General features: G+C 42.5%; 59 protein-coding genes, 1 pseudogene and 1 other annotated feature (2 of these 61 running past the window's edge). Of the genes and pseudogenes, 4 read left to right on the plus strand and 56 right to left on the minus strand.

Annotated elements, in window-relative coordinates:
* The 15 genes from rpsQ to pplA form a co-directional block, all read right to left on the minus strand.
* A protein-coding gene (rpsQ, locus tag HCJ54_RS09945; RefSeq protein WP_036060273.1) for a 30S ribosomal protein S17 crosses the window boundary here: on the minus strand, nucleotides 1-211 show its 5' portion. 53 nt of this gene lie to the left of the window's left edge; the window shows 211 of its 264 coding nt (coding positions 1-211); its start codon is at nucleotides 209-211; the stop codon falls past the left edge of the window.
* Between the two features lie 27 nt (nucleotides 212-238).
* Nucleotides 239-430: a 50S ribosomal protein L29 gene (gene rpmC, locus HCJ54_RS09950; RefSeq protein WP_036060270.1), complete on the minus strand. Its 192-nt coding sequence runs from the start codon at nucleotides 428-430 to the stop codon at nucleotides 239-241.
* Nucleotides 417-854, minus strand: coding sequence for a 50S ribosomal protein L16 (rplP, locus tag HCJ54_RS09955; protein WP_036065506.1), 438 nt, complete (start codon nucleotides 852-854; stop codon nucleotides 417-419). Before rplP ends, rpmC begins: the two co-directional genes overlap by 14 nt.
* A gap of 2 nt (nucleotides 855-856) precedes the next feature.
* Nucleotides 857-1,513, minus strand: coding sequence for a 30S ribosomal protein S3 (gene rpsC, locus HCJ54_RS09960; protein ID WP_185409889.1), 657 nt, complete (start codon nucleotides 1,511-1,513; stop codon nucleotides 857-859).
* Nucleotides 1,514-1,516: 3 nt separating this feature from the next.
* Nucleotides 1,517-1,861: a 50S ribosomal protein L22 gene (gene rplV / locus HCJ54_RS09965; RefSeq protein WP_036065504.1), complete on the minus strand. Its 345-nt coding sequence runs from the start codon at nucleotides 1,859-1,861 to the stop codon at nucleotides 1,517-1,519.
* Between the two features lie 19 nt (nucleotides 1,862-1,880).
* Nucleotides 1,881-2,159: a 30S ribosomal protein S19 gene (gene rpsS, locus HCJ54_RS09970; RefSeq protein ID WP_036065502.1), complete on the minus strand. Its 279-nt coding sequence runs from the start codon at nucleotides 2,157-2,159 to the stop codon at nucleotides 1,881-1,883.
* Between the two features lie 90 nt (nucleotides 2,160-2,249).
* On the minus strand, nucleotides 2,250-3,083 hold the full coding sequence (gene rplB, locus HCJ54_RS09975) for a 50S ribosomal protein L2 (RefSeq protein ID WP_036060259.1): 834 nt from the start codon (nucleotides 3,081-3,083) through the stop codon (nucleotides 2,250-2,252).
* 38 nt (nucleotides 3,084-3,121) lie between these two features.
* Complete coding sequence (rplW, locus tag HCJ54_RS09980; RefSeq protein ID WP_036065501.1) at nucleotides 3,122-3,406, minus strand: 50S ribosomal protein L23; 285 nt, start codon at nucleotides 3,404-3,406, stop codon at nucleotides 3,122-3,124.
* On the minus strand, nucleotides 3,406-4,029 hold the full coding sequence (rplD, locus tag HCJ54_RS09985; protein ID WP_036065500.1) for a 50S ribosomal protein L4: 624 nt from the start codon (nucleotides 4,027-4,029) through the stop codon (nucleotides 3,406-3,408). The genes rplW and rplD overlap by 1 nt, the downstream gene beginning before the upstream one ends.
* 24 nt (nucleotides 4,030-4,053) lie before the next feature.
* Nucleotides 4,054-4,683 carry a 50S ribosomal protein L3 gene (gene rplC, locus HCJ54_RS09990; RefSeq protein WP_036065499.1) on the minus strand — a complete coding sequence of 210 codons (630 nt, stop codon included), beginning with the start codon at nucleotides 4,681-4,683 and terminating at the stop codon, nucleotides 4,054-4,056.
* A gap of 32 nt (nucleotides 4,684-4,715) precedes the next feature.
* Nucleotides 4,716-5,024 carry a 30S ribosomal protein S10 gene (rpsJ, locus tag HCJ54_RS09995; protein WP_036065498.1) on the minus strand — a complete coding sequence of 103 codons (309 nt, stop codon included), beginning with the start codon at nucleotides 5,022-5,024 and terminating at the stop codon, nucleotides 4,716-4,718.
* 316 nt (nucleotides 5,025-5,340) lie between these two features.
* Nucleotides 5,341-6,141, minus strand: a complete 801-nt coding sequence (gene fmnA, locus HCJ54_RS10000) for an FAD export ECF transporter transmembrane subunit FmnA (RefSeq protein ID WP_036065495.1) — start codon at nucleotides 6,139-6,141, stop codon at nucleotides 5,341-5,343.
* A gap of 21 nt (nucleotides 6,142-6,162) precedes the next feature.
* Nucleotides 6,163-7,119 (minus strand): 1,4-dihydroxy-2-naphthoate polyprenyltransferase, encoded by a 957-nt coding sequence (menA, locus tag HCJ54_RS10005; protein WP_187137527.1) that lies wholly within the window; start codon nucleotides 7,117-7,119, stop codon nucleotides 6,163-6,165.
* Nucleotides 7,120-7,134: 15 nt separating this feature from the next.
* Complete coding sequence (locus HCJ54_RS10010) at nucleotides 7,135-8,211, minus strand: FAD:protein FMN transferase (protein ID WP_187137528.1); 1,077 nt, start codon at nucleotides 8,209-8,211, stop codon at nucleotides 7,135-7,137.
* Nucleotides 8,212-8,574: 363 nt separating this feature from the next.
* Entirely contained in the window at nucleotides 8,575-9,471 is an 897-nt protein-coding gene (gene pplA / locus HCJ54_RS10015) for an extracellular electron transfer flavoprotein PplA (protein WP_036065491.1), read from the minus strand.
* A gap of 395 nt (nucleotides 9,472-9,866) precedes the next feature.
* On the opposite strand from pplA, the gene HCJ54_RS10020 reads away from it, so the two are divergent.
* From HCJ54_RS10020 to HCJ54_RS10035, 4 genes are all read left to right on the plus strand, one after another.
* A complete protein-coding gene (locus tag HCJ54_RS10020) occupies nucleotides 9,867-11,750 on the plus strand; it encodes an FAD-dependent oxidoreductase (protein ID WP_185409885.1) in 1,884 nt (627 codons plus the stop codon).
* 114 nt (nucleotides 11,751-11,864) lie between these two features.
* On the plus strand, nucleotides 11,865-12,302 hold the full coding sequence (locus HCJ54_RS10025) for a NusG domain II-containing protein (RefSeq protein WP_036065487.1): 438 nt from the start codon (nucleotides 11,865-11,867) through the stop codon (nucleotides 12,300-12,302).
* Nucleotides 12,303-12,332: 30 nt separating this feature from the next.
* Nucleotides 12,333-12,869, plus strand: a complete 537-nt coding sequence (gene eetB, locus HCJ54_RS10030) for a flavinylation system FAD exporter subunit EetB (RefSeq protein WP_036060247.1) — start codon at nucleotides 12,333-12,335, stop codon at nucleotides 12,867-12,869.
* A gap of 18 nt (nucleotides 12,870-12,887) precedes the next feature.
* A complete protein-coding gene (locus HCJ54_RS10035; RefSeq protein ID WP_187137529.1) occupies nucleotides 12,888-13,868 on the plus strand; it encodes a polyprenyl synthetase family protein in 981 nt (326 codons plus the stop codon).
* Nucleotides 13,869-13,959: 91 nt separating this feature from the next.
* Here HCJ54_RS10035 and tuf read toward each other — a convergent pair whose 3' ends face one another.
* The 41 genes and pseudogenes from tuf to HCJ54_RS10240 form a co-directional block, all read right to left on the minus strand.
* Nucleotides 13,960-15,147, minus strand: coding sequence for an elongation factor Tu (gene tuf, locus HCJ54_RS10040; protein WP_185409882.1), 1,188 nt, complete (start codon nucleotides 15,145-15,147; stop codon nucleotides 13,960-13,962).
* A gap of 109 nt (nucleotides 15,148-15,256) precedes the next feature.
* Entirely contained in the window at nucleotides 15,257-17,347 is a 2,091-nt protein-coding gene (fusA, locus tag HCJ54_RS10045; protein WP_185409881.1) for an elongation factor G, read from the minus strand.
* Nucleotides 17,348-17,421: 74 nt separating this feature from the next.
* On the minus strand, nucleotides 17,422-17,892 hold the full coding sequence (gene rpsG / locus HCJ54_RS10050) for a 30S ribosomal protein S7 (protein WP_036065477.1): 471 nt from the start codon (nucleotides 17,890-17,892) through the stop codon (nucleotides 17,422-17,424).
* Between the two features lie 214 nt (nucleotides 17,893-18,106).
* Nucleotides 18,107-18,520, minus strand: a complete 414-nt coding sequence (gene rpsL, locus HCJ54_RS10055; protein WP_036060238.1) for a 30S ribosomal protein S12 — start codon at nucleotides 18,518-18,520, stop codon at nucleotides 18,107-18,109.
* Nucleotides 18,521-18,779: 259 nt separating this feature from the next.
* A complete protein-coding gene (locus HCJ54_RS10060; protein ID WP_187137530.1) occupies nucleotides 18,780-20,420 on the minus strand; it encodes a peptide ABC transporter substrate-binding protein in 1,641 nt (546 codons plus the stop codon).
* A gap of 18 nt (nucleotides 20,421-20,438) precedes the next feature.
* Entirely contained in the window at nucleotides 20,439-21,221 is a 783-nt protein-coding gene (locus HCJ54_RS10065; protein WP_187137531.1) for a gamma-glutamyl-gamma-aminobutyrate hydrolase family protein, read from the minus strand.
* A gap of 137 nt (nucleotides 21,222-21,358) precedes the next feature.
* Nucleotides 21,359-23,389, minus strand: a complete 2,031-nt coding sequence (pbp4, locus tag HCJ54_RS10070) for a penicillin-binding protein PBP4(5) (protein ID WP_342354460.1) — start codon at nucleotides 23,387-23,389, stop codon at nucleotides 21,359-21,361.
* 63 nt (nucleotides 23,390-23,452) lie between these two features.
* The gene (locus HCJ54_RS10075) at nucleotides 23,453-24,439 is read right to left on the minus strand and encodes an aromatic acid exporter family protein (RefSeq protein WP_185409879.1); all 987 of its coding nucleotides are present in this window, start codon (nucleotides 24,437-24,439) and stop codon (nucleotides 23,453-23,455) included.
* A gap of 347 nt (nucleotides 24,440-24,786) precedes the next feature.
* A complete protein-coding gene (gene rpoC / locus HCJ54_RS10080) occupies nucleotides 24,787-28,401 on the minus strand; it encodes a DNA-directed RNA polymerase subunit beta' (protein ID WP_187137532.1) in 3,615 nt (1,204 codons plus the stop codon).
* Nucleotides 28,402-28,708: 307 nt separating this feature from the next.
* Nucleotides 28,709-32,266 carry a DNA-directed RNA polymerase subunit beta gene (gene rpoB, locus HCJ54_RS10085; protein ID WP_425324801.1) on the minus strand — a complete coding sequence of 1,186 codons (3,558 nt, stop codon included), beginning with the start codon at nucleotides 32,264-32,266 and terminating at the stop codon, nucleotides 28,709-28,711.
* 283 nt (nucleotides 32,267-32,549) lie between these two features.
* On the minus strand, nucleotides 32,550-33,443 hold the full coding sequence (locus HCJ54_RS10090; RefSeq protein WP_187137534.1) for an anti sigma factor C-terminal domain-containing protein: 894 nt from the start codon (nucleotides 33,441-33,443) through the stop codon (nucleotides 32,550-32,552).
* A 19-nt stretch (nucleotides 33,444-33,462) separates the two neighbouring features.
* Nucleotides 33,463-33,984 carry a hypothetical protein gene (locus HCJ54_RS10095; protein ID WP_185409874.1) on the minus strand — a complete coding sequence of 174 codons (522 nt, stop codon included), beginning with the start codon at nucleotides 33,982-33,984 and terminating at the stop codon, nucleotides 33,463-33,465.
* Nucleotides 33,981-34,631, minus strand: a complete 651-nt coding sequence (locus tag HCJ54_RS10100; RefSeq protein ID WP_187137535.1) for an ATP-binding cassette domain-containing protein — start codon at nucleotides 34,629-34,631, stop codon at nucleotides 33,981-33,983. Before HCJ54_RS10100 ends, HCJ54_RS10095 begins: the two co-directional genes overlap by 4 nt.
* Before the next feature lie 20 nt (nucleotides 34,632-34,651).
* Entirely contained in the window at nucleotides 34,652-35,371 is a 720-nt protein-coding gene (locus HCJ54_RS10105) for a hypothetical protein (protein ID WP_187137536.1), read from the minus strand.
* Nucleotides 35,361-36,059: a hypothetical protein gene (locus HCJ54_RS10110; protein ID WP_185525638.1), complete on the minus strand. Its 699-nt coding sequence runs from the start codon at nucleotides 36,057-36,059 to the stop codon at nucleotides 35,361-35,363. The genes HCJ54_RS10105 and HCJ54_RS10110 overlap by 11 nt, the downstream gene beginning before the upstream one ends.
* Nucleotides 36,046-36,846: a hypothetical protein gene (locus HCJ54_RS10115; protein WP_187137537.1), complete on the minus strand. Its 801-nt coding sequence runs from the start codon at nucleotides 36,844-36,846 to the stop codon at nucleotides 36,046-36,048. The genes HCJ54_RS10110 and HCJ54_RS10115 overlap by 14 nt, the downstream gene beginning before the upstream one ends.
* Nucleotides 36,847-36,898: 52 nt before the next feature.
* A complete protein-coding gene (locus HCJ54_RS10120) occupies nucleotides 36,899-37,303 on the minus strand; it encodes a hypothetical protein (RefSeq protein WP_187137538.1) in 405 nt (134 codons plus the stop codon).
* Between the two features lie 203 nt (nucleotides 37,304-37,506).
* Nucleotides 37,507-38,115, minus strand: coding sequence for a methyltransferase (locus HCJ54_RS10125; protein WP_187137539.1), 609 nt, complete (start codon nucleotides 38,113-38,115; stop codon nucleotides 37,507-37,509).
* A gap of 234 nt (nucleotides 38,116-38,349) precedes the next feature.
* Nucleotides 38,350-38,718 carry a 50S ribosomal protein L7/L12 gene (gene rplL, locus HCJ54_RS10130; protein WP_036094389.1) on the minus strand — a complete coding sequence of 123 codons (369 nt, stop codon included), beginning with the start codon at nucleotides 38,716-38,718 and terminating at the stop codon, nucleotides 38,350-38,352.
* Nucleotides 38,719-38,796: 78 nt separating this feature from the next.
* A complete protein-coding gene (gene rplJ, locus HCJ54_RS10135; protein WP_185409867.1) occupies nucleotides 38,797-39,297 on the minus strand; it encodes a 50S ribosomal protein L10 in 501 nt (166 codons plus the stop codon).
* A 50-nt stretch (nucleotides 39,298-39,347) separates the two neighbouring features.
* Nucleotides 39,348-39,491, minus strand: a sequence feature (ribosomal protein L10 leader region).
* Nucleotides 39,492-39,553: 62 nt separating this feature from the next.
* Complete coding sequence (gene rplA / locus HCJ54_RS10140) at nucleotides 39,554-40,243, minus strand: 50S ribosomal protein L1 (RefSeq protein ID WP_187137540.1); 690 nt, start codon at nucleotides 40,241-40,243, stop codon at nucleotides 39,554-39,556.
* Between the two features lie 176 nt (nucleotides 40,244-40,419).
* Nucleotides 40,420-40,845 (minus strand): 50S ribosomal protein L11, encoded by a 426-nt coding sequence (gene rplK, locus HCJ54_RS10145; protein ID WP_036071367.1) that lies wholly within the window; start codon nucleotides 40,843-40,845, stop codon nucleotides 40,420-40,422.
* Between the two features lie 128 nt (nucleotides 40,846-40,973).
* A complete protein-coding gene (locus HCJ54_RS10150; RefSeq protein ID WP_187137541.1) occupies nucleotides 40,974-41,456 on the minus strand; it encodes an Imm63 family immunity protein in 483 nt (160 codons plus the stop codon).
* Nucleotides 41,457-41,516: 60 nt separating this feature from the next.
* Nucleotides 41,517-42,050 carry a transcription termination/antitermination protein NusG gene (gene nusG / locus HCJ54_RS10155; protein WP_036068049.1) on the minus strand — a complete coding sequence of 178 codons (534 nt, stop codon included), beginning with the start codon at nucleotides 42,048-42,050 and terminating at the stop codon, nucleotides 41,517-41,519.
* A gap of 155 nt (nucleotides 42,051-42,205) precedes the next feature.
* On the minus strand, nucleotides 42,206-42,385 hold the full coding sequence (gene secE / locus HCJ54_RS10160; RefSeq protein WP_036068051.1) for a preprotein translocase subunit SecE: 180 nt from the start codon (nucleotides 42,383-42,385) through the stop codon (nucleotides 42,206-42,208).
* Nucleotides 42,386-42,404: 19 nt separating this feature from the next.
* Nucleotides 42,405-42,554: a 50S ribosomal protein L33 gene (rpmG, locus tag HCJ54_RS10165; RefSeq protein ID WP_077912854.1), complete on the minus strand. Its 150-nt coding sequence runs from the start codon at nucleotides 42,552-42,554 to the stop codon at nucleotides 42,405-42,407.
* A 277-nt stretch (nucleotides 42,555-42,831) separates the two neighbouring features.
* A complete protein-coding gene (locus tag HCJ54_RS10170) occupies nucleotides 42,832-43,452 on the minus strand; it encodes an RNA polymerase factor sigma-70 (RefSeq protein WP_260451602.1) in 621 nt (206 codons plus the stop codon).
* A gap of 87 nt (nucleotides 43,453-43,539) precedes the next feature.
* On the minus strand, nucleotides 43,540-44,052 hold the full coding sequence (locus HCJ54_RS10175; protein ID WP_185409864.1) for an NYN domain-containing protein: 513 nt from the start codon (nucleotides 44,050-44,052) through the stop codon (nucleotides 43,540-43,542).
* A 2-nt stretch (nucleotides 44,053-44,054) separates the two neighbouring features.
* Complete coding sequence (gene rlmB / locus HCJ54_RS10180) at nucleotides 44,055-44,804, minus strand: 23S rRNA (guanosine(2251)-2'-O)-methyltransferase RlmB (protein WP_187137542.1); 750 nt, start codon at nucleotides 44,802-44,804, stop codon at nucleotides 44,055-44,057.
* A 15-nt stretch (nucleotides 44,805-44,819) separates the two neighbouring features.
* A complete protein-coding gene (locus tag HCJ54_RS10185) occupies nucleotides 44,820-45,218 on the minus strand; it encodes a Mini-ribonuclease 3 (RefSeq protein WP_036068057.1) in 399 nt (132 codons plus the stop codon).
* A 3-nt stretch (nucleotides 45,219-45,221) separates the two neighbouring features.
* Complete coding sequence (gene cysS, locus HCJ54_RS10190) at nucleotides 45,222-46,640, minus strand: cysteine--tRNA ligase (protein ID WP_187137543.1); 1,419 nt, start codon at nucleotides 46,638-46,640, stop codon at nucleotides 45,222-45,224.
* Nucleotides 46,637-47,269: a serine O-acetyltransferase gene (gene cysE / locus HCJ54_RS10195; RefSeq protein WP_187137563.1), complete on the minus strand. Its 633-nt coding sequence runs from the start codon at nucleotides 47,267-47,269 to the stop codon at nucleotides 46,637-46,639. The genes cysS and cysE overlap by 4 nt, the downstream gene beginning before the upstream one ends.
* 426 nt (nucleotides 47,270-47,695) lie before the next feature.
* Nucleotides 47,696-48,169 carry a GNAT family N-acetyltransferase gene (locus tag HCJ54_RS10200; RefSeq protein WP_187137544.1) on the minus strand — a complete coding sequence of 158 codons (474 nt, stop codon included), beginning with the start codon at nucleotides 48,167-48,169 and terminating at the stop codon, nucleotides 47,696-47,698.
* Nucleotides 48,170-48,308: 139 nt separating this feature from the next.
* Nucleotides 48,309-48,926 carry an SH3 domain-containing protein gene (locus tag HCJ54_RS10205; RefSeq protein ID WP_187137545.1) on the minus strand — a complete coding sequence of 206 codons (618 nt, stop codon included), beginning with the start codon at nucleotides 48,924-48,926 and terminating at the stop codon, nucleotides 48,309-48,311.
* A 273-nt stretch (nucleotides 48,927-49,199) separates the two neighbouring features.
* Nucleotides 49,200-50,672 (minus strand): glutamate--tRNA ligase, encoded by a 1,473-nt coding sequence (gene gltX / locus HCJ54_RS10210; protein WP_187137546.1) that lies wholly within the window; start codon nucleotides 50,670-50,672, stop codon nucleotides 49,200-49,202.
* A gap of 13 nt (nucleotides 50,673-50,685) precedes the next feature.
* Entirely contained in the window at nucleotides 50,686-51,159 is a 474-nt protein-coding gene (ispF, locus tag HCJ54_RS10215) for a 2-C-methyl-D-erythritol 2,4-cyclodiphosphate synthase (RefSeq protein ID WP_185409858.1), read from the minus strand.
* Nucleotides 51,134-51,851 (minus strand): annotated as a pseudogene (gene ispD, locus HCJ54_RS10220) (2-C-methyl-D-erythritol 4-phosphate cytidylyltransferase). Before ispD ends, ispF begins: the two are co-directional and overlap by 26 nt.
* Before the next feature lie 24 nt (nucleotides 51,852-51,875).
* Nucleotides 51,876-52,949 (minus strand): PIN/TRAM domain-containing protein, encoded by a 1,074-nt coding sequence (locus HCJ54_RS10225; RefSeq protein ID WP_187137548.1) that lies wholly within the window; start codon nucleotides 52,947-52,949, stop codon nucleotides 51,876-51,878.
* 118 nt (nucleotides 52,950-53,067) lie between these two features.
* Nucleotides 53,068-54,441, minus strand: a complete 1,374-nt coding sequence (gene radA / locus HCJ54_RS10230) for a DNA repair protein RadA (protein WP_185409856.1) — start codon at nucleotides 54,439-54,441, stop codon at nucleotides 53,068-53,070.
* A gap of 159 nt (nucleotides 54,442-54,600) precedes the next feature.
* On the minus strand, nucleotides 54,601-55,602 hold the full coding sequence (locus HCJ54_RS10235; protein WP_187137549.1) for an aldo/keto reductase: 1,002 nt from the start codon (nucleotides 55,600-55,602) through the stop codon (nucleotides 54,601-54,603).
* Nucleotides 55,603-55,738: 136 nt separating this feature from the next.
* Nucleotides 55,739-57,671, minus strand: the 3' portion of a protein-coding gene (locus HCJ54_RS10240) for an ATP-dependent Clp protease ATP-binding subunit (RefSeq protein WP_187137550.1). The gene runs 593 nt beyond the window's last position; 1,933 of the gene's 2,526 nt are visible here — the last part of the coding sequence; the start codon falls outside the window, past its right edge — the gene reads right to left on this strand; the stop codon is at nucleotides 55,739-55,741.

The raw sequence follows: 57,671 nt of genomic DNA on the forward strand, positions 1-57,671 counted from the left end.
CCGATAATGGACGAGTTTCAGCAATACGTACTAAGTCGCCTGCTTTAGCTACATTATTTTCATCATGAGCTTTGAATTTCTTAGAATACTTCACGCGCTTGCCATAAAGCGAGTGTTTCTTATACGTTTCAACAACGACAGTGATTGTTTTATCCATTTTGTCGGATACAACACGTCCTGTATAGACTTTACGTTGGTTACGTTCAGACATGTATTAAAACCTCCTCCTGAATTAATTTTAGGCAAGTTCTCTTTCACGAACGATTGTTTTCATACGTGCGATCGCTTTACGTACTTCACGAATACGTGCAGTGTTTTCCAATTGGCCAGTAGCTAATTGAAAGCGCAAGTTGAAAAGCTCTTCTTTTAGAGATTTTTCTTTATCTTGAATTTCAGTAGTGGACAATTCACGGATATCAGTTGCTTTCATTTGCTTCACCACCAATTTCTTCGCGTTTCACGATTTTTGTTTTAACAGGTAATTTATGTGCTGCAAGACGTAATGCTTCACGCGCTACTTCTTCAGGAACACCTGCGATTTCAAACATAATTTTGCCACGTTTAACTGGGCTTACCCAACCTTCCGGAGCACCTTTACCTTTACCCATCCGAACGCCGATTGGCTTAGAAGTGTAAGATTTATGAGGGAAAATTTTAATCCAAACTTTACCGCCACGTTTCATGTAACGAGTCATTGCAATACGGGCAGCTTCGATTTGACGGTTAGTGATCCATGAAGCATCAACTGCTTGAAGACCATACTCACCAAATGCTACTTCTGTTCCGCCTTTTGCACGTCCACGCATGTTACCACGGAACTCACGACGGTATTTTACACGTTTTGGAACTAACATTATTATTTTCCTCCTTCCACATTTGTTTTCTTCGTAGGAAGGACTTCACCACGGTAGATCCAGACTTTAACGCCTAGTTTACCATATGTTGTGTCAGCTTCTTCCCATGCGTAATCGATATCGGCACGCAATGTATGAAGAGGTACTGTTCCTTCGCTGTAATGTTCCGCACGAGCGATATCTGCTCCACCTAGACGGCCGGAAACTTGAGTTTTGATACCTTTAGCGCCTGCACGCATTGTACGTTGGATTGCTTGTTTTTGTGCACGTCGGAAAGACACACGGTTTTCCAATTGACGAGCAATGCCTTCAGCAACCAATTTAGCGTCAAGGTCAGCTCTTTTAATTTCTACAATATTGATATGAACTCGTTTACCTGTAAGTTCATTTAGGTTCTTACGTAATGATTCAACCTCAGATCCACCTTTACCGATAACCATACCTGGTTTAGCAGTGTGGATAGTGATGTTTACACGGCTTGCCGCACGTTCGATTTCAATACGTGATACAGAAGCATCTGATAAGTTTTTCGCGATATATTCACGGATACGTAAATCTTCATGTAAGAAGTTCGCGTATTCTTTACCAGCATACCATTTTGAATCCCAATCACGGATGATACCGACACGCATACCTATTGGATGTATTTTTTGGCCCACGAATTATCCCTCCTCGATTTCAGATACCACGACTGTGATGTGGCTTGTACGTTTATTAATTGCACTTGCGCGTCCCATAGCACGTGGACGGAAGCGTTTCAATGTTGGACCTTCGTCAACGAATGCCTCAGAAATTACTAAGTTATTTACATCTAAATCATAATTATGCTCAGCGTTTGCGATTGCTGATTTTAAAACTTTCTCGATAACCGGAGAAGCTGCTTTTGGAGTAAGTTTTAAAATAGCAACGGCTTCACCGACTTGCTTACCACGTACTAGATCCATTACGAGTCTAACTTTACGAGGAGCAATACGAACAGTTTTTGCAACGGCTTTTGCAGTTGTCATCAGGATATCCTCCTCTCAATTAACGTCTTGTTTTTTTATCGTCGCCCGCATGACCGCGGTACGTACGAGTTGGTGCGAATTCACCTAATTTATGTCCTACCATATCTTCTTGGATATAGACTGGAACGTGTTTGCGACCGTCATATACAGCAATCGTTTGTCCAACGAATACTGGGAAAATCGTTGAGCGACGAGACCAAGTTTTAATAACTTGTTTCTTTTCGCTTGCATCAGCTGCCTCAACTTTTTTCATCAAATGATCATCTACAAAAGGTCCTTTTTTCAAGCTACGACCCATGTCGGAACCTCCCTTCGCATAGTCAGGAATCGGAAAGCTTGTGCTTGTCCGTCCCTGCTACCTATAAATTCGTCAAAATTACAAATCCAATTATTTTTTCTTACGACGACGTACGATAAATTTATCGGAGTTATTGTTTTTCTTACGAGTTTTGTAACCAAGTGTTGGTTTACCCCAAGGAGACATTGGTGATTTACGTCCGATTGGTGCTTTACCTTCACCACCACCGTGTGGGTGATCATTCGGGTTCATTACAGATCCACGAACTGTTGGGCGTTTACCCATCCAACGTGAACGACCTGCTTTACCAATGTTGATAAGTTCGTGTTGTTCGTTACCAACTTGGCCAATAGTAGCACGGCAAGTAGAAAGAATCATGCGAACCTCACCAGAGTTAAGACGGATAAGTACATATTTACCTTCTTTACCAAGTACTTGAGCACTTGTTCCAGCTGAACGTACTAATTGTCCACCTTTACCAGGTTTCATTTCGATATTGTGAATAACAGTACCCACTGGAATATCTTTAAGTTCTAGTGCGTTACCAACTTTGATATCCGCCTCTGAACCTGAATAAATTGTTTGGCCTACTTCTAAGCCTTTTGCTGCGATGATGTAGCGTTTTTCTCCATCAACGTAGTGAATTAATGCGATGTTAGCAGAACGGTTAGGATCATATTCGATCGTAGCAACGCGTCCTGGAATACCATCTTTATTACGTTTGAAATCGATCACGCGGTATTGACGTTTGTGTCCTCCACCGTGATGACGAACAGTTAACTTACCTTGGTTATTACGACCAGCCTTCTTTTTCAGAGGACGTAGTAAAGCTTTTTCTGGAGTACTTGTAGTAATCTCAGCAAAATCTGAACTCGTCATGTGACGACGGCCGTTTGTGGTAGGTTTATACTTTTTAATCGCCATTGTATTCCCTCCTCTATTTGTTCAATTCCCTAGAAGTATTAAACTTCGAAAAATTGGATTTCTTTGCTATCGGCAGTAAGTGTCACGATAGCTTTACGACGCTTGTTTGTATAGCCAGCGTAACGGCCCATACGTTTCAATTTACCTTTGTAGTTCATTACGTTTACTTTCGCAACTTTCACTTCGAAAATTTCTTCGATAGCTTTCTTAACGTGCGTTTTAGTAGCGCGTGTATCAACTTCAAACGTATATTTCTTATCATCTAAAACACTTGTTGATTGTTCCGTGATAACCGGGCGCTTAATGATGTCGCGTGCATCCATTATGCAAGCACCTCCTCTACTTGTTCAAGAGCTGCTTTCGTGATAATTAACTTATCATGTTTAGCAACATCTAGTACTGAGATACTTTGAGCTGGAATAACTTTAATGCCTTGTAAGTTACGTGCAGATAATTCTACATTCTCACTTTCATCGGCTACTACTACCAATGCTTTTGTATCTACAGAGATATTCTTAAGGAAAGCCGTGAATTCTTTAGTCTTAGGAGCAGAGAAAGTTAAACCTTCTAATACTACTAGGCTCTCTTCTTTTACTTTAGAAGAAAGGATCGATTTGATCGCTAAACGACGAACTTTCTTAGGTAATTTGTAAGCATAGCTACGTGGTGTTGGGCCGAATACGACTCCACCTCCACGCCATTGTGGGGAACGAATCGAACCTTGACGGGCACGACCTGTACCTTTTTGGCGCCATGGTTTACGTCCACCGCCGCGTACTTCTGAGCGGCCTTTTACTTTATGAGTTCCTTGACGTAAGGAAGCTCGTTGACTCAAAATTACATCAACAACCACTTTTTCATTTGGTTCAATACCGAAAATAGTATCGTTAAGTGTAATTTCGCCAGCATTTGTTCCATCTTGTTTCAATAAAGCTACGTTGGGCATTTGTTAGTCCTCCTTTCCAATAAATTATCTTGATTTGTTTGCCGTTTTGATTTGGATCAATGCTTTTTTAGCTCCTGGTACGTTACCTTTAACTAAAAGAACATTTTTTTCTACGTCTACTTTGACGATTTCTAGGTTTTGGATAGTGATCTGATCTCCACCCATACGACCTGGAAGTAATTTATTTTTGAATACACGGTTAGGCGCTACAGGACCCATTGAACCCGGGCGACGATGGTAACGCGATCCGTGGGCCATTGGTCCACGAGATTGTCCGTGGCGTTTGATAACACCTTGGAATCCTTTACCTTTCGATACGCCTGTCGCGTCGACGATGTCACCTTCAGCGAATACGTCTACTTTAATTTCTCCACCAATTTCATACTCGTCTAAGTTTACATCGCGTAATTCGCGAATGAAGCGCTTAGGAGTAGTATTGGCTTTTTCTACATGACCTTTTTCGGGTTTGTTTGACAATTTTTCGCGTTTATCCTCGAAACCGATTTGAATTGCTTCATATCCGTCCGTATCAACCGTTTTCTTTTGAAGTACTACGTTAGCACCTGCTTCGATTACTGTTACTGGAATAAGTTCGCCGTTTTCAGTGAAAACTTGTGTCATCCCTACTTTTCTACCTAAGATTCCTTTGGTCATGAGTCACACCTCCTGTTTAGTTAATTTTTTATTTATAGTTTGATTTCGATGTCCACACCGCTTGGTAAGTCTAAACGCATAAGGCTATCAACAGTTTGTGGTGTTGGATTAACGATATCGATTAAACGTTTGTGTGTACGCATTTCGAATTGCTCACGTGAATCTTTGTATTTATGAACCGCACGCAAGATTGTGTAGATTGACTTCTCTGTTGGAAGTGGAATCGGACCAGATACAGAAGCACCAGAACGTTTCGCAGTTTCTACAATTTTCTCAGCCGATTGATCCAAGATACGGTGATCATACGCTTTTAAACGAATACGAATTTTTTGTTTTGCCATTATTTTCCCTCCTTCTCGCCTACTTTTAAAATAGACATTCTCCGTGAAAATCTCCTGGACACTCGCCATGGCAAAGCGGCCGGGTGTGTCAGCAACCTCTCACTTCATCACATCTACAGCCCCAACTAGTGGGGGTGTTGCACGAAATAGACAGAGCAATGCCTGTTCATTTGCACTTTATCTATTATACACGTCCGACCTAGTAATTTCAACGATTTTGTGAAAAAAGTTTTGCGAGGCTTATAATGCGCTAGAATAAGGTTTTTGAGGAATCAAAAAAGGCGCAAAATCGGCTTATTGATTTTGCGCCTTCGGATCATGATATTCGGAGCGTCACGAGCGCTGTGGTCAACGCGACAAGTACGCACGCCGCCACTAGATCGCACCAATGCCAATGCAGGATTCGGAATCTCGTTCTTTTTTTGTCACCTTGATAGCCTCTTGCTTCCATTGCATCCGCCAAATCTTCCGCTCGGTTGAAAGAACTAACGAATAGCGGAATGAAAATCGGAACGACTACTTTCATTTGTTCAAATAAGTTCCCTTCGCCAAAATCGACACCTCTTGCTCGTTGGGCTTTCATGATTTTATCAGTTTCTTCCATTAAAGTTGGGATAAAGCGCAACGCTACCGAAATCATAAGCGCGATATCTTGGACTGGCATCTTGAGAATTTTGAATGGTCGTAGTATGTAAGCAATGGCGTCTGTTAGATCCATAGGCGTCGTTGTGAGCGTGATGACCGTCGACATGAAGATAATCAAGACAAACCGGACAAAGACGTATACACCATTAATTAAGCCAAATGAGGAGATCGCGAATGGTCCCCAACTAAAAAAAATAGTCCCGCCGCTCGTAAACAAGGCTTGCAGTAACACAGTGAACAGAATGAGCCAAATCAACGGCTTTACACCTTTAATAAAAAAACGGTAGGAGATTCCGGTAAGGGCAATGACTAAAAATGTGAATAGTGTCAGCAACACATAGCTTTGCCAGTTGTTGGCTAGGAACAGAATCCCAATAAAATAAAAACCAGCAATCAATTTCGTTCTTGCGTCTAAGCGATGAATGAGGGATTCCCCCGGCATGAAACGGCCAAATATTAATTTATCAATCATCGGAAAATCCCTCTTTTCTCATTATATATATTTTAAGATTAAACTAGCCACCAGAAAAATGACCAGCGCACTATTTGTTGCCACGAAGTTTTTGATCGAGATAACAAACGTTTTTGCCTTCACTTGTTCGGCGTTGAATTTCTGTAAATTTTTAAATACCGGGATGATCGCAATGAGCGTTAGTAGCATGATCGGACTTAGGAAGCCAACAATGACCGACGCGACGATCGCGGCAAACGAAGCGTAGTAAAGCGCATTAAACAGGATGACTGCGTATTTTTTACTGATGTAGTATGGCAGTGTATAGCGGTGATTGCGGATATCCTCGTCCAAATCGCATATGTTGTTGGCTAGCATGATGTTGGCGATGGTGAAAATACACGGCAAGGACACAACGGCGATCCGAATTATTTCGAGCAAATTCACCTTCACGGTAACCCACTCGCCCGACCAAATCAAATTTGCGATTCCCGCATCGTAAGCATTCACATAGATCGCTAGAAAAACAATACCAAACCCCATCGTCACACCTGAGAAAATCTCCCCGAGAGGCATCCGCGATAACGGCACTGGTCCAAACGTATATAAAATCCCGATGCAAAAACAGATAAAGCCAGCCAGCAGTACTAGCAAATCGGTTTCGACAACCAGCCAAACACCGAGGCCAGTCGCGATGAAGAACATCAGAAAAATAGTGATGATCACCGTTTTCTCTGAGATTTGTTCTTGCCCAATGACATTGCTCGTCGTTCGGTAATCATAATCATGGTTATTCGTCGCCTTCCGGTAATCCATATAGTTATTAATTGCCGTTGTCGTTAAATCAAATATCAACATCGATCCAAAGAAAATCAGCGTATTTTTCCAATTAAATAGATCGTATTGATAAACCGCGAACAAGGTTCCAATAATAAAAGGAAAAACACTAGCGATCTTCGTCTGGATTTCTACCAATTTCAAAAATGCTGGTATCGACACGTGGGACACTCCTTTTTAATTCGCTAATTCGAAATTCTTGTCCGTGATTTTGAACTTCCCTTTTAGACCTGATGTGATGTATACTTTTTTCTCTTTACTTACAAAAATGGCTTCGACGCCTTTATACGTTTCGATGAAGTCCATGCCGCCTTGGACACCTTTCGAGAATGTCGCAGTGGACAGCCCGTCACCGTCAATTGATTTTTCGGAAACAATAGATACGCCTGCAATATCGTTATCAAATGGATAGCCAGTTTTCGGATCTAGTAAATGGTGGTATTTAACGCCGTCCACTTCAAGGAAACGTTCATAGATACCTGATGTTACAATCGATTTGTTCGCTTCCGGGATCGTTCCAATGACTGTACCGCGTGATTGGAATGGATCTTGAATTCCTACTACCCAATCCCCGCCTTTTGGACTGTCACCTTTCACGATGATATTTCCACCAAGGTCAATGATGGCCGTGGTCACTTTGTTGTCATCGAGAACTTTAGCCACTTCGTCTGCAATATAACCTTTTGCAATCGCGCCTAAATCAAGCTCCATTCCCTTTTCTTCTAGGTAGACTGTTTTTTTCTCGTCGTCTAACTTCACTTTTTTGTAGTCAATCAGAGGTAAAGCCGCATCGATCTCTGCTTGGCTTGGTTTTCTAGCATCATCAAAACCGATATGCCATAAGGAAGTAAGCGGACCGATTGTAATATCAAAACTCCCACCCGAACTCTCACTATATTTCAGACCTTCTTTAATAAGGTAAAACACGTCATCGTTTACTTTGACAGGGTTTTGGCCCGCTGCAAGATTCACCTTGTCCACTTCTGATGTTTTACCGCTATCACTCGTTGTAATTTGTTTATCTAATTCTTTAATTCGGTCAAAGGCTTTCAGAAGCACGTCCTCTTTACCTTTATCATAAATTTTCACGACATTAATTGTGCCCATTAGAAAATCCGTTTTTGTATAGGGTTGGGATAATATTTCAGGATTATCTCCTTCTGATGCAGTACTTTTTTTCGAATCATCGCTGCCACAAGCCGTTACGAGAACTGCTAAAAGTACAAGCGTGATTAACATATAAAATTTCTTCATTTCGATGGCACCTTTCGGATTTGGAATTAGAGTGTAATACAGCGGACTTTTTGTCGCACAGGCTGTAGAAAAACCGCTTTACATGATATTTCTCCAAACTTCAGCGTGTCGACAAATGCTTAGTTTCTAGGCAAAAGTGAGTACCGGCGCGGCGCGTACTAGAGTACGTGAGCACTGAACGAGCTTTTAACGACGAAAACGAGTGTTTGTCGACACGCTGAAGCGGACTTTTTGTCGCTATTTTAATGTATCGGTGATTGGGTGCATTGTCAAGAAAGTGTCACGCCTTTCATTCGAACAACCCAAACAAAAAGACTCCAGAGTTTTCGCTCTGAAGCCCTGATTTACTACTTATTTCGTTACTTATTCAGCATCTACTTGGTTATACACTTTGATCATATCTGTGTTACCAGATTGAGCGGCATTATAAAGTTGCGCTGCATAGATTTTGAATGCGTTAGATGATTCTGTTGCGCCTGTAACTACTGCAACGTCTGCAGGATTTTGTTTGCTTACTAGAGCTGAGTTAAGCGCAGGAATGTATTCTTGTGGGCCTGTGCCAGTTTTTGATTTCATGTTTTTCTCATAGTCAGCGTCGTCTGTTTTCTTCTTGCCGTCTTTGTCTACGTAGTTGTAATCAGATGTTGTGATCTTGCCATCTTTTACTTCCATATTGAATACTGCACGGTAGTTGTGCGCGTAATTTTGTTCTTCTAATGAATATTTACCGTCTTCTAATTTCGCACCATTGTTGATTTCAATTGTCGCTGTGTCTGCACGTTGCGCCGCTTGGATCAATTGGTTAGAGTAGTTGACAAACGTGTCAGATGAATGTGTTGCACCAGTTACAACTTGTACGTCTGCTGCTGCTTGTTTAGCAACTAGAGAATCATTCAAAGCTGGGATGTATTCTTGTGGACCCGTACCAGTCTTTGCTTTCATGTTTTTCTCATAGTCTGCGTCATCTGTTTTTAGTTTGCCATCTTTATTTTTGTAGTTGTAATCAGATTTCGTGATTTTGTTGCCATCAACGGTGATTGTCATGAAACCTTTCCAACCTTTATCGTCGTAGTTCTTTTCTTGTAATTTGTAAGTGCCATCTGTCATTGTGCCATCTGTTTTGGCATCCGCTGTCTTCGTATCCGACTGCTTGCTATCACTAGACTTGCTGTCGCTACTATTGTCATTCCCACATGCTACTAACAACATACTTGAGGCCATTACAGCCGTCAGGGCCATTACCAACTTTTTCTTCTTCATAAAATTGCTCCCACCTTTTAAAATATTACTTGTGATAACATGAACAATGGAATTGACACGAAACCAACAAGCTCACCTTAATTCCACTTAAATATAACATTATTGTCTCAATTTGTCTACACTCAGCGTGTGGGAATAAAAAATCGGAAATTTTCAGAAAGCGATTTCTTTCTTGGCTAGCAATCCTTTTATTGAAATCTCACCACTCAAATGACGTTTATTGTCATCCGAGCACTTTACATGACAAGGATACGTTTGTTTCTTATTTTTTGAGGGTAAAGACCCTAGACAGCCTTTGTTCTATCTGTTAAACTGAGTTAGGTTATTACTATAATGTTTTAGAACGCAGGACTTATAATTTTTGTGAATATACTTACAAGGAGTTGAGAAAGCATATGCCTGAAAAGAATATTGTTTTAATAGGGGCGGGATATGCAGGTGTACATGCGGCTAAGAAATTAGCGAAAAAGTACAAGAGAGACGAATCAGTAACCATCACGTTGATTGATAGACATTCCTATCATACGATGATGACTGAGTTGCACGAAGTAGCTGGGGGACGTGTTGAACCAACGGCAATACAGTACGATTTGCGTCATTTGTTTAATCGCACGAAAGTGAAATTAGTGACGGACAACGTAACGCACGTTGATCACGAAACCAAGACGGTAACGACGGAGAATGGTAGCTATCCATTTGATTACCTCGTTCTTGGTATGGGTGGCGAGCCTAATGACTTCGGAACACCTGGTGTTGGTGAACATGGATTCACGCTTTGGTCTTGGGAAAACGCGGTTAAGTTGCGCGAACATATCGAAACGGTGGTTCATGATGCTTCCGAGGAACAAGATGTAGCGAAACGCAAAGCCATGCTTACTTTTGCTATTTGTGGTTCTGGTTTTACCGGAATCGAAATGGTTGGGGAATTGCTTGACTGGAAAACGCGTCTTGCGAAAGATAACAAAGTCGACGTTTCTGAAATCGAATTAATTGTTGTCGAAGCTGCACCAACGATTCTGAACATGCTAGATCGTAAAGATGCTCAAAAAGCGGAAGACTTCATGTTGAAAAAAGGGATCAAGATTATGAAAGATGCTGCTATCGTTGAAGTTAAAGCGGAGAGCATCGTCTTGAAATCCGGCGACGAAATTCCGACACATACATTGATTTGGACTGCTGGTGTCCGTGCGAATTCTGATACGAAAGATTACGGTATGGAAACTGCGCGTGCCGGTCGTTTGAAAGTCAACGAATATATGGAAGCTGAGAAATTCGAAAACACATACGTTATCGGTGACTTGGCTTATTACGAAGAGGAAGAAGGCAAACCAACTCCTCAAATCGTCGAAGCTGCTGAGCAAACTGGTATGACTGCTGCGAAAAGCATCATTTCTGAAATCAGCGGTACCCAAAAAGAAGCATACAACGGTAAGTATCACGGTGTCATGGTTTCCATCGGTTCGAAATACGGTGTCGCTAACCTAGGCGGATTGCGCTTGCACGGGTGGTTCGCGATTTTCATGAAACATATGGTTAACCTTTACTACTTCTTCGGAATCCGTAGTGGTTATTATATGGCACAATACGTTTCCCATGAATTTTTCCATATTAGAGATAACCGGAATATCTTCCGCGGTTGGACTTCTCGTTACGGTAACGTACTTTGGACATTGCCGCTTCGTATTTATGTCGGTTGGTTCTGGGTTGACGAGGCTCTTTCTAAGATTTACGGTGAAACGACGTGGGATAAAGTTAGCCTGACGAACTTGAAACCGTTATTCCAAGGACTCGGACCTGATTCATGGTTAACTGCGACAACTTCAAAAATGCCATTTGATTGGTTGCAAACTGCGGCAACATCTGGTGCATCACAAGCGGCCGGCGATGCTGCTGGCGACGCGGCAACAAACGTAACAACACCAATTCTCAGCCATATGCCTGGTTGGTTTGAATGGATTATGAAATTAGTTATGCCAAATCTTGATGTAGCCCTTTTCATGCAAAAAGTCGTTCCGTTTGTAGAACTTGCAATCGGTCTTGCGCTTGTTGTTGGTCTATTCACTTGGTTAGCTAGTATCGGAAGCGCTGGATTCCTAGTAATGTTCACACTATGCGCTATGCTTGGTTGGGACAAATTCTGGGCGTTGCCGGCTTCGATTGCTTTACTAAATGGTGCTGGACGTACATTTGGTTTAGATTATTGGGCTATGCCTTGGTTACAAAAACATCTTGGGCGCTGGTGGTACGGTAAAGAAAGTTCCATCTACCGCGACAAGTAATTTTATACGATTGAGACTCATTAGCGAAAGGCAGCCCAAAACTGCCTTTCGCTATAAATTTTTGAGCTAGTGTATTACAATGAAGATAAAGTTAGTTAGAGGGGGAAAAGAAACGTGAAGGAATACTTACATATGGTGAAGCGTTGGGACGTCATTATTGTTGTGCTCTTGACCGTGCTTTCTTTTTTGCCTCTAGCTATTTTTACATACGCAAAAGCACAAGAACCCAAACCCGCGCCTGGTTCAGAGTCGAAGTTGGTCGCAGTGATTAAAGTCGATGGCAACGAGTATAAGCGTGTTGATTTGACGGGGCATACAGGCACCGATACGTTTAAAGTGACGACGGATGATGGCGATTATAACGAAATCGAAGTGAAAGGCGAACGGATTCGGATTAGCGCAGCTGATTGTAATGACCAAGTCTGCGTCCGTGTTGGCGCGATCGGGAAACTCGGTGAGACGATTGTTTGTTTACCGCACAAGGTCGTGATTGAAGTTCAGTCTACAACTGGCGAAACAGAGCCTGATGATGGGATTGTTATTCCGTCCTAGCATGATTTTTGGAAAACAGGAGGTGTGTATATGACGAAGAATAAGCGTTTAGTTTATATTGCTTTACTAGCGGCTCAGGCGGTTGTCATTAGCTTGTTGGAACGCGCGATTCCCTTTCCATTTGCCTTCGCGCCTGGTGCTAAGCTCGGTTTGGCGAATATTATTACGTGTATTTCCTTGTACACACTATCCACGAAAGATGCTTTTATGATTGTATGCATCCGGCTTGTCTTGGCAACATTACTCGGCGGAACGATTTCAACGTTTATGTACAGTGCGGCCGGAGCGATTTTGAGTTTTGGCGGTATGTGGCTCGTGAAGAAACTGGGGCCTAAGCGTGTCAGCATTATCGGCGTCAGCACAACTGGCGGAATTCTACATAATGTCGGCCAACTCGTGATTGCAAGTTGGATCGCTGGCAGTTGGAATGTCATGCTATACTTGCCTGTCCTCTCGTTTATCGGTATACTATCAGGGATTGCGGTCGGAATCGCGGCCAATTATTTAATTAAAAATGTACAGACGTTACGTGCTTTTAATAAAACGAACGAACCTATTCAAAACTAAGCGAAATGAGGATGAATTATGCAACTTCACCCGATGTGGGACGCCTATCCAAATCTGCAAACCGATTTGAAAGATGTACTCACAACTATCGAAAAAAGTATCCAAATTAGGGATAAGCAAGTCGAGCAAAACGTAAAGGCGTTGATTCACGCTGGCGGAAAACTGTTGCGTCCAGCATACGCTTTACTCGCAGCACAAGTCGGGCCAGATTACGATCGCGACCGCGCTATCGCTGTTGCCGGTGCCTTGGAAGTTCTACATATGGCGACGCTTATTCACGATGACGTCGTCGATGATGCCCCGACAAGGCGTGGTATTCCAACCATTCATTCCAAATACGGTCGCAATTATGCGGTCTACACGGGTGACTATCTTTTTTGCATTTGTTTCAAAATCCTATCAAGTCATGCTAACTCTATTGAGAATATCGAGTTTAACAGCAAAAATATCGAGAAGATCTTGATGGGAGAACTGGATCAGATGCGGATGCGCTATGACATAAACGTAACGGTGCGCCAATATTTATCACGAATATCAGGCAAAACTGCGCAGCTCTTTGCATTAAGTACCTTTTCAGGCGTGTCCCAAAGTAAAGCAAACCGTTCTCAAGCCCGCAATGCTTGGAATATCGGACATTATCTGGGGATGGCTTTCCAAATTATCGATGATGTACTGGATTACACGAGTTCCAATGGTGGTCTTGGAAAACCAGTTTTAAACGACGTCAAACAAGGCGTCTACACTCTCCCGCTCATCTATGCGATGCAAAAACGCCACTCTGAATTCCGACCACTACTCGAAAAAGAACTCGACATGTCAGATGCCGATCTCGAAAACCTGCTTGACTTAATAACAAAATATAAAGGTGTAGAACAAGCATTCACGCTCGCTGATAAGTACACCAAAAAAGCTCTACGCGAAATCAAGAAGCTCCCCGCTGGTGCTTATCGCGATCAAATGTACGAACTGACTTCCTCTATTTTAAAAAGAGACATCTAATCCTAACTGGGTGACGTATCTCTTTTTCTAGATTAAACACCATAAAAAAAATCCGAGCCCCTAAAAAGGAGTTCGGATTTTTAAATGGAAATTATTTAGAGATAGTCGCTACTACTCCAGCGCCTACAGTACGTCCACCCTCACGGATAGAGAATTTAGTACCTTCTTCAATCGCAACTGGTGCGATTAGTTCAACAGAAACCTCAACGTTATCGCCAGGCATAACCATTTCAGTACCTTCTGGAAGTGTAACAATACCTGTTACGTCAGTAGTACGGAAATAGAATTGTGGACGGTAGTTGTTGAAGAATGGAGTGTGACGTCCACCTTCTTCTTTTGATAAAACATACGTTTCAGCTTTAAAAGAAGTATGTGGAGTGATCGAACCTGGCTTAGCTAATACTTGGCCACGTTGGATATCTTCACGAGCTACACCACGTAAAAGTGCACCAATGTTATCGCCTGCTTCAGCGTAATCAAGTAACTTACGGAACATTTCTACTCCAGTTACAACGATTTTCTTAGTTTCTTCAACAAGACCGATAACTTCAACTTCGTCACCGACTTTAACTTGTCCACGTTCTACACGACCTGTAGCAACTGTTCCACGACCAGTGATTGAGAATACATCCTCAACTGGCATCATGAATGGTTTGTCAGTGTCACGAGTTGGAGTTGGGATATAGCTATCCACAGCGTCCATAAGTTCGTTAACTTTTTCTTCCCATTCCGGCTCACCTTGAAGAGCTTTAAGAGCAGAACCTTTGATTACTGGAATATCGTCGCCAGGGAATTCGTATTCCGTTAATAGATCACGGATTTCCATTTCAACTAATTCTAGTAATTCTTCGTCATCTACCATGTCACATTTGTTCATGAAGACAACAAGGTAAGGAACACCAACTTGACGTGAAAGCAAGATGTGCTCACGAGTTTGTGGCATTGGACCATCAGCAGCAGATACTACTAAGATACCACCATCCATTTGCGCAGCACCAGTGATCATGTTTTTAACATAATCGGCATGTCCTGGGCAATCTACGTGTGCGTAGTGACGGTTTTCAGTTTCATACTCAACGTGAGCAGTAGAGATTGTGATACCACGTTCTCTTTCTTCTGGAGCACCATCGATTTGGTCGTATGCAGAAGCTTCTGCAAAACCTTTTTTAGATAGTACAGTAGTGATTGCAGCTGTTAAAGTAGTTTTACCATGATCGACGTGTCCGATAGTACCAACGTTAACATGGGGTTTTGAGCGGTCAAATTTTTCTTTAGCCATTTTAATATTTCCTCCTTAATGTTTAAAAAAATTATTGATAACACGCGGAATATGAATCTGCGCGAATCTCGTTACTTGTAGTTATACAGGATTTAGAGCAGAATTGCAATTAATCCTCTTTATTATTGCCGCCATTGGCTTTGATAATCTCTTCACCAACGGATTTAGGAACTTCTTCATAGTGGTCAAACTGCATAGTGTAAACTCCGCGACCTTGCGTACTTGAACGCAGGTACGTAGCGTAACCAAACATGTTTGCAAGTGGAACGAAGGCACGAACAACTTGAGCGTTACCGCGTGCTTCCATACCATCTACGCGACCACGACGAGATGTGATGTTACCCATAATGTCTCCAAGGTAATCCTCAGGTACAATTACTTCAACATTCATCATTGGTTCCAAGATGACAGGACTACATTTCTTAGCCGCGTTACGAAGAGCCATAGAAGCAGCCACTTTAAAGGCCATTTCATTGGAATCGACATCATGGTAAGATCCGTCATATAATTTCGCTTTAATATCGATTAGCGGATATCCTGCAAGTACACCATTTCCTAGTGCGCCTTCAAGACCTGCTTGAACTGCTGGGATGTATTCACGTGGAACAACACCACCAACGATAGCGTTCTCGAACTCAAAGCCTTTTCCTTCTTCGTTAGGACCAAATTCGATCCAAACGTGACCATATTGTCCACGACCACCGGATTGACGAACGAATTTACCTTCGACTTGGGCAGATTGACGGAATGTTTCACGGTAAGAAACTTGTGGATCACCCACGTTAGCTTCTACCTTGAACTCACGACGCATACGGTCTACAAGGATGTCTAAGTGAAGCTCACCCATACCAGAGATGATTGTTTGACCAGTTTCTTGGTCAGTTTCTGTACGGAATGTTGGATCTTCTTCTGCAAGTTTTGCAAGAGCTTGACCCATTTTATCTTGATCGGCTTTTGATTTAGGCTCAATAGCAACCGAGATAACTGGTTCTGGGAATTCCATGGATTCTAAGATAATTTGATTCTTTTCATCACATAGCGTGTCCCCAGTAGTCGTGTCTTTCAAACCAACAGCAGCAGCGATATCACCACAATATACGATAGAAATCTCTTCACGGTGATTAGCGTGCATTTGAAGGATACGTCCAACACGTTCACGTTTACCTTTAGAGGAGTTTTGAACGTAAGAACCTGAGTTCAAAGTACCTGAGTAAACGCGGAAGAAAGTAAGACGACCAACGTAAGGGTCAGTCATAACTTTAAACGCAAGAGAAGAGAATGGTTCGTTATCATCAGGATGACGTTCCGCTTCTTCTTCTGTATCTGGTAAAATACCTTTAATAGCAGCAACATCTGTTGGCGCTGGTAGGTAATCTAGTACGGCATCAAGCATCGGTTGAACACCTTTGTTTTTGAATGCTGTACCACATACAACAGGGTAGAATTCAACAGCTAGCGTTCCTTTACGGATTGCCGCTTTCAACTCTTCTTTTGTAGGCTCTTCACCTTCAAGATATTTCATCATTAGCTCTTCATCTAAATCAGCAACAGCTTCGATAAGTTTGCCGCGATACTCGTCAGCAAGCTCTTTTAAATCAGCTGGGATTTCACGAATTTCAGGATCATTTCCTACATCATCAAGATAGTACAAAGCGTTCATCTCAACTAAGTCAATGATACCTTCAAAAGTGTCTTCCGCACCGATTGGTAATTGGATTGGGTGTGCGTTTGCATCCAGACGGTCATGTAATGTACCTACTGAATACAAGAAGTCAGCACCGATTTTATCCATTTTGTTAACAAATACTACACGAGGAACCCCGTAAGTAGTTGCTTGGCGCCAAACTGTTTCGGTTTGTGGCTCAACACCTGATTGTGCATCTAGAACGGCAACAGCACCATCTAATACACGAAGGGAACGTTCAACTTCAACAGTGAAATCTACGTGTCCTGGTGTATCGATAATGTTTACGCGGTGACCTTTCCATTGCGCAGTTGTCGCAGCGGATGTGATCGTGATACCACGTTCTTGTTCTTGTTCCATCCAGTCCATTTGGGATGCACCTTCATGTGTTTCACCAATTTTATGAATACGCCCTGTATAGAAAAGGATACGCTCTGTAGTAGTGGTTTTACCAGCATCAATATGAGCCATAATACCAATATTACGCGTCTTTTCTAAGGAGAACTCTCTAGCCATGGGTATTTCTCCTTCCATTATTACGATTTAGTTAGGCGACAATTGTCGACCTAGTCGTGCGGATAAGATAGATCTTACCAGCGATAGTGAGCGAATGCTCTGTTTGCATCTGCCATTTTATGCGTATCTTCACGTTTCTTAACGGAAGCTCCGGCATTGTTAGATGCATCAAGAATTTCGTGTGCAAGACGTTCTACCATAGTTTTCTCTCCACGTAGACGTGAATAGTTAACTAACCAACGTAGACCTAGCGTTGTACGACGATCAGCACGAACTTCAATCGGAACTTGATAGTTAGCACCACCAACACGGCGAGCTTTTACTTCAAGAACTGGCATGATGTTTTTGATTGCTTCGTCAAATACTTCCATAGGGTCTTTTCCACTTTCTTGCGCGATGATATCAAAAGCAGAATAAATGATAGTTTGCGCTTTTCCGCGTTTACCATCAATCATAAGTTTATTGATTAGACGAGTTACCAATTTCGAATTGTACATCGGATCTGGTAATACGTCACGTTTAGCAACAGGACCTTTACGAGGCATTGGATATCCTCCTTTCAAAGAGTAAGATTTTTTTATTCATGCGCTGACAAACGCTCATTTTCGTCGTTAAAATCTCCGCTCCGATGCTCACGTACACCAGTACGCTCCGCTTCCGTGCTCGACTTTGCCTAGAAACTAAGCATTTGTCAACACACTGGGTTTGGCGATAAATCACGATAATGAATGTTTTTCAGCATTCTTGCTAAAGTTTAGTTTATTTTTTAGGTTTTTTCGTTCCGTATTTAGAACGGCTTTGTCCTCTATTTTCAACACCAGCTGTATCTAGAGCACCACGTACGATATGATAACGTACCCCCGGTAAATCTTTAACACGTCCTCCACGAATAAGTACAACACTATGTTCTTGTAGGTTATGTCCGATACCTGGGATATAAGCAGTTACTTCAAGTCCGTTAGTCAAACGTACACGAGCGTACTTACGAAGCGCCGAGTTAGGTTTCTTCGGAGTCATTGTACCAACACGAGTACATACACCACGTTTCTGTGGAGATGATACGTCAGTTAATGATCTTCTGAAAGTATTTAGGCCTTTGTTAAGTGCTGGAGAATCTGATTTCTTAGTTTTAGATTGACGCGGTTTGCGAACTAATTGATTAATTGTAGGCATTTTTTGGTTTCCTCCTTCCGATTTTTCTAGAGCCACACATCCAGGTGGTTCATTTTTTCTTTAAAATAAAATTGCTGATAGGATAATCCTAACAACAGCTTCTATTTTCTATACCTCGCCACGACGGAAGAGGCACCTTGGATATAGTACCATTCTTATTAGTGGATTGTCAAGCGTTTTGGTTGGGTTTGTTATTATAGAAAAGAATAGCTAAAACAGTCGTTTGGATACGGCCATTGCAACTATTCTTTAGTCTTTCTTATTTATCGACGTAAGCTAGCCGGTAAGAGATATTTCTGCCAAACGGATAGATTTGAACACCCTTCACGCTAGGAGCTAACAAGTAGGCTGTTGCGCCTTGATAGAATGGTGCGATAACAGCGTCGTTTTGAATCAGCTGCTTCTCCAGTGTAAGCATCTCATCCCAGCGTTTTTTTGGTTCCGTCGCATAGATACTCTTGACAGCATTCAGCCCAGCATCATAACTTTTGCTATTATATTTCGAAAAGTTGAGACCGCCATCGGATTGATACACTTCTAAAAAATTGATTGGATCGCTGTAATCTGGCGACCATGTTCCATAGAAGATATCATAATCCCCAGCTGTTGTTAGGGCCAGCCGATTCTTTAATGGTACACCCTTTAGTTTGATTGTGAGTCCTGACAGATTTTTCTCGATTTCGCTTTGTAGGAATTCAACGGTTTTCTTGGAAACTTCGGTATCAGAGGATAGGATTTCTAGGCTAAGTTTGTCAATGCCGAGTTCTTTTTTTGCTGTCTCCCATTCTTTTTTCGCTTTGTCTGGGTCGAACGTTACTAAGTCGCCATTTTCAGCGCGGAAGTCTTTGCTGTTCTCAGGATCTTTGGCGAAATCAGCTGGGATATAGCCGTTTAGTGGTTTCGAGCCATCTCCGAGTATGGTGCTTGTGTAAGCTTCTTTGTCGAATGCCATGGATAAAGCTTTGCGCAAATGGACATTGCCCGTAGATGCGCGGTCTTCGTTAAATCCGAGATAGCCAATCAATGATTTGGAATCGGAATGATAGGCTTTGTCGTTTTTGTATTTTTGGACGAATTCGTCGGTGAGTGCGGTGTATTGGACGCCTCCGGTTTCGTAAAGGTTGACGCCTGCGCCTGTGTCTTTAGCTACTTGGACGGTGACTTTATTTAATTTGACATTTTTGGCATCCCAGTAGTCTTTGTTTTTGATGTATGTCCATGATGTGCCGATTCCTGACCAGTCTTTCAATAGGAAGGGCCCGCTCGACAAGACGGTATCGGCGGAGGTCCCATATTTAGAGCCTGTAGATATGACAAACTTTTCATTTTGTGGTAAAAATGGTGTGCCGGTTAGTAGTTTTGGTAAGTATGGGATTGGGTTTTCCAGCGTGATTTCGAGTGTTTTGTCGCTTATGGCTTTGACGCCTAGCGTTTTTGGCGCTGCTTTTTCGTTGCGAATCAGGTTCGCGTTCTTGATAACATCGAGTTGATTGGAACTTGGTGATGCTGTTTTGGGGTTCACGACTTTTTGGAATGCATAAACGAAGTTTGCAGCTGTGACTGGTTCTCCGTTTGACCACTTGGCGTCATCGCGCAATTGGAATGTGTACACTTTTTTGTCAGCGCTCACGGTTGGTTCAGCTTTGGCAATGCCTAGTTCTGCCTCGTTATCTGGATTGACGCGGTACAGGCCTTCGGAAATTTGACCGATCGCGTCTGAGCTGAACGTGTCACTATACAGCGCGCTATCCAGTGTCGCGATTTCACCTGCGGATGTGACTTTGATGGCTTGTTTTGCCTCGCTGGTGCTTGCTTGTTGCTCGTCCCCTTTGCTGCCACCGCATGCCGCGATAACAACTCCGAGCAGCAAAATCAGCGTGATAAGTATTCCCTTTTTCATGTCATTTCCTCCCTTTTGCTAACGCAATGTAGCTCTCTTCTTCAAATGTATGGGTGGTGCATTGTAGATTTGCTTGATGCTACCGCGTTCGGCGCTTTTCACGAATTCTTGGAACATACGCTGCATCCCGATATCATTTTCAGCGATTAGTTCTGGGTGCCACTGGACGCCAATAACGAATGGGACGCCGGGCTTTTCAATGGCTTCCACAACGCCGTCTGGGGCAGTTGCAGTGATTTTTAAGCCAGCACCCAATATATCGACAGCTTGATGATGGAATGAATTGACTTGCGCTGTGCTTCCGAGAATGCTGTAAAGTTGGGAATTTTTTTCAATCTGGATACTATGCGTCGCTCTTGTCGCTTGGTCTCGTTGCATATGCTCTAAATTCGCATTTCTGATGTAACTAGTGTCTTGATGAAGCGTTCCTCCAAATGCGATGTTCAGTAGCTGAGCCCCGCGGCAAATTGCCAGTATTGGCTTCTTTTGCGCCAGTGTTTCTTTTAAAAGGGCCAGTTCGAATATATCACGAGCAATCGAGGTGACGCCGAGTTTCGCTTGAGGTAGCGCGCCGTAAAGAGCTGGCGAAACATCCTGACCGCCGGATAAAATAAGCCCATCCATCTGATTCACAAAAGTCGTCACAAGTCCCGTATCTGTCACGGGAATAACAAATGGTGCTGCCCCGCTTTTCGCAATAACCGATACGTAATCTCCACCAACATAAGTTCCATTGCGGGAAATCGTATTTGGTACTTGTTCTGCCAGTACCGCTGCCGAAATACCAATAATTGCAGTCATCCGCTTCGCCTCCTTTTTAATTCGCATCTATTTACTCGGAATTAATATTTCACTCATTATACCCCCCTTAAAAAGGAAAGTAAAGTGATTACACAAAAAAGCCTGAAAAGTCACATAGACCTCTCAAGCTTCTCTGCTTATTTATAGAACGACTCCATCACTGGTTTCATCTTATCAATCACAAGTCCACTACCACCGCGGCCATTCACGCCTTCAATCATGGCCAAAACGAGGTAATCTGGTTTATCGCTGTCAAACGCTAACAAGAAACCATTTTCAAGACCGCTTTCGCCTTGTTTTTGTTTCAGTTCCGCAGTCCCTGTTTTCGCAGCGATGTTGTGCCCTGCGATTTGGAGTTTATGCGCGGTTCCTTCTGATTTGGAAACCGCTTGAACTAGCGCTGATTTGACAGTATTCGCTGTCCCTGCACTCATCGAATCTTTTGCTGTTTTCGTCTCCTGCGTTTCCGTCAATTTCGGATAGACCATCTTACCGTTGTTCGCGAACGGTGTATAGGCAACGGCTTGTTGGATTGGTGACATCAATAGTTCACCTTGTCCATAGGCCGTGTCCGCGAGCAGAATATCTGATTTAATACCGTCGTTGGAAATTTGCGCTGGTTCCATGTTGAACGGTAAATCAAATTCTTCACCAAAATCAAATTTCTTCAGGCCATCTTGGAATTTGGTCGTCCCCATCGCGAGCCCTTCTTGTGCAAAGTAAATATTATCCGAGTTCACGAGTGCATCAACCATGTTCACTTTCGGAATATCATGGACGCGCGTCACAAAATACTTGCCCCATGATTTATCTTTTTGCCACTGTAAACCAGAGATTTCACGGACTTTATCTGGTTTTGTCGTACCATTTTCAAGGCCAACTGCCGCCGTAATTGTTTTAAAAGTAGAGCCTGGTGCATAGCGTGTCGCATAGCGAGCTAAGAAAGGAAGTTTTTTATCATCGGTGTACTTCTTATAATCTTCGCTTGAAATGCCTGCTACCATCTGGTTTGTATCGTAGGACGGTGAGCTGACTAGCGCCGCTAAATTACCGTTTGTAGGATTGATAATCGTCGCAGAACCAACCTCACCTTTTAGCGCATTGAACGTGTCTTGCTGGATCTTGCTATCAATAGTGAGCTTGATTGTGTCGCCATCTTTTTTCTCGTTTTGTTGTAGAACGGTTTCCTCTTTCGTATCGTCGTTCACAATCAGGATACGGCCGCCGTTCACGCCACGCAACGCCTTGTCATAATAGCGTTCCAAACCTGCTTTTCCGATCAAATCACCGGAGTTTAGCAATTTATTCTTCCCGATGTCTTCCGCACTAACTTCGCCAACGTAGCCGATCAAATGTGCTGCCGCTTGGCTGAGCGGATAATAGCGCGTTTCAATCGTCGCATAGGTAACACCAGCCATTTGAACCGGCGAGCCTGTCGTCAATACCTTAATTGGCACAAACGTATCCGGATGCACCCAGCTTTGCGAGAGTTTCTTCTCGAGATCAGCGACAGGAATATCGAACTGCTTGCTGATTGCCTCCAGATTCTTCTTCTTCGCTTCGCCTTCACCAAGATCATTCGGAACGATCCCCGCCTCACTCACGTTCTTATTAATCGCGAGACCTTTGCCGTTCAGATCCTGAATCTGACCACGTTTCGCTTCATCTGTCGTCAAGCGAACCTTATCCGATTTCACCATCCCTGGAAAAATTAAGTTCGGTTTCCAGTCCACTTTCCAATCATCATCTTCACTTGAGATAGTCGCCTTATATTTCTGCTTATCCATCTTACCAAGCGTCGTCGTCATTTCTAGGCTATACGCCAATTTATAATTCTTCTTGGCATCGTCATATGTCACTTTCAAGTCAGAAACCTTGATGTCACGGGCATCGATTCCTGTATAAACCGTTTTATATTTCGCTTCCATTTCCTTAGCCGTAAAACCACTATCCTTCAGTGATTTTTTCGTCACATCGTCCGATAGCTTCGTGAAATTCTGCTTTTTAACATTCGTTGTGAAATTCTCCGCAGCCTCGTTGGCCATTTTTTCATTTTTAGCGCTACTGTTCATGAAATAATAGGTCGCGCCTCCGCCAACTGCAAGGACTAAAACAACAATGAGGCTGATCCAAATCCATTTCTTGTTACTCTTCTTTTGTCTGCGCACCTTGTTCCCTCCATTTTCTAAAAATCACGTTTTGATTGCTTCTTTATTATAGCAAAGGAATGCTTAACTAGCATTAATCTTTACCAATTCTTTATCATCTGCAAACTGCTTCGTAAAATCGCGTTTTAGCTCCAATAAATAACGTAAATCACCCAAAAATTGAAAAAGTAACGCGCGACCCTCAAATTCTTCCCGTGTTTTCGGCAACTCGCTTTGGCGAAAGTCTGCAAGCATCGCGTTCACATCCGCAATCAAATCTTCGGCCGGATTTCGCTCCGAAAGCGATAACGCGGTCTTCTCCACCAAGCCCGCCATTTTACCTGCATGCTCCGTCAAGATACTAATTTGGCGCACCGACAAGTTCATTTGCCGGATGACCCGTAACTGCACCGTACGCATATCGATATACTTTATGTAATAACGCGAATCCGCAAACAACTGATTATCAAAATGGCGCTTCGACTGCGCATTAGCCTCCGTCAAATACTCACCTAACTGCTTAATCAACTTCTTCTCATCTAAGTAAACTGGCTCCCGCTTCAAATCCTGCGCAAAGCAAAAGAAAATCTGACGCATTACGGATTCAATTTTTTGGCGCTGCTGTTTTAGTTCTGTATCCATTTTTGGCATGTATAGGTTTAGTAAAATGCCGATTCCGGCACCAACTGCCATGAGTAGCATCTCGTTCGTAAACCAAAATAAAGTGAGCGACTGCTCCACCAAAATGTGCGTCACAAGCACCGAGCTGACCACAATCCCGTCCGTTACTTTCAACCTAGCCGCAATCGGGATAAAGACGAGTAAATAAAACCCGAATGCAATCGCGTTAAATCCGAGTAACATGAAGAAAATCGCGGATATCGTAAGCGCAATAACCGTCGAATATACTCGTTGTATCGCGAGTTGTATCGAGCCTTTTTTCGTATTTTGAATGCTTAAAACAGTTATCAAACCTGCTGAAACGGCGTATTCTAAGCCCCACCATTCGGCAATTAATATTGCGAGCGTCGCGCCCACAGCTGTTTTCACTGTACGCAATCCAATTTTCAAAGTCTTTCACCTCTTTTTTCGTATCCTTCTTTATTTTACACCATTCATTACAATTAAAAAAGCCACCTGCGAAAAATTGATTCGGAGGTGACTCTTCATGTTTTTAATCGAGCTTCGCGTGCCAGGCCTTCGAAGTTTTCACCCCCTTCGCAAAAGTCAAAAGCGGACTTTTTCTGCGGCGGCTCCAAACTTTTTCAGTCCTGACGGGCACGTTCAGCATCTTGGTTTATCGAGCTTCTCGCGCCAACCCTTCGGAACTTTCACCTCCTCCGCAAAAGTCAAAAGCGGACTTTTTCTGCGGCGGCTCCAAGTTCTTTCAGGGCTGAACGGGCGCGTTCAGCATCTAATTAGATATGCGTCGTTTCTTCCACATCAGCTACTTCTTGTTCTTTGCCTAGCACAGAAGATTTCAGCTTACGATAATGGTGAATACCAGTACCGGCCGGAATCAGCTTACCTAGGATAACATTTTCTTTCAAGCCGAGCAATTCGTCGGTTTTACCTTTGATTGCTGCATCTGTAAGAACACGTGTTGTTTCTTGGAATGATGCGGCGGACAGGAAGGAATCTGTTTCAAGGGATGCTTTTGTAATACCTAGCAATACTGGGCGTCCAGTCGCTGGTTGTTTGCCGGCAAGTAATGCGTCACGGTTTGACTCGGTAAATGTATGCACGTCCATTAATGTTCCTGGCAAGATGTTTGTATCACCAGTGTCCATTACGCGGATTTTACGCAACATTTGACGAACCATAACTTCAACGTGTTTATCGCCGATTTCAACCCCTTGCATCCGGTAAACTTTTTGTACCTCAGCAAGTAGATATTCTTGTACGGAAAGGACGTCACGAACGCGGATCAATGCTTTCGGATCGATCGAACCTTCTGTCAGTGCCTCTCCACGATCAACAATGTCTCCGATTTTAACGCGAAGGCGAGCAGTATATGGAATACTGTAGCTACGACGGTCTTCATCTTTACCTTGTATCACGATTTCTTGTTGACGGTCACGCGCTTCTTCAATAGAAACAACTTCCCCTTCAACTTCGGTAATAATCGCTTGCCCCTTAGGATTACGGGCTTCAAAAATCTCTTGAATACGTGGAAGACCTTGCGTGATATCGTCTCCGGCTACCCCACCTGTATGGAACGTACGCATTGTAAGCTGTGTACCTGGTTCCCCGATAGATTGCGCGGCGATAATACCAACGGCTTCTCCGACTTCGACTTCTGTTCCTGTTGCCAAGTTTTTACCGTAACATTTCTTACATACACCATGTTTCGTGTTACATGTAAACGCAGAACGGATCGTTACTTGTTCGATACCAGCTTCAACGACACGACGGGATTTCTCTTCCGTAATCAGGTCATTTTCAGCAACGATAACTTCGCCTGTTTCTGGGTGTCTGATCGATTTACGAGCATAGCGACCTTCCAAACGTTCTTCCAGTGCTTCGATGATTTCAGTACCTTCACGGATAGCTTGGATTTCAAGACCACGGTCGGTGCCACAATCGTATTCACGAATGATAACATCTTGCGCCACGTCAACCAAACGACGAGTAAGATAACCAGAATCGGCAGTTTTAAGGGCGGTATCGGTAAGACCTTTACGCGCACCATGTGTCGAGATAAAGTATTCCAAGACCGTCAGACCTTCACGGAAATTCGATGTGATCGGAAGTTCTACGATACGTCCAGATGGATCGGCCATCAGACCACGCATACCTGCTAGCTGTGTAAAGTTGGAGATGTTACCACGAGCTCCGGAATCTTGCATCATGAAGATCGGATTTAAGCGATCCAAACTCAAGATCAGTTTGCCTTGGATAACGTCTTTCGCTTCGTTCCAGACAGCGATAACACGTTCATATCTTTCATCATCCGTAATCAGACCACGACGGAATGTTTTCGTGATTTTCTCTACTTTATCATGCGCTTCTTCAAGAATGTCATGCTTTTCTTCCAGTGTCAAGATGTCGGCGATACCAACTGTCATACCGGCTTTTGTAGAGATTTTGAACCCTAGATCTTTCATACGATCGAGCATGCGAGACGTTTCTGTAATATGGAATCGTTTGAAGACTTCCGCGATGATATTACCGAGGATTTTCTTCTTGAACGGGTCCACGATTGCTTGTTCTTGAATGTGTTTTTTCACGTCCGTGTTCGTATCTACGAAATATTTTTTCGGCGTTTCGACTTCCAGATTGTAATCTGTCGGTTCGTTAATATATGGGAACGACGTCGGTAAAATTGTATTGAAAATCAGTTTACCAACCGTTGTAATCAAGAGTTGCTGACGTTGTTCATCGGTAAATCTTTCGTTGTCAATCGAGCCTGCGACAACAGCGATACGTGAATGCAAGTGAACATAACCGTTTTGGTAAGCTAACTGCGCTTCGTTAATATCTGTAAATACCGTACCTTCGCCAATTGTACCTTCACGTTCAAGCGTTAAGTAGTAGTTACCTAGTACCATATCTTGAGAAGGCGTTACAACCGGTTTACCATCTTTCGGATTCAAAATGTTTTGGGCAGCGAGCATCAAAATACGTGCCTCTGCTTGTGCTTCTGCGGACAGCGGAACATGGACAGCCATTTGGTCACCATCAAAATCGGCGTTATAAGCTGTACATACTAGCGGATGCAGACGAATCGCACGGCCTTCAACAAGTGTTGGTTCGAAAGCTTGGATACCTAGTCTATGCAAAGTAGGTGCGCGGTTAAGTAGTACTGGATGCTCACGAATAACTTCTTCTAATACATCCCAAATTTCAGGTGAAGAACGTTCGATTTTGCGTTTCGCACTCTTAATATTATGCGCAAGGCCACGGCCTACCAATTCTTTCATAACGAAAGGCTTGAATAGTTCGAGCGCCATTTCTTTTGGAAGTCCACATTGGTACATTTTAAGGTTCGGACCTACGACGATAACGGAACGACCAGAATAATCGACACGTTTACCTAGTAAGTTTTGACGGAAACGACCTTGTTTCCCTTTTAGCATGTGAGACAGTGATTTCAGTGGACGGTTACCTGGTCCTGTTACCGGACGGCCACGACGACCATTATCAATCAAAGCATCGACTGCTTCTTGGAGCATCCGTTTTTCATTTTGCACGATGATGTTAGGCGCACCTAGATCAAGCAAGCGTTTCAGACGGTTATTCCGGTTAATTACACGGCGATAAAGGTCATTCAAATCACTTGTCGCAAAACGTCCACCTTCAAGTTGTACCATTGGGCGGATTTCTGGCGGGATAACTGGAAGCACGTCAAGCACCATCCAACTTGGATCATTGCCGGAATGACGGAACGCTTCTAGAACTTCTAAACGACGAATCGCACGAGTTCTACGTTGTCCTTGTGCCGATTTCAACTCTTCTTTTAAGCCGGTCACTTCTTTTTCAAGTTGGATGTCTGCGAGAAGTTTTTTGATTGCTTCTGCGCCCATTCCAGCTTGGAACGACTGACTATATTTCTCACGATAAACGCGATACTCTTTTTCTGAAAGTAATTGTTTCTTTTCAAGCGGTGTATCGCCTGGTTCTGTTACAACATAGGAAGCAAAATAGATAACTTCTTCCAGCGCACGCGGTGACATGTCAAGCGCAAGTCCCATACGGCTTGGAATACCTTTGAAATACCAAATATGTGTTACTGGTGCAGCAAGTTCAATGTGTCCCATACGTTCACGACGAACTTTGGACTTCGTGACTTCAACGCCACAGCGATCACAAACTACGCCTTTATAGCGAACACGTTTGTATTTCCCACAAGAACATTCCCAGTCTTTCATTGGTCCGAAGATTCTTTCGCAGAACAAACCGTCACGCTCAGGTTTCAGCGTACGATAGTTGATTGTTTCTGGTTTTTTAACTTCTCCGTGTGACCATGAACGAATTTTATCTGGAGACGCAAGACCTATTTTCATATACTCAAAATTTTTCACATCTAACACCAATGGTCTACCTCCTAAAGTTATGGCGGATAGCCTATCTCATGTAAATCGGCGACAAGCGCTCGCATTCATCTATTCTTGCGGACTTCCGGTTCTCACATACGCAAGTATGCTCCGCTTCCGGCTTCCACAACAATAGATGAATACAACCGCTTTCGCTCGATTTGATTAAAGCAGTATATACGTCTTACCCATTCTAAAAATAGGTTTGGCGTCTTCCATCCGTCTAACGTTTTTGTTATTCATGTTCTATTTTAGCTTCGCGCATTTAATTCTGTAGAGAATTAAATGCGCTTGGCTTTATATATCATTGATTCGAATCTATAATACCTGCTGGTTTCACTGGTTCGGATACGATGTTGAAAGCGTCATTTTGGGCGCCGAATTCTTCATCTTCTAGGTCGCGTAATTCGATTTCTTCTTTGTCTGCGGAGAGGATTTTTACGTCCATTCCTAGACTTTGAAGCTCTTTAATTAATACCTTGAAGGATTCTGGTACGCCTGGTTCTGGAATGCTTTCACCTTTGACAATGGCTTCGTATGTTTTCACACGACCTACTACGTCATCGGATTTGATCGTTAGGATTTCTTGAAGGGTGTAAGCGGCACCGTATGCTTCTAGCGCCCATACTTCCATCTCTCCAAAACGTTGTCCACCAAACTGTGCTTTACCACCTAGTGGCTGTTGCGTTACTAGTGAATATGGACCAGTTGAACGTGCATGTAATTTATCGTCAACCATGTGGGCAAGTTTAATCATATACATGATACCAACAGAAATACGGTTATCAAATGGTTCGCCTGTGCGGCCATCGTATAAAACGGTCTTCGCATCTGGTGCCATACCGGATTCGGCTACTGTGCTCCATACGTCGTCATCGTTCGCGCCATCAAATACTGGTGTCGCGATGTGAATGCCGAGGTAACGAGCTGCCATACCTAAGTGAAGCTCCAATACTTGTCCAATGTTCATACGTGATGGTACACCTAGCGGGTTAAGCATGATGTCGACTGGCGTTCCGTCTGGCATATAAGGCATGTCTTCCTCTGGTAAAATACGAGAGATAACCCCTTTATTTCCGTGACGTCCGGCCATTTTATCGCCTTCATGAATTTTACGTTTTTGAACGATATACACACGAACGAGTTGGTTAACACCTGGTGGTAATTCATCGCCAGCTTCACGTGTAAAGATTTTCACGTCAAGGACAATTCCGTCGCCACCATGCGGTACGCGTAGGGATGTATCGCGAACTTCACGCGCTTTTTCACCGAAGATAGCATGTAGTAAACGTTCTTCTGCAGTAAGCTCTGTTACACCTTTTGGCGTTACTTTACCGACAAGCAAATCGCCGTCTTTCACTTCTGCTCCGACACGAATGATTCCGCGTTCGTCAAGGTCACGCAATGCATCTTCCCCAACGTTTGGAATATCGCGCGTCATTTCCTCAGGTCCGAGTTTTGTATCACGCGCTTCTGATTCAAATTCTTCAATATGAATCGACGTGTAAACATCATCTTTTACAAGACGTTCACTCATGATGATCGCATCCTCATAGTTGTAACCATCCCAAGTCATGAACGCAACAAGTACGTTACGGCCTAGGGCAAGCTCACCTGAATCCATGGAAGGCCCGTTACCAAGGATTTCGCCTTTTGTAACTCGGTCTCCTTCTGCTACGTTTGGATATTGGTTATAACACGTACCATGATTCGAACGGACAAATTTGCGCAATGTATATTTATCAATACCACCGCTTACTTCTTTGCCATCGATCTCTGAAATACGGCGAATCCAGATTTCTTTTGCTTCCACGTGCTCAACGACACCATCATGTTTACATACGACAGCAGCACCAGAGTCACGCGCAGAGACGTGCTCCATACCAGTTCCGACGATCGGAGCTTCTGGATTCAAAAGTGGTACCGCTTGACGTTGCATGTTGGCTCCCATTAGCGCACGGTTGGAGTCATCATTTTCAAGGAACGGAATACATGCCGTCGCAACCGAAACTACTTGTTTTGGCGATACATCCATGTAATCGATACGTTCTTTTTCTACAGCTAAGTTGGCAGAACGGAAACGAGCCATAACTTCTTCTTCAGTAAAGCTACCTTGCTCGTCCAACTTGGAGTTCGCTTGGGCTACTACATAGTTATCCTCTTCGTCCGCAGTTAGATAATCGATCTTATCTGTTACGCGGTTCGTCTCAGGATCAACACGACGATATGGTGTTTCAATAAAGCCAAATTTATTCACTTTCGCAAAAGAGGACAAGGAGTTAATCAACCCAATGTTTGGTCCCTCAGGCGTTTCAATCGGACACATACGACCATAGTGGGAATAATGCACGTCACGTACTTCATAACCAGCACGTTCACGCGTCAAACCACCGGGTCCAAGCGCTGAAAGACGACGTTTATGCGTCAACTCGGCAAGTGGATTAGTCTGATCCATAAACTGTGATAACTGCGAGCTACCAAAGAATTCTTTAATGGATGCGACAACCGGACGAATATTAATCAATTGTTGCGGCGTCACCGTGCTCATATCTTGAATCGACATACGCTCACGAACCACACGCTCCATACGAGACAACCCGATACGGAATTGATTTTGTAAAAGTTCCCCAACAGAACGCAAACGACGGTTCCCAAGATGGTCAATATCGTCTGTGTCCCCTACTCCGTGAAGCAGGTTGAAGAAGTAGCTAATCGAAGAAATAATATCAGCCGGCGTAATGTGTTTTACGCTCGCATCAATATAAGCATTACCAATAACATTGATAATTTTCTCCTCTTCACTATTTGGTGCGTAAATTTTGATCGATTGAACAACAACACTGTCTTCCATTACGCCATCCGTTGGGCGTAACGTACGGAATCCGACACCATTTTCAAGGTTTTCAATGATCGAATCCAATTTACGACGATCTAAGATATCACCTTTAGACGCGATAATTTCACCAGTTTCTGGATCTACTAACGTTTCTGCAAGTGTTTGGTTAAATAAACGGTTCTTCAAATGCAGTTTCTTGTTGATTTTATAACGACCAACATTCGCTAAATCATAGCGTTTTGGATCAAAGAAACGCGATACAAGCAAGCTTTTCGCATTCTCAACAGTTGGTGGTTCACCAGGACGTAAGCGCTCGTAAATCTCAAGCAATGCTTTGTCCGCATTATCGGTATTATCTTTCTCAAGAGTGTTGCGTAAGTAGTCATTCTCCCCGATTAATTCCAAGATTTCGCTATCGGAGCCAAATCCAAGCGCACGTAAAAGAACAGTAACTGGTAATTTACGCGTCCGGTCGATCCTTACATGAACAACATCTTTCGCGTCAGTTTCGTACTCAAGCCATGCCCCACGGTTAGGGATGACAGTAGAACCAAAACCTTTTTTACCATTTTTATCGAGTTTCCCGTTAAAATAAACACCTGGGGAACGAACTAATTGCGATACAATAACACGCTCGGCGCCATTGATAACAAACGTACCCATCTCGGTCATAAGCGGGAAATCACCCATAAATACTTCTTGGTCTTTCACTTCGCCCGTCTCTTTATTGATAAGACGTAGCTTTACACGCAATGGTGCTGCATAATTCGCATCACGGTTTTTCGACTCTTCTACTGAATATTTCGGATCTCCCAAATTGTAGTCGATAAATTCTAGTGACAAATTCCCAGCAAAATCCTCAATTGGAGAAATATCGCGGAACATTTCACGTAATCCCTCATCCAAAAACCATTGGTAGGACTTCGATTGAATCTCGATTAAGTTTGGCAACTCCAACACTTCACTAATACGAGCGAAACTTCTACGTTGGCGATGTCTTCCGTACTGAACTAGTTGACCTGACAACTCATTCACCCTCTCAAATAAACTAAATTTATTAAGCACATTGCAGCAAAAATAGTACAATGGAACTTGGCAAAAATACCTAAAAAAGACAAAAAGAAAGTGGGCTCCTTAAAGAAAACCACTATTTCCTTGCTATGTGAACCAAACAGGCTAAAACTGCAATTCCTCAATATTCACCGCTACATATGGCGATATCGATTCTTTTGGCATCTTATTATAATATCATAGTGAAAAGACGGAGTCAATGATTAGGACTTCATTGATGCCATCTTTCTAAGCTTCATTATTTGTATGGTTTGATGTATGGAACGATGTCTGCTGTGGCGCCGATCTCAGAGGCGCGGATAAAAGGGGCGCCTGCGAGTTGTTTGAAGTTGATTGCTTGGCCAGTTAGGACGATGCCTTTAAATTGCAAGCTATCGATATCTTCCTTACCATACTTAGTTAGCAAGTTGGCTACATGTTCTGACTTCGATGCTAAACTTTCTAAACTTGAAATAAAGTTATTGTAATTACCTTTAAATACATCTGCATCAGATACTTTTTCAACTTTCTTTTGAATCCCCTCGAAACCGTAAACCTGGTCTGGAGTTAATGCATCTGATTGTCCCCCATTCTCTTCTTCACCCAACCACAACCACGCTATATTTAAATTTACTGGAATTTTTGCTCGAATTTCTTTCAACGAATATTTTTTATCAAAAGAGATCGCCATCTCCATCACCTTGTCAGTATCTGTAGAAGTTAAGACTATATCGTTATTTATTTTTTTATAGGGTACATCCTGGCTATAAAATTTCATCATCTTCTGATTAGTTCCTTCTGTGAAATCTAATGTTCCGTTGAAATTATTTAGCGGCACTCTTCCTACACTATTTTCACCCCATACCCCATAATTGCCAATAATGTCGGTCCAAGGAATAATATACCCATCAATGTCCTTGTACTGTTTGTAAATAAACTGACCTTTAAAAATATCATTTTGCGCCTTAATGCGGCTTCCTAACGAGACATTGGGTGAATTTATAACAACTTGATCCAATATTTCTTCATCTAATTTTGCACTATGGAACATTGTTAATTTCATGCCTCCGATAATTAGACCTACACACACTATTATAACAATTACTGCACTGATTAGCCCTATTCGTCTTTTATTCCGCTTACCGCTCTCCATAAGATGCCTCCAAAATTAATTAATTGTTAAACTCTAGTCCTATCTCATAACGAAATATCGTATCTCCTGCATTATTTGAAAAATACAATCGGAAATTATCATTGCCTTCTATATATTTATCAATATACACCATAAAAACAAGGTCTCCTTTTTTCACTTCATTCCCATCAACTACTAACTCAGTCATTGCTTGTTCTTGTTCTACAAAAACACTGTATAAACCACTCTTATAATTACTGTACAGTGCAACAAAATCAGTCAATGGAACCTCCATTTCCTTTGTACCAGTGTTCTTAATCTCAACAGGAACTCGATACTCAATCATTTTTTGATTTAGCTCATCATTCACTATATTTTTTTGTACATTTCCAAATGTATAATTTAACTTCTCTATACTTAAAACCGTTCCTTGCTCTAATCGCACCTTTTCGATCGAAATCTTATCGGCGTTCACATGCTTAATTTGAGAGACTGTAAATACCACAGCCACTAAACTCACTAGCGTAATCCCTATACAGAGCATCCATCTCTTTTTATTCATGCATTTTCACCCACATTAAAGCTATCAATTAACTTCCCATTATCTAAAATAAATATTTTCTGACAAATTTCCCTTAAAAACTCTGAATCATGGCTAGATACCAAAATTGTCTTTCCTTTATTTTTGAAATCTATAATTTTTTCTTGCAGAAATTCCACGCCTGCTTCATCTAGCGCATTAGTTGGTTCATCCCATATTAATATTTCTGGATTTTCCATTATAGATTGAGCTAAACCAAGTCGTTGCTTCATCCCTAATGAATATTTCTTAACTTTATCTTTGTTATTAGAATCCAACCCTACCTCTTCTAAAACGTTCTTTATTTCTTCTTCCGTACATGAGTTATTAATACTAGCTAAAATCTCCAAATTCTTGAAACCCGTGTGATTGGGCAAGAAGCTTGGGTATTCAATTAAAAAACCCGTTTCTTCAGGAAATGAAATATCCTTCCCAATAATTTTTCCATGTACATCAACTGACCCTTCAGTCAACGTTATAAGGCCTAATAACGCCTTAAATAACAAGGTTTTTCCAGACCCATTCCTCCCCTTAAACCCATATACTCCTGGTTCGTCAATGCAAAAGCTAATGTCATTTAACACTTTTTTATTTCTATAAACTTTAGATACGTTTTTTACTTTAATCATCTTGCACCTCGTATTCTATATCAATATTCAACTTTTCGATACATCCATTTCCCATAAAAATATGAAATAATTAGCAGAACTACCTCTATTAAAATTAAAAAACTTCCTAGTTCAGCATAATATATATCATATCTTGATCCCATCGCCACGCTCAAAAAAAAGTAAGGCGTTTTAATATAAACTGTCACTCCATAAAAAATAGCAATGACCAAAAATGCTATGCTACTGGAAAAATAATAGTCTAACCAGCAAAAAATAGTGACCATAAATATCAGTACCAACATCATCGCAGTTATCTTTTCAACACCATAAGCATTAAACAATTTGCCAAGCTCAATAACATTCATAACAAGAAACATAAGTACCGAATAGCCCATGCAAAAAGTTACTATCACGGAAAATTTAACCAGCCATAAATAATTTTTAGAAACCTGCTTCAACCTACCAATAACATTGATATCCGCCTTAGCTATGGTCCAGCTGAAGGAGTTGCCTAACATGTAAAAAGGTAATATTTGAACAAACAACCAAATAACAGGAAAAGTAAATACACCCTCTTTGGCTTCTTCAAAACTAACTCCTGCATATATGTTTACTAATGCCTGCTCAAACCAGATATTATTAACAAATTGCACCCCTATCACAGTAAGTAGAACCAACAAAGATATTAGTATTCTGTTTTTCATCTGTCCATAGAACGAATATATAACATAATTATACACACGAATATTATTTTTCATATTGAATCACCCGTTTGTTAACAAACTGAACATACAGAATCACACTGGTTACTAAGATACATCCTATTAAAAAAAACACATGTCCAACAATATCCCCTACATAGATGGGGTGCCCTGGGGTGAACCATACTTTATAAAAATAAAAAGCGGCATTCTTATATACATTCAATTGATCCTCAACAAACGATAGCCCTATGATAATCAGAACTGATAGAACATTACTATTCATAAAGCTTTTGAGCAGTAAAAAAAGAACTAGTATCTGGAAACTGAGTAAGAATAAAATAGTTACGAACAGTATTTGATATTCCCACGCACTTTTCAAAACTATAAAACCACATAATGCCGATAATACAGCTACATAGGCAGAAGCTAATCCTACATGCATCATTTTATATTGGAAATACTTTTTCATATCACCAAATAAAAACACAAATATTTTACTATCCCCAGAATTAGCTATAACAAACAGGAATAACAGAAATGGTATGAACAGAAAGCTAATATAAATAACATCCTGTAACTCCAAAAATAATATTTCACCATTAGTAATAGCACCCTCCGCTACGAATTCCCGATAGGCAAGCATCATCCCTAACGTCCCTAGATAACATAACGTGGCTACTACAGAATACATTGGATATGATACTTTCATACATAACACTTTAAAATAATTATTTAATGACATTTTTTTTAACCCCAATTACATAAAAAACTAATGTAGCAACTAAACTCAAGATATAAAATAATAGGATATATACAAACGATACACTAGCAATATCGCCTCGCTCCATCAAGAAGTGTGCTGGGGAAATTGCAATATTCGTCATAAAGCCAATAACCATCAACACTAGCTGAACTAAAAAAACCGAGCTAACTACTACAAAAAACTTCTCGACATAAAGCGAAATAGTCAACGTCACAATAGCGAAAAGGCCACTAAAAAGCGCTGATAATATAATATACATTCCTGTGTATACCAAAGGATGACTGTAATAAAAACTCGGAAATAACGTATTTCCATATGTAAAATTCAGTCCTACATCCAATGCTTCGACAGGATTATACGCAGGTAATACCATGAAATTTAATATTAAATTTAATATTAATACCAAACTGGTAATCAAAAACGACAAGCAGAATACAATAGTTATTAATGTTGTGAAATATCGCTTTATAGTTATTTTCGAATAGATCAAATAAAAGTACCCTTGCTTCTTGTCTTCGTTATAAATAGTGGCACCACCAAGCGATGCTAATAAGGGTAATACAAAATAGAATAGCATCCCCATATTTGTTTCGATACTAGAACCTAACCACTGAGTATATGGGGTAATATCGATTGTGTCCGAATTCACAAATTGCATTGTTTTCCATGCACCCGAAAAAAATTGTAAACAGATTAAAAGGATAGATATGCCTATAAAGATGAATAGATTCTTCCCTTTAATCCTCTCTAACCAGAATTTATGCATATTTTTTCTCCTATTTTTATTAAGAGATCATACTAATTGTTAGATAATCAGTTTATTTATCTGGTTGCCAAGTGCCTGATGCTGATCCATTAGCAAAACGTTTAGACGCAATATATGTACCTACGCCTGTTCCATGATCCTCAACTGCATAATTCACATATTTTGTTACGCCAGGTCCATCAACAGTTCTGGATGGTCCGCTTTGCTTTCCTTTTGCCATTACCCAGGAATTAAAGCGAAATCCAGATGTTATACTACTCGTACTCATATATACATATGACTTAGTCCATTTAGTAGCGGAAGGAGTCCTATCATTTGGACTGTAAAATCTGTATTCATTTGACCACTTAACTGTGTAAGCAAAGGCCTTAGTTGCTGGTGCACTCATACTAATAAATAATATCCCAATAAGTAAAACTACAACCATTTTTTTATTCACTTTTCTAAATTTATTCACCTCGAAACATCTCCTTGTGTAAATTATTTGTATGACCTCTCTTAATAATTCTATCACATATAACTATATATTCCTATTAAATTCCGAAATTAATCCATTTAATGATACTTTTAACTTAAACCCACTATTTATCTACATTAAAATAAAAAAGTTACTATCTATTTATCCAGATAATAACCAAATTAATTATTCCAATACTAAAATCAGTATTCTTTCATACTCCGATAAATAAAATATCCCTTATCCTTCGCAACGACTTCCACATTCCCGAAAACCTCTTCCATTTTCGCCGCAGCAGAAGGGCCACCTTGTTTTTTCTGAATCACAATCCAAAGACCTCCACCAGTTTCTAATCGTTCAAAGCTGCCAGTCAGAATCTCGTGCACTATCTTTTTACCCGCGCGAATTGGTGGGTTACTAATAATATCCGTATAATCACGATCCGTCACACCGTCGTATACAGAACTCTCAAAAACACGCACATTCGCCAACCCGTTATTCGCTGCATTTTCCGCAGATAGTTCCAGCGCGCGGTCGTTCACATCAATCATATCCACTTGCGCCTCAGGATAACTTTTCGCAAGGGCTAGACCAATCGGACCATAGCCGCAACCAACGTCCAGTATTTTCCCTGATGGATTACTCGCTTCAAAACTTTCAATCAGAAGTCGGGAACCAAAATCAACCGTCGTCTTTGAGAAAACACCCGCATCACTGATAAATTTGATGGAAGCTCCGCGCAGTTCGAAATCCCACGTTTTACGGTTATGATCTAAGTCACTATTTTTCGTATAATAATGTTTATTGCTCACATTTCCCACTACCTTTCTATGTATAAAAAAGAAGAGCGCCACATCAGCATAAGGCTAATTTGGTGCTCTTCTTGTCTAGTTTCGCGTGCCAGCTTCTCGGAAATTTGTTGTGGTTCTTAGGAAGTGATTTATGATTCCTTAAAACCTCAATATGAGTTGTGAATGAAATGAACATTCATTCATTGCCCCTAACAAATTTTTTCGAAGCTGACGGGCACGTTCAACGTTTCGTTTTTATTTAACAGCTACGTTAGCGCCAACTTCTTCAAGCTTAGCAACGATTTCGTCTGCTTCTTCTTTAGTTACGCCTTCTTTAAGAGCTTTAGGAGCGTTATCTACAACTTCTTTAGCTTCTTTCAAGCCAAGACCAGTGATTTCACGAACCACTTTGATAACTTTGATTTTTTGATCTCCAGCAGAAGCTAGTTCTACTGTGAATTCAGTTTGTTCAGCGGCAGCAGCGCCACCAACAGCAGCACCAGCAGCTACAGGAGCAGCAGCAGTTACGCCAAATTCTTCTTCGATTGCTTTTACTAAATCGTTTAATTCTAATACAGTTGCTTCTTTTACGGAAGCAATGATTTCTTCAATGTTTAAAGCCATTTTGAAATTCCTCCATTATAATATAATTTTTCGGTCTAAGCCGATATTGGTTGTTGGTGAAAATTCACCAGGTAAAACTTACGCGCCTTGTTCTTCTTTTTGAGTTGCAACAGCTTTTGTTGCAAGTGCCAAGTTACGAACTGGAGCTTGAAGTACGCTAAGCAGCATAGATAGTAAGCCTTCGCGTGATGGTAGAGAAGCAAGAGCTTTAACATCTTCAACTGAAGATACTTTACCTTCGATGATACCAGCTTTAATTTCTAATGCTTCGTGTTTCTCCGCAAATTCATTAATGATTTTAGCAGGAGCAACAACGTCTTCATTACTGAAAGCAATAGCGCTAGGACCTGTCAATACTTCGTTCAAGCCTTCCAAGCCAGCAGCTTCAGCAGCACGACGCATTAACGAGTTCTTGTATACTTTAAAATCAATACCAGCTTCACGCAATTGTTTACGTAATTCGGTAATTTCAGCAACTGTTAAACCGCGATAGTCAACGATTACTGTAGAAGCACTGTCTTTGAATTTCGTAGTGATTTCAGCAACAGCACCTTGTTTCAATTCTAAAATTGTACTCATCTTTATTTTCCACCTCCATCATGATTGTTCTAAGCCGAAAAAACGACTTTAGAGCATATAAGAAACCCCTCACACCGTAGACGTGAGGGGTTCACAAGTCAGATTCACAATGGAACTAACTTTCAAAATCCTCGGCGGGCAAAATTAAGCGTACAAGACGCGCCTGCTGTCTACGGTTAGGATATTCTGTTTTGTTTCGACTTTGTTATTCTACCAAAATAGAATAGCGCCGTCAAGCTCATATCTAAGTTTTAACTTAGAATGAAGATGGATCTACTTTAACACCAGGACCAAATGTAGTTGTAACGCTTACGTTTTTTACATATACTCCCTTAGCCGCAGCAGGTTTTGCTTTTTGAAGAACATCGTTAATTGTACGGAAGTTCTCAACAAGCTTGGCAGCATCAAATGATACTTTACCAATCGCAGTATGGACATTACCAGACTTGTCAACGCGGTATTCTACTTTACCAGCTTTGATTTCGTTTACGGCTTTTGTTACGTCCATAGTTACTGTTCCTGTTTTAGGGTTTGGCATTAAACCTTTTGGTCCTAAGACACGGCCTAGTTTACCAACTTCACCCATCATATCAGGTGTTGCTACGATAACGTCAAAATCAAACCAACCTTGGTTAATCTTAGTTACGTAGTCTCCTTCTCCAACGAAGTCAGCGCCAGCAGCCTCAGCTTCTTTTGCTTTCTCGCCTTTTGCAAATACTAATACGCGTTGTGTTTTACCTGTTCCATTCGGAAGTACAACAGCGCCGCGGATTTGTTGATCTGCTTTTTTAGGGTCAACGCCTAAACGAAATGCTACTTCAACAGTTGCATCGAATTTAGCGAAGTCTGCTTTTTGAGCAAGTTCGACAGCTTCTTCAACGGAATAAGCTTTGTCAGCATCGATTAGCTTGACAGCATCTTGATACTTTTTACCTTTCTTAGCCATTCTTTTTTCCTCCTATTCTGTGGTTATATCGGAATTTCCTCCCACGTAAACCAGATATGACATCTGATTTGAAATAAGAAAAGATGAACGTATTACTCTAATATGATAAACGGTTCGACCCGCTTCGTTCAGTTGTTCTTTTTCTTATTCCTGATACGCGTAATACATGATTGGTATTAGTCTTCGATCGTAATACCCATGCTGCGCGCAGTACCTTCAACCATACGCATTGCAGATTCAACATTTGCAGCGTTTAGATCTGGCATTTTTAGTTCAGCGATTTCTTGTACTTGAGCACGTTTCACAACCGCAACTTTATTACGGTTTGGTTCACCTGATCCTTTTTCAACTTTAGCTGCTTTTTTAAGCAAGACTGCTGCTGGCGGAGTTTTAGTGATGAATGTGAAAGAACGATCTTCATACACAGAAATCACAACAGGAATAATTAGACCAGCTTGATCGCTTGTGCGCGCATTGAATTCCTTACAGAATCCCATAATGTTAACACCCGCTTGACCTAGTGCTGGACCAACTGGTGGAGCTGGATTAGCTTTACCTGCTGGAATTTGCAATTTTACCTCTTTGATTACTTTTTTAGCCACGAGACACACCTCCTTAAGTCCGTGATGTGGTTTAATGGGGTTAATCATTTCCCCTCCCACGTTAAAACAGCACAAATTGTACCTCATATAGAATAACACTAAGCGCGTGTGATTGCAAGATTTTTTTGTTAGTCTACCGTCCGAAAAGTACTTGTCTCAAAATCGTACTGCACATTCTTCGTCCTTCGCCACATATTGAGATATTTTGTGTACTGCTCAGCCGCTCGTTCTGCCCAATCAGCACTCATCGTTGTGAGCAACCGGATCGTTTCTTCAAAAGCTATTTTTCTAGTATCCCCCTCAAGATCATCTTCATCTTTACGGAGATAATCCAGACTTCGGTGTTTCATCTCATATTCCAAACCCATTCGAAAACAGAGCTGGAGAAAAACCTCATATTTAAACTCATCGAATTCATGCGTCGTAAACAAGCTGTGTTTTTCGCCACGTTCATCGCCATACAGTGCGTAGCCATTCAACTCGTCCCAATCCATACAAAGCTCACCGAAACCGCCAGAACTTTCGAGGTATAGATGGAAATCGATATCGTAGAGCGATGCAATGCTTTTTAGTTGAAGGTAGATGTACCCTGCGTATTCGTTGGTCGCCATGAAGAGCCCTCCCACAAAATAAAGGACCCGGATGTTAGATCCCAAGCCCTTCATGATTATTTAGATTCGTTCAATTTGATCAAAATCAACTTCCACTGGCGTTTCGCGGCCGAACATGTTGACCATAACTTTCGCTTTTGCCTTATCATTATCGATTTCCTCTACTTTACCAGAGAACTCCGCAAATGGCCCTTCTTTCACCATCACCGTTTCACCCAACTCAAAGTCAGCTTCTTGACGGCGCTCATTTAAGCCCATACTCTTCAGAATTCTGTCCGCTTCTTCTGGAAGTAATGCGGTTGGCTTCGACCCTGCACCCGCAGAACCAACAAACCCTGTAACACCTGGCGTATTACGGACGACGTACCAAGAATCATCGGTCATGATGATTTCAACCAATACGTAACCTGGGAAAACTTTACGCTTCAATGTTTTTGTTTTACCATTCTTCACTTCTGTTTCTTCCTCTTCAGGAACCATAACACGGAAAATTTTGTCTGACATCCCCATTGATTCTACACGTTTCTCAAGGTTTGCTTTGACTTTATTTTCATAACCGGAATAGGTGTGCACAACATACCAACTTTTTTCCATTTTTTTGCTTTGACCGCCACCAAATTGGGGTCATCCTCCTTTTGATAATTAATTTTAGATAGTAAAAAAACTTACCCAAAATAAAAAACCCGAAAAAATGTCGGGTTCTATCTCAATAATTGTATTATAGCATTCTTTGTTAAAAAAACCTAGTATTATAGCATAAACTGAATAAGCATTTCGATCAAAAAGTCCACAACCATAAAGAACACAGCCATACAAGCTACGGCAATGATTACAGTAATAGTATACGTTCTTAGCTCTTTTCCAGTTGGCCATGTAACTTTACCCATTTCAGACTTTACATTACGGAAAAACCTTGAAATTGCTGACATGTTATAACCTCCAAATCCACTATTTTGTTTCGCGATGAAGTGTATGCTTATTACAGTGTCTGCAAAATTTCTTCACTTCTAGCCGTTCAGTTCGCGCTGTTCCACCCACACCTACGGAATAGTTTCGTGATCCACATTCTGAACAGGCAAGTGACGTCTTTTTCTTCATAATCACAATCAACTCCGCTTATTTCTATGCTTTTAGCGCCAAATTCTCCATTCAACACTTTACATCTATAATAATATACCATTAGATGGCGATTCGAGTCAAGAACGAAAAGCAGAGCTTAACGGTTAACCTCGTGTTAGGCGGGGCAGTACAACCCTCAGCAGAGCTAGGCAACACAAAGATTGCAACTCCCAGCCAAAAAGTAACCACCAAACCGGCAGAATACACATGCTCTTGCTCGGTTTGTGAAAATCAGGATATTCACCCTGTATCAAAATTACAAAGACTCGTTCACTTGCTTCATCATTTTTTTCTTTACCCGCTGGATCGCGTTGTCAATCGCTTTTTCTTTTTTATTGAAATGTATGGCCATTTCTTGATAGGTCTTACCTTCTAAATATTGATGTAGAACCTCGCGCTCAAACTCACTTGTCACCTCTTCTAATTTATGTGCGACACTTGCCAGATTCTCGTTTTGAATTAAGAAATCTTCTGGTGTCATCGCCTCTTTCTCAGAGATCACGTCAAGCAACGTCCAATCAATCGCATCCTCATCATCTATAGGTGTATCAATGGAAACAGATGTATTGAGTGCATAATTCTTCTGTCGCATCGAACGCTTTACTGCCGATAAAATTTGTCGGTTAATGCAAATCTCTGCAAAAGATCGAAATGAGGCTTCTCGCTCCTCTTTATAATCTCGAATCGCTTTAAATAAACCTATCATACCTTCTTGAACCAAATCATCACGCTCTGCACCTTGTAAAAAATACTGTGTCGCTTTCCAATAAATGATAGATTGATATGCCTTAAAAAAATGTTCAATGGCCAAAGTATCGCCTGATCTCGCTAACTGCAACATTTTCATCTCTGCTTGTTTACTGTCATTTGTTTTCAACGGAACCTTCAAAAAGCCTCCTTCATCAAGCCTCGTATTCCCTCTGTAAATCCCATTATACAAGGGTTTAACAGCGCTCGTCAATGACTATTTTGGGCCTCTTCGTAGCTTTTCTAGCGCCTGAATTGTCTCAAAATCGATATTTAGGCCTGTTTTAGGTTGTTTTTCTTGGATTTCCTTCACTTTACGGGTGATCTGATGGGTCATTTCCTTAATTTCGAAAACTAGCTCCCGTGCCGAGATTCGCAACGCACCTTGTCCGAAAATCGCCCACTGTTCTGTGTAATCACTTGTCGCTACCATGACTTGCGTTTTGACATTTTTGTACTCGATCGCTTTCTGCTCAATATATTCATCTGCGGTCTCGTCTTCTTTTGTAAATACGATTTCGACTTTATTCTTCTTATATTTGCGCTCTTTGGCTCGGACGTATTGAGCATCGAACACGACAACCACTCGGTAGCCAGTGTAACTCTGGTATTCTGCCATCCACTCCACTAGTTGATTGCGCGCCGACTCTAGATCCCCAGCCTTCAAGCGTGCTAGTTCCGGCCATGCCCCGATCACATTATAACCATCGACTAGCAGCACACGATTCATCGCTATTCACCAAGAGGCAAACGTTTGCGATAAATCTCGTACATCAATACACTCGCTGCAACTGACGCATTTAGCGACGTTACCGCACCACGCATTGGTAAGTGTACAAGAAAATCACATTTTTCACGAACAAGGCGGCTCATCCCAAAGCCCTCGCTACCAATCACTAGCGCAAGTGGCATATTCGCATCCATCGTTCGGTAATCGTTACTCCCACTTGCATCCGTACCAAAAATCCACAAGCCACGCTTCTGTAAATCTTCCATTGTACGGCTAATATTCGTCACACGCACAACCGGAATATGTTCTATCGCCCCCGTCGAAGCCTTGGCAACCGTTTGCGTCAAACCTACTGCACGGCGTTTCGGAATAATAATCCCGTGCGCCCCGACCGCATCCGCCGTACGCATAATCGAGCCTAAGTTATGCGGATCTTCCAATTCATCCAAAATCATGAAAAAGGGCATTTCCTCACGTTCTTCCGCTTTTGCGAAAAGATCATCTAACTCCGCGTATTGATATGCCGCAACTTGTGCTGCAACACCTTGATGTGAGCCTTCCACCAGCTTATCGATCTTTGATTTCGGCACGATTTGCACCTGTATTTTCCGTTCCTTTGCCGCACCAATAATTTGCTGCATGCTTCCCTTTTGCGAGCCTTCCGCAATGAGAATTTTATGAATGTCGCGCTCTGATTTTAATACTTCACTCACTGGATTTCGCCCAGCGATCCATTCCTGACTTTGCTCCATTTTATCGTCGCCTCCTTATTTCGCTTTAATAATCTCCGTTGCCAAATCTAGCCACTCGTTCAAACGCTCCGTTTCGCCACCCAAATATAAATAGCCAATCACCGCTTCAAAAGCCGATGACAAATTATATGTCTGTAAATCCGTGTTTTTCGGCACACTATTTGACTTTGCATTCCGACCACGTTTCGCAATCCGGTCCTCTTCCTCCGTCAAAAATTCCTTCGCATACATCGCCTGCAATATATAGGCCTGCGCTTTTGCAGAAACGTATTGCGTCGCCGTTTTATGCAAATGATTCGGTTTTGTCTTGCCTTCAGATAAAAGTAACTCTCTGATATGGCGTTCATAAATCGAGTCTCCCATATAAGCCAGCGCCAAACCGTTCAGCTGTTTGTAATCTTTCACAATCGCCATTCCTTAACCCCTTTTCCAGCGCGTACCTTGAGCCGTATCTTCCAATATAATCTGCTTTTCCTTCAACATATCCCGAATCGCATCTGATCTGGCGAAATCCCGCGCATTACGCGCTTGAATCCGCTCCTCAATCAAATCCTCGATCTCCTCATCCGTCAAACTCTGATCTGCCACATCTATATCCAACTTAAAGCCAAGTACGTCCGCAAACAATGTCATCATCCCTAAAAATTCTCGCAAAACCGTAATCGAAATCCGCTCATTCGTCAAATAAATATTGGCCCGTTTCGCCAGTTCGAAAAAGACCGAAATCGCATTCGCCGTATTGAAATCATCATCCATCTCATCTTCAAACTGCTGAATCAATTCCGTTAACTGCTCCAACCAGTCATCCTCTTCCGGCGTCCCCGTGTAATCCTCTTCCGCAACCTGAATGCGGTGGTCCACATTTTGATAAGCCGTCCGCAAACGATCCAAACCATTTTCCGCGTCCTCTAAAAGTGCCTCACTATAAGAAATAGGCCGACGATAATGTACAGATAGCATGAAGAACCGTACCACATTAGCATTGTGCTTTTCCAAAACCTCATGTAACGTAATAAAATTCCCCAACGACTTCGACATTTTCTCTCCATCGATGTTCATATAACCATTATGCATCCAATAATTCGCAAACGGTTTCCCAGTAAGCGCCTCTGATTGAGCAATTTCATCCTCATGATGCGGAAAAACCAAATCTTGTCCACCAGCGTGAATATCGATCGTGTCCCCTAAGTATTTACGCGCCATCGCCGAGCACTCAATATGCCATCCCGGACGCCCGTCACCCCAAGGGCTCTCCCATGAAATCTCACCAGGTTTCGCCGCCTTCCACAATGTGAAATCAAGCTGATCTTCCTTACGCTCATTAGCCTCCACACGAATCCCATGCTGCAATTCCGCGATTGGTTGCTGCGATAATTTGCCATAGCCATCGAATTTTTTCGTCCGGAAATACACATCGCCTGCCGACGCGTAAGCATATCCTTTTTCAACTAGCGCATCAATAAACGCAATAATATCATCCATATCCTGCGTCACCCGTGGATGCACATTCGCATCACGCACATTCAACTGCCTTACATCATCAAAATAAGCTCCAATAAAGCGTTCCGCAACTTCCGGTACCGAAAGCTCCAACTCATGTGCCGCGCGAATCAATTTATCATCCACATCCGTAAAATTCGATACAAAATGCACATCAAAACCACGATAAGTCAAATAACGGCGCACCGTATCAAACACAATAATCGGCCGCGCATTCCCAATGTGAATATAGTTATAAACAGTAGGCCCACAAACATACATTTTGACCTTCCCATCTTCCAGCGGCGTAAATGCCTCCTTCTCACGAGACAATGTATTAAAAATTTGCAAAGTCATTGTTCATCTTCTCCTTTTCGTGTACTCTTTTTTATTTTTTCAAGCTCTATTTCCATTTCCATAAGTCGTCGTTTCATTTCCGCAATTTGCGGTTCCGTATGTTGCGTCACGCGCCCATTTAATCGCACCACTTTCGCTGGAACACCAACAACCGTCGCGCCCAGCGGCACATCCTTTATGACCACCGCACCAGCGCCAACTTTGGCATTCTCACAAATCGTGATTGGCCCAAGAATCTTAGCGCCTGCAGAAATCAAGGCACCGTTTTTCACCGTCGGATGGCGCTTTCCCTTATGCTTTCCGGTTCCACCAAGCGTCACCCCATGAAAAAGCACCACATCATCGCCAATCTCAGCCGTCTCACCGATTACAATGCCAGCCCCATGATCGATAAAAAGCCGCCGTCCAATCGTCGCCCCAGGGTGAATCTCCACATTCGTCAAAAAGCGCGCAATCTGCGACAACCATTTCGAAAACACAACCATCCCGTGCCTATAAAAAAAGTTCGCAAAACGGTGCCACCAAATCGCGTGCAGCCCTGGATAATTCAAAAACGTATCCACATAACCACGCGCTGCCGGATCATTCTCCAATACCGCTTTCATATCTTCTTTCATGCGACTAGCCATCATAATCCCCCCCTTATCTACCCTGAATTAAACACAAAAAAGACCCCCGATACAGAGGCATCCGCGGTCCCACTCTGGTTCAGATTTGGCAGTCCATTCTTGATTTATCTACGTGAAAACACCTTTCGGCGATCCCTTCTTAAAAAAGTTGGTCGCCCCTCGCTTGTTTCACGTTAAGAATTTGTACCTAAACCTATCTCATTTTGAATAACGGTCAATCGCCGCTTTGTGATACTGCAATTTTCCCACAAAGATTCCGAGATGCATTTCAGAATAGGCGTACTAAGCCACTTTCAGCCTTTCGTAGCTCTCTCTACAAAGCCGCCATATTTCCTACTTCTTCCCATCAACATTTTAACTTATTAATCCCCATTGTACCACAGAGCACGCCCACCGTCATTAAAAATTACTTCTAAAATCAGCTTCCTATTTCGCCAGTTCCGCAAGCGTATCCCCAGCAATTCGATACACCGTCCAATCCTCCATCGGTTCGGCTCCCATCGTCAAATAAAAATCAATGCTAGACTGATTCCAGTCCAGACACCACCACTCTAAACGTCCACATCCACGCTCTACCGCAATCTCCGCCAAACGTTTCAAAAACGCCTTACCAAAACCTTTCCCGCGTAATTCCTGCCTAACATAAAGGTCTTCCAAATAAATACCACCTCGACCAAGAAATGTTGAAAAATTATGAAAAAACAGAGCAAAACCAACAGCGTCTCCCTCATATTCTCCGATAATAACTTCCGCCTTCTCTTTATCGAAAAGCCATTCTTGCAAATCCGCTTCTGTTGCAACGACCTGGTCAAGCATTTTTTCATAGTCCGCCAATTCCTTTATAAATCCTAAAATCAATGGTATATCTTTTTCTACTGCGTATCTAAATTCTAATGCCATCTCAATTCCCCCACATATCGATTCGCTACTATTTCTATAGCGCCACTTTATTATACATTAAATTCTGATAATGCAAACAAAAAAACAAGCCACATTTTCTTTGCGACTTGTTCTTCGTGTAGAGGATTTTTAATGCGTATTACTTTACGTTCAAGAATTGTGTGCTGACATAACCGGTTTGACCCTTATAGATTACTTTGCTCCATCCGTAGTCATCTTTCACAAATGTAACTTTCTCACCTTTTTGTAGCGTACCTAAGATCTTTGCATTTTTACTTTCATTAGCACGAACGTAAACTGCTGATTTGGCTGTTACCGTCTTTGTTGTTACTTTCGCTTCTGAGGTCTTTACTGCTTTTTTCTTTGCTGGTGTTGCCACTTTCGGTACTACTGCTTTTTTGGCTGGTACTGCTTTTGCTTTACCCACTTGTTGACCAGGAATATTTAAGAAACGCGTTCCGACATAACCAGTCTTACCTTTATAAGTAACCTTACTCCAGCCATAGTTGTCTTTCACGAAATAAATTTTTTCACCTTTTTTCAGTGTGCCGAGTACTTTAGAGTTAGTAGATTCACTAGCACGCACATTCACCGCGGATTTCACTGTTACCATTTGTGGTTTCGCTGTGTAATACGTTGTTTGCGCTGCATCTGCCGTAAACGCTCCTGCTGCTACTGTTGTAAAAGCTAATGTCAAAGCCAATCCTGTTGCTGCCACCATTTTAACTGTTTTACCGCTCATTACATTGCTCATCATAAATCTCTCCTTTGAGTTGTATTATTCATTAATAAGTGCAAATTTCCTTTGTTTTCTAAGGGGCGCCCTTTCGATATCTTTATACTACATCAAAATTATTACGAAGTCAATACTTTTATTACAATTAAATTACTAACGGTTAACCGAAATAAAATAAAACGTTGATATAAAAGCGTTTATCCTCAAAATTATATTACGCTACCGTTTCCTATTTGTAATATAATTGTAACAAAAAAAGAACCTACCCTAAATCGGATAAGTCCTTTTATCATGCTATTTTGCTTCGTTCAAACGATTTTCTAAACGGTTTACTACTTTTTCTCGACCAAGAACCTCAATGGATTGTGGTAATTCTGGGCCATGCATTTCGCCAGTAACTGCAATCCGAATTGGCATGAATAGTCCTTTTCCTTTTGCACCTGTCGCTTTTTGCACACGTTTGATTGCTGCTTTTACCTCATCTGCTGCAAACGGCTCAATCGTTGCCATCTCTTCTTTAAATGCCGCTAAAACTTCGGGAACTTGTTCTCCCGCCAAAACTTCTCCCTCTTCCTCGTCAAACGTCACATCATCCGTGAAGAACATCTTCGAGAGTTCTACGATTTCCGCGCCGTAACTCATTTGTTCATGATATAGAGAAACAAGATTTCGAACCCAAGCTAATTCTTGGGCATCCGCAGTTGCTGAAACAACCCCAGCCTTCACTAAATGCGGCAAACTCAAATTCACTACTTGATCTAGATCTAATTTTTTCACGTATTGGTTGTTGACCCATGTTAATTTGTGCGTATCGAACAAAGCTGGAGATTTCGACAAACGCTTCGGATCGAAAATTTTGATAAACTCGTCTTTCGAGAAAATCTCCTCTTCGCCTTCTGGTGACCAACCAAGCATCGCAATAAAGTTAAACAACGCATCTGGTAAATAACCTAAATCTTTATACTGCTCGATAAACTGAATAATCGACTCATCACGCTTACTTAATTTACGCTTACTTTCGTTCACAATCAGCGTCATATGCCCAAATACAGGCGGTTCCCAACCGAACGCTTCATAAATCATCAACTGCTTTGGTGTATTGGAAATATGGTCATCTCCACGTAACACATGCGTCATTTCCATCAAATAATCATCTACCGCCACAGCAAAATTATAGGTTGGAATTCCGTCTTTTTTCACGATAACAAAATCACCGATACCGTCTGATTCGAATGATACATCACCTTTGACCATATCATTAAATGTATACGTCTTACGAGGTTGTACCGCATAACGAATGCTCGGTTCTAGGCCTTGCGCTTCTTTTTCCGCGCGTTGTTCTGCTGTCAAATGACGACATTTTCCGCTATAACGAGGCATCATGCTATTCGCTTTTTGCTCCTCGCGCTCGGCTTCCAGCTCTTCTGATGTACAGTAACACTTGTACGCCTTGCCTTCTGCGAGGATTTGCTCAATCAACGGGTTGTATAAATCTTGACGCTCACTTTGACGGTAAGGACCGTATTCGCCGCCTTTATCTACGCCTTCATCCCAATCCATACCAAGCCATGCCAAATTCTCTAACTGGCTCGACTCACCGTTCTCAATATTTCTTTTTAAATCCGTATCTTCAATGCGAATCACAAAATCCCCATTATTATGTCTTGCAAATAAGTAATTAAATAACGCCGTACGTGCATTCCCAATATGCAAATGCCCCGTCGGACTTGGTGCATAACGTACGCGCACCTTCTTAGCTTCACTCATGTTTACCACTCCTTTATTTTTCTAAAAGTACAACAGCTAGGCTTGCAATTCCCTCGCCACGACCTGTAAATCCTAATTTTTCCGATGTTGTTGCCTTCACGTTCACCTGTTCTGGCGTCGCGTGCAACAACTCCGCAATGCGCACTTTCATCGCATCCACATAAGGCGCCATCTTGGGCTTCTCTGCTATAATCGTGCAATCAATATTGCCAAGCTTATAGCCATCCGCCATGATTTCCGTCCAAACTTTCGTCAAGAGCTCCGCCGAATCCGCGTCCTTATAAGCCATATCCGTATCCGGGAAAAAATGACCAATATCGCGTTTGCCAACAGCACCAATCACAGCATCCGTCACCGTGTGTAGCAACACATCCGCATCACTATGTCCAAGTAAGCCCTTCTCGTACGGAATCTCAATCCCGCCAATAATCAACTTACGACCTTCCACTAACTGGTGCACATCATATCCTTGCCCCACTCGAATCATGCTCGATTCCTCCATTTCTCCTGCAAAATCGCTTCCGCAAAAGCAATATCCTCTGGCGTTGTCACCTTGATATTATTGTAACTTCCCTCAACCATGTGAACCGTCACACCAAGTCGTTCTACAAGGCACGCCTCATCCGTCCCTAAAAATTTCGCTGCAGCCGCTATCTCATGCGCCTGTTTTAAAATCTCCGTTCGAAAAGCTTGCGGCGTCTGTACTTGCCATAGCACCGAGCGGTCAATGGTCTCTTCAATCATCCCATTTTGCACTCGTTTCATAGTATCCTTGACTGGCATTCCACAAATTGTTGCCCCATGAACCGCAACGTCCGTGAGTAGTCGATCAATCATCGCCTGTTCTACAAAAGGTCGCGCCCCATCATGCACCAGCACCACGTCCGCTATCTCGCCACATTCCGCAAGTCCCTTCGCAACACTATACTGCCGCTCCGATCCTCCCGTTACGATCAAAATTTCCTTTTGCACGTGCAGCCCATCAATCATCCTGTGCACATAATCCAACTCATCCTCTTGCGCCACAACGACGATCCGGCAACACTTGACATCCTCTAAAAACGTTCGAATCGTATGGATAAACAAAACATCACCAGAAATGTCCAACCACATTTTATTTCCGTCCAACTGCATTCGTTTCCCTTGCCCCGCGGCCAAAAGAATCAATTCATATTTCATCCAGCATTACTCCTAAAGTCCAAATTAAGCCGGTTTCGCAAAAATCATCCGACCCGCCGAAGTCTGCAACACACTCGTTACCTCCACCTGAATCGTCTCATTAATAAACTTACGACCATCCTCGACAACAATCATCGTTCCATCGTCCAAGTAAGCCACACCTTGATTGTGCTCCTTACCATCCTTCACAACGAGAACCGTCATTTTCTCACCCGGCAACACGACAGGTTTCACCGCATTCGCCAAGTCATTAATATTTAAAACCGCGACGTTCTGAAACTCACAAACCTTGTTCAAGTTATAGTCATTCGTCACGACTTTCCCTTGCATCACTTTTGCCAGCTTCACAAGCTTGCTATCCACTTCCGAAATCTCCTCAAAATCGCCCTCATACATCTCGACCCTGATTGATTCCTCTTTTTGCAGTCGATTCAAAATATCCAGACCACGACGACCGCGCGTCCGCTTTAATGTATCCGACGAATCCGCGATATGCTGCAACTCCGCCAAAACAAACAATGGAATCACAATCGTCCCATCAAGGAATCCCGTCGCCAAAATATCCGCAATCCGACCATCGATAATAACACTCGTATCCAAAATCTTATATTCCCGAGCCGCCGTAGCCTCCTCTTTCACTTCCTCAGGAGTTTTCTTTTTCACACCGCGGTTCGCAAATAAGTTCCCCCATTCATTCCGCCGGCTAATCCCAACCCGGAAGCCCAAATAACCTAGCACCAACGTTAAAATTACCGGTACCACTGAATTTAAAATCGGGATTTTCGTCTGATTCAGCGCATTACCTGCAAAAAAAGCAATAACTAAGCCAATCATAAGCCCCAGACCGCCATAAATAATCACTGTATTGGAAGTTTTCGTAAGACCATTTTCCAACCAGTTCAGCGCGGCAACCACATACTTCACCGCCCAAAAAGTAATAAGATAAAATATAAGTGCACCAACCAAAGCGTCTGTATAAGGATTATTAATGACAAAAATATCGTTCACGCCAAGTGTTATCCAAAGCTCAGGAAGCGTAAACACACCGATCGTACCGCCAATAATCATAAAACAAATTCTAATTACCCATTTCAGCATTATTTCTCCTCCTTTCTCCTATTTTTTTATGTCCATACCCCTTCATTCTACACTAACAAAAGCCCATACCGCAATTAAAACGGGACTGTTTTGGCAAAATAACAGTCCCACATAAAAATTATTTTGGTAAAGCCTTGTTCAGCGCGTCAGAAAGTGTCGAAACCCCCACAATACTAACATCTTTCGGGATCTTCCATTCCCCTTGATTATTCATCGGTATAAAAATCCGCTTAAAGCCCAGTTTCGCAGCCTCCTGCACACGTTGTTCAATCCGCGACACCCGTCTAATTTCACCAGTCAAACCAATCTCACCAATAAAACAATCCGTACTTTTCGTAGGTTTATCGTTATAACTCGACGCAATACTCACCGCCACTGCTAAATCAATCGCCGGCTCATCTAGCTTCACGCCGCCCGCCGCCTTCAAGTACGCGTCCTGATTTTGAAGTAAGAGTCCGACACGCTTCTCAAGCACCGCCATGATCAGCGATACCTTATTATGATCCATTCCAGTCGCCATCCGCTTCGCATTTCCAAACATCGTCGGTGAAATAAGCGCCTGTATTTCCACTAAAATCGGCCGTGTCCCCTCCATCGAAACGACAACCGTTGAGCCCGAAGCCCCATCCAATCGTTCCTCCAAGAAAACCTCCGACGGATTCGCGACTTCAACCAGCCCAATATCACGCATCTCAAAAATACCAATCTCATTCGTCGATCCAAACCGATTTTTAACCGCTCGCAAAATCCGGTAGGCATGATGCCGCTCCCCTTCGAAATAAAGCACCGTATCCACCATATGCTCTAACATTCGCGGACCCGCAATCGCGCCCTCCTTCGTCACGTGACCAACGATAAACACCGCAATGTTTCCACCTTTTGCAATCCGCATCAATTCCGCCGTACACTCCCGAACCTGCGACACACTCCCCGCCGCACTCGTCACATCCGGATGATACACCGTCTGAATCGAATCAATAATTACAAAATCTGGCTTCACCTGCTGAATCGTTTGCTGAATCGCCTCCAGATTCGTCTCCGCGTACACATACAAATTATCTCCCGTCACGAGCAACCGCTCCGCGCGTAATTTCGTTTGCTTCACCGATTCCTCACCAGAGATATACAACACTTTTTTTCCAGTCATCGTGAGTTGCGCCGAAACTTGTAACAGCAAAGTCGATTTCCCGATTCCCGGATCGCCGCCAACAAGTACCATCGAGCCCTGCACCACCCCACCACCAAGCACCCGATTGAGTTCTGGCATCTGCGTCAAGAACCGCGGTTCATTATCGCTCGTTATCTTCGTAATAGGCACTGCCGCAGCAGCCTCATCCGTATGTGTAAACGATGACCGTCCCTTTTTCGTTGGCTCAAGCATTTCCACCATTTGATTCCAAGCCCCGCAATTCGGACATTTCCCCATCCACTTCGGCGACTCATATCCACATTCCTGACACATAAATTTCACACTACGCTTCGCCTTCGCCATTCTCAAATCACCTTCCAATTTTTCATATCTGTCCCTATTCTACCACACTTCCCCCCACAAAAATCACCCATCTTCAAAATTCCATTCACAAAAAAGGAAGGCCATCACGCCCTCCAATTTCCGCACTATTTCAATGATATACCTAGCGTTAGATTTGCCTTACTTATTTCGCGGATCTGGAATTAACCCTACCAATGGATGCGGCACGTACAATTCTTCCAGATAGCCCATCTCAGACGCCGATAACTCCAAATCAAGTGCCGCAACAGCACTCTCCAAATGACTCTCTTTCTGCGCACCAACAATCGGTGCAACAACTTGATCCTTATTCAACAACCAAGCAAGGGCAATCTTATCCCGCGTCACACCACGATTCACTGCAACTTCCGCCAATCGCTCCACAATCCCGCGATCCGCTTCCATCATCCCATCATATTTTGAATGCTGCACCTGATCCGTCTCCGAACGCAGGCTCGTTTCCGACCAATCACGCGTCAAACGACCAGAAGCAAGCGGACTATACGGCGTCAACGCAATTTTCCCATCCCGACAAAACGGCACCATCTCACGCTCCTCCTCCCGATAAATCATATTATAATGATTTTGCATCGAAACGAATTTCGTCCAACCATTGCGTTCTGCTACATACTGCGCCTTCTGGAATTGCCACGCATACATCGCACTCGCCCCAATATACCGAACTTTTCCCGACCTCACCACATCATGTAGCGCCTCCATCGTCTCCTCAATCGGCGTATCATAATCCCAACGATGAATAATATACAAATCCACATAATCCGTCCCCAACCGCTCCAAGCTATGATCAATCTCACTCAAAATCGCCTTGCGCGAAAGCCCGCCACCGTTCGGCTGCCCAGGACGCATTATCTGGTGTACTTTCGTTGCCAACACAATATCATCCCGATTCGCATAATCTTTCAAGGCCTTGCCAAGAATCTTCTCACTCTCGCCCATCGAATAAACATTCGCCGTATCAAAAAAATTAATCCCTAAATCAAGCGCTTTCTTAATCACCGGCCGACTATGCTCCTCATCCAAAACCCACTTATGCGTCCATTTTTCCACATCGCCAAACCCCATCGCACCCAAACAGATTCGCGAAACATCCATGCCCGTATTCCCAAATTTCATATATTCCATCTATCTATCCCCTCCAAAAAGTTATGCCATCCAGTTCAGTATAAACCTTAAAGTCCACTCCAACACAAGCAATATGCCTAAACAAAAAAGCGATGAAAATCCAGTTTCAGATTCTCATCACTTTTCAAAAATTCATTTACTCCGATTTAGCAGGTTTAGCCGTCTTTGTTTTAGGTTTCGCCTTCGCTTTTGCCTTCGTAGCAGTTGTCGTCGTTTTCTTCTTAGGAGTAGCGGCTTTCTTCTTCGCCTTCACCGTAACCGTTAATTCATCAGCTTTAGTCCCAATAACGACCGTATCGCCAACTTTAACCGTTCCACGCAACAACTCTTCCGACAAACGATCCTCCACATTTTTCTGGATTGCCCGTTTCAGAGGACGCGCACCATACTCTGGATCATAGCCATCCTTCGCAATTTTAGCCTTCGCACTCTCCGTCAAACTAACATGAATATTGCGTTCGCCAAGACGCTTCGTCAACTGTTCCGTAAGCAATGTCACGATTTGTTTCAATTCCTTATCATCCAACGAATGGAAAACAATCGATTCATCAATCCGGTTAATAAACTCTGGTCGGAACGCTTTTTTCAACTCCTGCAACATCCGGTGTTGCATCGCCTTATGATCCTTCGTCATATCAGAAACATTGAAGCCAACAGATTTATCATCCTTCAGTTCTTGCGCCCCAATATTGGATGTCATAATAATAACCGTATTTCGGAAATCAACAACACGACCTTTAGAATCCGTCAAACGCCCATCATCAAGCACTTGCAGCAACATATTAAACACATCTGGATGCGCTTTTTCAATTTCATCTAAAAGTAGAACCGAATAAGGTTTTTGGCGAATTTTCTCCGTTAGCTGCCCGCCCTCTTCATAACCAACATAGCCTGGAGGAGCCCCAACAAGACGCGCCGTCGAGAATTTCTCCATATACTCCGACATGTCAATACGAATCATCGCTTCCTCATCACCAAACATCGATTCGGCAACCGCACGCGCCAATTCCGTTTTACCAACACCTGTAGGTCCCAAGAAGATAAACGAGCCAATCGGGCGCTTCGGATCCTTCAGACCAGCACGAGCACGTCTCACAGCTAGCGAAACCGCCTTAACAGCCTCTTCTTGACCAATCACGCGCTTATGAAGTAAAGACTCCATATTCAATAATTTATCGGTCTCCGTCTCGCCTAGCTTCGTCACAGGAATACCCGTCCAACTCGCCACCACCTCAGCGACTACCTCTTCTGTTACCTCACTATTATCTTGGCCTTGTTTCGCATGCCAATCCTTTTTCTTCTCCGTAAGCTCACGTCTTAACTTCTGTTCTTTATCGCGCAACGATGCCGCCTTCTCAAACTCTTGCCCTTGCACAGCCGCATCCTTCTCTTTTTTCAGTTCCGCTAAATTCGATTCCATTTCCTTCACATTTGCAGGCGTCGTATAAGCCTTTAAGCGCACCTTCGAACCAGCCTCATCAATCACATCAATCGCTTTGTCCGGCAAGAAACGATCCGAAATATAACGATCCGACAATCTCACTGCCGCCTCAACCGCAGCGTCCGTAATTGCAACCCGATGATGCGCCTCATAACGATCCCGAAGCCCCCGCAAAATTTGAATCGATTCATCCACAGTTGGCTCCTCCACACGAATTGGTTGGAAACGTCTTTCAAGCGCAGCATCCTTTTCAATGTACTTCCGATACTCATCAAGCGTTGTCGCACCAATACATTGCAGTTCCCCACGAGCAAGCGACGGTTTCAAAATATTCGACGCATCAATCGCCCCTTCTGCACCACCAGCACCAATCAGCGTATGCAACTCATCAATGAACAAAATAACATTTCCCGCTTGGCGTATCTCGTCCATCACTTTTTTCAAGCGATCCTCAAACTCACCACGGTATTTCGTTCCAGCAACAACCGTACCCATATCAAGCGTCATCACACGTTTCCCGCGCAACGTCTCCGGCACCTCATTACGAACAATCTGTTGCGCCAACCCTTCCGCAATCGCCGTTTTACCAACACCAGGTTCCCCAATCAAAACCGGATTATTCTTCGTC

It is taken from the genome of Listeria grandensis (assembly GCF_014322885.1).
Taxonomy (GTDB): Bacteria; Bacillota; Bacilli; order Lactobacillales; family Listeriaceae; genus Listeria_A; species Listeria_A grandensis.

What these genes read in the sequence shown, in the direction of transcription:
- rplC (WP_036065499.1), bottom strand. Translation starts at nt 4,683, where the DNA reads ATGACCAAAGGAATCTTAGGTAGAAAAGTAGGGATGACACAAGTTTTC.
- HCJ54_RS10090 (WP_187137534.1), bottom strand. Translation starts at nt 33,443, where the DNA reads ATGGAGAGCGGTAAGCGGAATAAAAGACGAATAGGGCTAATCAGTGCA.
- cysE (WP_187137563.1), bottom strand. Translation starts at nt 47,269, where the DNA reads ATGGCTAGTCGCATGAAAGAAGATATGAAAGCGGTATTGGAGAATGAT.
- nusG (WP_036068049.1), bottom strand. Translation starts at nt 42,050, where the DNA reads ATGGAAAAAAGTTGGTATGTTGTGCACACCTATTCCGGTTATGAAAAT.
- rlmB (WP_187137542.1), bottom strand. Translation starts at nt 44,804, where the DNA reads ATGGAGCAAAGTCAGGAATGGATCGCTGGGCGAAATCCAGTGAGTGAA.
- HCJ54_RS10235 (WP_187137549.1), bottom strand. Translation starts at nt 55,602, where the DNA reads ATGGAATATATGAAATTTGGGAATACGGGCATGGATGTTTCGCGAATC.
- cysS (WP_187137543.1), bottom strand. Translation starts at nt 46,640, where the DNA reads ATGACTTTGCAAATTTTTAATACATTGTCTCGTGAGAAGGAGGCATTT.
- HCJ54_RS10175 (WP_185409864.1), bottom strand. Translation starts at nt 44,052, where the DNA reads ATGAATCGTGTGCTGCTAGTCGATGGTTATAATGTGATCGGGGCATGG.
- rplA (WP_187137540.1), bottom strand. Translation starts at nt 40,243, where the DNA reads ATGGCTAAGAAAGGTAAAAAGTATCAAGATGCTGTCAAGCTAATCGAT.
- HCJ54_RS10010 (WP_187137528.1), bottom strand. Translation starts at nt 8,211, where the DNA reads ATGAAGAAATTTTATATGTTAATCACGCTTGTACTTTTAGCAGTTCTC.
- rplP (WP_036065506.1), bottom strand. Translation starts at nt 854, where the DNA reads ATGTTAGTTCCAAAACGTGTAAAATACCGTCGTGAGTTCCGTGGTAAC.
- HCJ54_RS10065 (WP_187137531.1), bottom strand. Translation starts at nt 21,221, where the DNA reads ATGACTGCAATTATTGGTATTTCGGCAGCGGTACTGGCAGAACAAGTA.
- HCJ54_RS10035 (WP_187137529.1), top strand. Translation starts at nt 12,888, where the DNA reads ATGCAACTTCACCCGATGTGGGACGCCTATCCAAATCTGCAAACCGAT.
- rpsL (WP_036060238.1), bottom strand. Translation starts at nt 18,520, where the DNA reads ATGCCTACAATTAATCAATTAGTTCGCAAACCGCGTCAATCTAAAACT.
- HCJ54_RS10060 (WP_187137530.1), bottom strand. Translation starts at nt 20,420, where the DNA reads ATGAAAAAGGGAATACTTATCACGCTGATTTTGCTGCTCGGAGTTGTT.
- rplD (WP_036065500.1), bottom strand. Translation starts at nt 4,029, where the DNA reads ATGCCCAACGTAGCTTTATTGAAACAAGATGGAACAAATGCTGGCGAA.
- HCJ54_RS10110 (WP_185525638.1), bottom strand. Translation starts at nt 36,059, where the DNA reads ATGTCATTAAATAATTATTTTAAAGTGTTATGTATGAAAGTATCATAT.
- fmnA (WP_036065495.1), bottom strand. Translation starts at nt 6,141, where the DNA reads ATGATTGATAAATTAATATTTGGCCGTTTCATGCCGGGGGAATCCCTC.
- rpmG (WP_077912854.1), bottom strand. Translation starts at nt 42,554, where the DNA reads ATGAAGAAAAAGACGTCACTTGCCTGTTCAGAATGTGGATCACGAAAC.
- HCJ54_RS10150 (WP_187137541.1), bottom strand. Translation starts at nt 41,456, where the DNA reads ATGGCGACCAACGAATACGCAGGGTACATCTACCTTCAACTAAAAAGC.
- eetB (WP_036060247.1), top strand. Translation starts at nt 12,333, where the DNA reads ATGACGAAGAATAAGCGTTTAGTTTATATTGCTTTACTAGCGGCTCAG.
- ispF (WP_185409858.1), bottom strand. Translation starts at nt 51,159, where the DNA reads ATGATTCGAGTGGGGCAAGGATATGATGTGCACCAGTTAGTGGAAGGT.
- rpsJ (WP_036065498.1), bottom strand. Translation starts at nt 5,024, where the DNA reads ATGGCAAAACAAAAAATTCGTATTCGTTTAAAAGCGTATGATCACCGT.
- HCJ54_RS10205 (WP_187137545.1), bottom strand. Translation starts at nt 48,926, where the DNA reads ATGATGAGCAATGTAATGAGCGGTAAAACAGTTAAAATGGTGGCAGCA.
- rpsG (WP_036065477.1), bottom strand. Translation starts at nt 17,892, where the DNA reads ATGCCTCGTAAAGGTCCTGTTGCTAAACGTGACGTATTACCAGATCCG.
- pplA (WP_036065491.1), bottom strand. Translation starts at nt 9,471, where the DNA reads ATGAAGAAGAAAAAGTTGGTAATGGCCCTGACGGCTGTAATGGCCTCA.
- tuf (WP_185409882.1), bottom strand. Translation starts at nt 15,147, where the DNA reads ATGGCTAAAGAAAAATTTGACCGCTCAAAACCCCATGTTAACGTTGGT.
- HCJ54_RS10105 (WP_187137536.1), bottom strand. Translation starts at nt 35,371, where the DNA reads ATGAAAAATAATATTCGTGTGTATAATTATGTTATATATTCGTTCTAT.
- HCJ54_RS10225 (WP_187137548.1), bottom strand. Translation starts at nt 52,949, where the DNA reads ATGCTGAAATGGGTAATTAGAATTTGTTTTATGATTATTGGCGGTACG.
- rpmC (WP_036060270.1), bottom strand. Translation starts at nt 430, where the DNA reads ATGAAAGCAACTGATATCCGTGAATTGTCCACTACTGAAATTCAAGAT.
- HCJ54_RS10200 (WP_187137544.1), bottom strand. Translation starts at nt 48,169, where the DNA reads ATGGCATTAGAATTTAGATACGCAGTAGAAAAAGATATACCATTGATT.
- HCJ54_RS10020 (WP_185409885.1), top strand. Translation starts at nt 9,867, where the DNA reads ATGCCTGAAAAGAATATTGTTTTAATAGGGGCGGGATATGCAGGTGTA.
- rplJ (WP_185409867.1), bottom strand. Translation starts at nt 39,297, where the DNA reads ATGAGTACAATTTTAGAATTGAAACAAGGTGCTGTTGCTGAAATCACT.
- rpsS (WP_036065502.1), bottom strand. Translation starts at nt 2,159, where the DNA reads ATGGGTCGTAGCTTGAAAAAAGGACCTTTTGTAGATGATCATTTGATG.
- rplB (WP_036060259.1), bottom strand. Translation starts at nt 3,083, where the DNA reads ATGGCGATTAAAAAGTATAAACCTACCACAAACGGCCGTCGTCACATG.
- rplW (WP_036065501.1), bottom strand. Translation starts at nt 3,406, where the DNA reads ATGGATGCACGCGACATCATTAAGCGCCCGGTTATCACGGAACAATCA.
- radA (WP_185409856.1), bottom strand. Translation starts at nt 54,441, where the DNA reads ATGGCGAAGGCGAAGCGTAGTGTGAAATTTATGTGTCAGGAATGTGGA.
- rplL (WP_036094389.1), bottom strand. Translation starts at nt 38,718, where the DNA reads ATGGCTTTAAACATTGAAGAAATCATTGCTTCCGTAAAAGAAGCAACT.
- HCJ54_RS10115 (WP_187137537.1), bottom strand. Translation starts at nt 36,846, where the DNA reads ATGCATAAATTCTGGTTAGAGAGGATTAAAGGGAAGAATCTATTCATC.
- HCJ54_RS10185 (WP_036068057.1), bottom strand. Translation starts at nt 45,218, where the DNA reads ATGGCGATTGTGAAAGATTACAAACAGCTGAACGGTTTGGCGCTGGCT.
- secE (WP_036068051.1), bottom strand. Translation starts at nt 42,385, where the DNA reads ATGTCAGCAATTTCAAGGTTTTTCCGTAATGTAAAGTCTGAAATGGGT.
- gltX (WP_187137546.1), bottom strand. Translation starts at nt 50,672, where the DNA reads ATGAGTGAAGCTAAGAAGGTGCGCGTACGTTATGCACCAAGTCCGACG.
- rplV (WP_036065504.1), bottom strand. Translation starts at nt 1,861, where the DNA reads ATGACAACTGCAAAAGCCGTTGCAAAAACTGTTCGTATTGCTCCTCGT.
- HCJ54_RS10095 (WP_185409874.1), bottom strand. Translation starts at nt 33,984, where the DNA reads ATGAATAAAAAGAGATGGATGCTCTGTATAGGGATTACGCTAGTGAGT.
- HCJ54_RS10100 (WP_187137535.1), bottom strand. Translation starts at nt 34,631, where the DNA reads ATGATTAAAGTAAAAAACGTATCTAAAGTTTATAGAAATAAAAAAGTG.
- fusA (WP_185409881.1), bottom strand. Translation starts at nt 17,347, where the DNA reads ATGGCTAGAGAGTTCTCCTTAGAAAAGACGCGTAATATTGGTATTATG.